Source organism: Gemmatimonas aurantiaca T-27, assembly GCF_000010305.1.
GTDB classification, from domain to species: domain Bacteria; phylum Gemmatimonadota; class Gemmatimonadetes; order Gemmatimonadales; family Gemmatimonadaceae; genus Gemmatimonas; species Gemmatimonas aurantiaca.
The window spans coordinates 115,344-173,014 of sequence record NC_012489.1; the positions used below are offsets into that span (position 1 = coordinate 115,344).

At 64.1% G+C, this 57,671-nt stretch carries 46 protein-coding genes and 1 pseudogene (2 of these 47 cut by a window edge); 21 read left to right on the forward strand and 26 right to left on the reverse strand.

The features are described 5' to 3' along the window. Both GAU_RS00490 and GAU_RS00495 read right to left on the reverse strand, forming a co-directional pair. A protein-coding gene (locus GAU_RS00490; protein ID WP_156798834.1) for a patatin-like phospholipase family protein crosses the window boundary here: on the reverse strand, nt 1–1,646 show its 5' portion. Its footprint begins 409 nt before the window's first position; only the first 1,646 of its 2,055 coding nucleotides appear in the window; it begins with the start codon at nt 1,644–1,646; the stop codon falls past the left edge of the window. 229 nt (nt 1,647–1,875) lie between these two features. Beyond that, nucleotides 1,876–4,011 (reverse strand): M28 family peptidase, encoded by a 2,136-nt coding sequence (locus tag GAU_RS00495; protein WP_041265107.1) that lies wholly within the window; start codon nt 4,009–4,011, stop codon nt 1,876–1,878. A gap of 77 nt (nt 4,012–4,088) precedes the next feature. Between GAU_RS00495 and GAU_RS00500 the strand changes: the two genes are divergently transcribed. Next, entirely contained in the window at nt 4,089–4,838 is a 750-nt protein-coding gene (locus GAU_RS00500; RefSeq protein ID WP_012681588.1) for a YoaK family protein, read from the forward strand. A gap of 18 nt (nt 4,839–4,856) precedes the next feature. Here GAU_RS00500 and GAU_RS00505 read toward each other — a convergent pair whose 3' ends face one another. The 5 genes from GAU_RS00505 to GAU_RS00525 form a co-directional block, all read right to left on the reverse strand. Further along, the gene (locus tag GAU_RS00505; RefSeq protein ID WP_012681589.1) at nt 4,857–5,714 is read right to left on the reverse strand and encodes an anti-sigma factor; all 858 of its coding nucleotides are present in this window, start codon (nt 5,712–5,714) and stop codon (nt 4,857–4,859) included. Beyond that, on the reverse strand, nt 5,711–6,298 hold the full coding sequence (locus GAU_RS00510; protein ID WP_012681590.1) for a sigma-70 family RNA polymerase sigma factor: 588 nt from the start codon (nt 6,296–6,298) through the stop codon (nt 5,711–5,713). The genes GAU_RS00505 and GAU_RS00510 overlap by 4 nt, the downstream gene beginning before the upstream one ends. 59 nt (nt 6,299–6,357) lie before the next feature. After that, entirely contained in the window at nt 6,358–7,044 is a 687-nt protein-coding gene (locus tag GAU_RS00515; protein WP_012681591.1) for a ferritin-like domain-containing protein, read from the reverse strand. Between the two features lie 10 nt (nt 7,045–7,054). Beyond that, entirely contained in the window at nt 7,055–7,804 is a 750-nt protein-coding gene (locus tag GAU_RS00520; RefSeq protein ID WP_012681592.1) for a ferritin-like domain-containing protein, read from the reverse strand. Between the two features lie 112 nt (nt 7,805–7,916). Next, entirely contained in the window at nt 7,917–9,578 is a 1,662-nt protein-coding gene (locus GAU_RS00525) for an amidase (RefSeq protein WP_012681593.1), read from the reverse strand. Between the two features lie 169 nt (nt 9,579–9,747). Here GAU_RS00525 and GAU_RS00530 point away from each other — a divergent pair, with 169 nt between their 5' ends. Further along, nucleotides 9,748–11,094, forward strand: a complete 1,347-nt coding sequence (locus GAU_RS00530) for an aminotransferase class V-fold PLP-dependent enzyme (RefSeq protein WP_169307548.1) — start codon at nt 9,748–9,750, stop codon at nt 11,092–11,094. A 45-nt stretch (nt 11,095–11,139) separates the two neighbouring features. Next, complete coding sequence (locus GAU_RS00535) at nt 11,140–11,562, forward strand: DoxX family protein (protein WP_052574160.1); 423 nt, start codon at nt 11,140–11,142, stop codon at nt 11,560–11,562. Between the two features lie 57 nt (nt 11,563–11,619). On the opposite strand, the gene sseA is transcribed toward GAU_RS00535, so the two are convergent. Both sseA and GAU_RS00545 read right to left on the reverse strand, forming a co-directional pair. After that, entirely contained in the window at nt 11,620–12,489 is an 870-nt protein-coding gene (sseA, locus tag GAU_RS00540; protein WP_012681596.1) for a 3-mercaptopyruvate sulfurtransferase, read from the reverse strand. Between the two features lie 31 nt (nt 12,490–12,520). Next, the gene (locus tag GAU_RS00545) at nt 12,521–13,951 is read right to left on the reverse strand and encodes a PrsW family glutamic-type intramembrane protease (RefSeq protein ID WP_169307549.1); all 1,431 of its coding nucleotides are present in this window, start codon (nt 13,949–13,951) and stop codon (nt 12,521–12,523) included. Nucleotides 13,952–14,444: 493 nt separating this feature from the next. Between GAU_RS00545 and GAU_RS22790 the strand changes: the two are divergent. Beyond that, nucleotides 14,445–14,702 (forward strand): annotated as a pseudogene (locus GAU_RS22790) (TonB-dependent receptor plug domain-containing protein); the annotation flags it as partial. 156 nt (nt 14,703–14,858) lie between these two features. After that, nucleotides 14,859–16,412: a TonB-dependent receptor domain-containing protein gene (locus tag GAU_RS00550; protein ID WP_269446084.1), complete on the forward strand. Its 1,554-nt coding sequence runs from the start codon at nt 14,859–14,861 to the stop codon at nt 16,410–16,412. A gap of 42 nt (nt 16,413–16,454) precedes the next feature. Here GAU_RS00550 and GAU_RS20110 read toward each other — a convergent pair whose 3' ends face one another. Beyond that, nucleotides 16,455–18,098 carry a tetratricopeptide repeat protein gene (locus GAU_RS20110; RefSeq protein ID WP_012681599.1) on the reverse strand — a complete coding sequence of 548 codons (1,644 nt, stop codon included), beginning with the start codon at nt 18,096–18,098 and terminating at the stop codon, nt 16,455–16,457. Nucleotides 18,099–18,212: 114 nt separating this feature from the next. Between GAU_RS20110 and argG the strand changes: the two genes are divergently transcribed. The 3 genes from argG (at nt 18,213) to GAU_RS00575 (ending at nt 21,528) form a co-directional block, all read left to right on the forward strand. Then, nucleotides 18,213–19,550, forward strand: coding sequence for an argininosuccinate synthase (gene argG / locus GAU_RS00560; protein ID WP_012681600.1), 1,338 nt, complete (start codon nt 18,213–18,215; stop codon nt 19,548–19,550). 254 nt (nt 19,551–19,804) lie between these two features. Continuing rightward, nucleotides 19,805–20,976 (forward strand): IS3-like element ISGau1 family transposase gene (locus tag GAU_RS21680; protein WP_156798837.1). Its coding sequence is split into 2 segments (ribosomal slippage): nt 19,805–20,105 and nt 20,105–20,976, totalling 1,173 coding nucleotides; the frame shifts between segments, so codons are not numbered across the junction. A gap of 123 nt (nt 20,977–21,099) precedes the next feature. After that, nucleotides 21,100–21,528, forward strand: coding sequence for a GxxExxY protein (locus tag GAU_RS00575; protein ID WP_012681603.1), 429 nt, complete (start codon nt 21,100–21,102; stop codon nt 21,526–21,528). 150 nt (nt 21,529–21,678) lie between these two features. Here the strand turns inward: GAU_RS00575 and GAU_RS00580 are convergent, their stop codons facing one another. After that, nucleotides 21,679–22,431 (reverse strand): VOC family protein, encoded by a 753-nt coding sequence (locus GAU_RS00580; RefSeq protein WP_012681604.1) that lies wholly within the window; start codon nt 22,429–22,431, stop codon nt 21,679–21,681. 213 nt (nt 22,432–22,644) lie between these two features. Here GAU_RS00580 and GAU_RS00585 point away from each other — a divergent pair, with 213 nt between their 5' ends. From GAU_RS00585 to GAU_RS20115, 5 genes are all read left to right on the forward strand, one after another. Beyond that, nucleotides 22,645–23,355, forward strand: a complete 711-nt coding sequence (locus GAU_RS00585) for a hypothetical protein (protein WP_012681605.1) — start codon at nt 22,645–22,647, stop codon at nt 23,353–23,355. Further along, a complete protein-coding gene (locus GAU_RS00590; protein ID WP_083765358.1) occupies nt 23,352–24,320 on the forward strand; it encodes a 2-dehydropantoate 2-reductase in 969 nt (322 codons plus the stop codon). The genes GAU_RS00585 and GAU_RS00590 overlap by 4 nt, the downstream gene beginning before the upstream one ends. Nucleotides 24,321–24,507: 187 nt before the next feature. Further along, nucleotides 24,508–27,168 (forward strand): DUF1592 domain-containing protein, encoded by a 2,661-nt coding sequence (locus tag GAU_RS00595; protein ID WP_052574161.1) that lies wholly within the window; start codon nt 24,508–24,510, stop codon nt 27,166–27,168. Nucleotides 27,169–27,195: 27 nt separating this feature from the next. Continuing rightward, nucleotides 27,196–28,596, forward strand: a complete 1,401-nt coding sequence (locus tag GAU_RS00600; RefSeq protein WP_012681608.1) for a DUF1552 domain-containing protein — start codon at nt 27,196–27,198, stop codon at nt 28,594–28,596. A gap of 10 nt (nt 28,597–28,606) precedes the next feature. Continuing rightward, nucleotides 28,607–30,739, forward strand: coding sequence for an ankyrin repeat domain-containing protein (locus GAU_RS20115; protein ID WP_012681609.1), 2,133 nt, complete (start codon nt 28,607–28,609; stop codon nt 30,737–30,739). Nucleotides 30,740–30,849: 110 nt separating this feature from the next. On the opposite strand, the gene GAU_RS00610 is transcribed toward GAU_RS20115, so the two are convergent. Next, nucleotides 30,850–31,872, reverse strand: a complete 1,023-nt coding sequence (locus GAU_RS00610; RefSeq protein WP_156798838.1) for a hypothetical protein — start codon at nt 31,870–31,872, stop codon at nt 30,850–30,852. A gap of 194 nt (nt 31,873–32,066) precedes the next feature. On the opposite strand from GAU_RS00610, the gene GAU_RS20120 reads away from it, so the two are divergent. Further along, on the forward strand, nt 32,067–33,059 hold the full coding sequence (locus tag GAU_RS20120; protein ID WP_169307550.1) for a creatininase family protein: 993 nt from the start codon (nt 32,067–32,069) through the stop codon (nt 33,057–33,059). Nucleotides 33,060–33,147: 88 nt separating this feature from the next. Here GAU_RS20120 and GAU_RS00620 read toward each other — a convergent pair whose 3' ends face one another. Genes GAU_RS00620 through GAU_RS00630 form a run of 3 tightly spaced genes read right to left on the reverse strand, consistent with a single transcriptional unit; the run spans nt 33,148 to nt 35,639 of the window. Next, the gene (locus tag GAU_RS00620; RefSeq protein ID WP_012681612.1) at nt 33,148–33,822 is read right to left on the reverse strand and encodes an NAD(P)H-binding protein; all 675 of its coding nucleotides are present in this window, start codon (nt 33,820–33,822) and stop codon (nt 33,148–33,150) included. A gap of 45 nt (nt 33,823–33,867) precedes the next feature. Next, entirely contained in the window at nt 33,868–35,001 is a 1,134-nt protein-coding gene (locus GAU_RS00625; protein WP_012681613.1) for an MBL fold metallo-hydrolase, read from the reverse strand. Nucleotides 35,002–35,021: 20 nt separating this feature from the next. After that, a complete protein-coding gene (locus tag GAU_RS00630; protein ID WP_012681614.1) occupies nt 35,022–35,639 on the reverse strand; it encodes a TetR/AcrR family transcriptional regulator in 618 nt (205 codons plus the stop codon). Between the two features lie 142 nt (nt 35,640–35,781). Here GAU_RS00630 and GAU_RS00635 point away from each other — a divergent pair, with 142 nt between their 5' ends. Further along, complete coding sequence (locus GAU_RS00635) at nt 35,782–36,252, forward strand: hypothetical protein (protein WP_012681615.1); 471 nt, start codon at nt 35,782–35,784, stop codon at nt 36,250–36,252. Between the two features lie 66 nt (nt 36,253–36,318). On the opposite strand, the gene GAU_RS00640 is transcribed toward GAU_RS00635, so the two are convergent. From GAU_RS00640 to murB, 3 genes are all read right to left on the reverse strand, one after another. Further along, nucleotides 36,319–37,683 (reverse strand): hypothetical protein, encoded by a 1,365-nt coding sequence (locus GAU_RS00640; RefSeq protein ID WP_012681616.1) that lies wholly within the window; start codon nt 37,681–37,683, stop codon nt 36,319–36,321. Between the two features lie 65 nt (nt 37,684–37,748). Then, nucleotides 37,749–41,576 carry a TonB-dependent receptor gene (locus tag GAU_RS00645; RefSeq protein WP_041265110.1) on the reverse strand — a complete coding sequence of 1,276 codons (3,828 nt, stop codon included), beginning with the start codon at nt 41,574–41,576 and terminating at the stop codon, nt 37,749–37,751. 49 nt (nt 41,577–41,625) lie between these two features. Beyond that, nucleotides 41,626–42,606, reverse strand: coding sequence for a UDP-N-acetylmuramate dehydrogenase (murB, locus tag GAU_RS00650; RefSeq protein ID WP_012681618.1), 981 nt, complete (start codon nt 42,604–42,606; stop codon nt 41,626–41,628). 122 nt (nt 42,607–42,728) lie between these two features. Between murB and GAU_RS00655 the strand changes: the two genes are divergently transcribed. From GAU_RS00655 to GAU_RS00670, 4 genes are all read left to right on the forward strand, one after another. Next, a complete protein-coding gene (locus tag GAU_RS00655) occupies nt 42,729–44,084 on the forward strand; it encodes a M16 family metallopeptidase (RefSeq protein WP_052574165.1) in 1,356 nt (451 codons plus the stop codon). Continuing rightward, on the forward strand, nt 44,081–45,532 hold the full coding sequence (locus GAU_RS00660) for a M16 family metallopeptidase (protein ID WP_041265111.1): 1,452 nt from the start codon (nt 44,081–44,083) through the stop codon (nt 45,530–45,532). The genes GAU_RS00655 and GAU_RS00660 overlap by 4 nt, the downstream gene beginning before the upstream one ends. A gap of 178 nt (nt 45,533–45,710) precedes the next feature. Next, nucleotides 45,711–47,222: a Gfo/Idh/MocA family protein gene (locus GAU_RS00665; RefSeq protein WP_041265112.1), complete on the forward strand. Its 1,512-nt coding sequence runs from the start codon at nt 45,711–45,713 to the stop codon at nt 47,220–47,222. 193 nt (nt 47,223–47,415) lie between these two features. Next, complete coding sequence (locus tag GAU_RS00670) at nt 47,416–48,909, forward strand: M20/M25/M40 family metallo-hydrolase (RefSeq protein ID WP_052574166.1); 1,494 nt, start codon at nt 47,416–47,418, stop codon at nt 48,907–48,909. Nucleotides 48,910–48,971: 62 nt separating this feature from the next. On the opposite strand, the gene hisIE is transcribed toward GAU_RS00670, so the two are convergent. From hisIE to hisG, 8 genes are read right to left on the reverse strand one after another with little or no spacing between them, the layout of a single operon-like run. Next, nucleotides 48,972–49,595 carry a bifunctional phosphoribosyl-AMP cyclohydrolase/phosphoribosyl-ATP diphosphatase HisIE gene (gene hisIE, locus GAU_RS00675; RefSeq protein WP_012681623.1) on the reverse strand — a complete coding sequence of 208 codons (624 nt, stop codon included), beginning with the start codon at nt 49,593–49,595 and terminating at the stop codon, nt 48,972–48,974. Continuing rightward, complete coding sequence (gene hisN, locus GAU_RS00680; RefSeq protein ID WP_012681624.1) at nt 49,592–50,383, reverse strand: histidinol-phosphatase; 792 nt, start codon at nt 50,381–50,383, stop codon at nt 49,592–49,594. The genes hisIE and hisN overlap by 4 nt, the downstream gene beginning before the upstream one ends. After that, the gene (gene hisF, locus GAU_RS00685; protein ID WP_012681625.1) at nt 50,380–51,162 is read right to left on the reverse strand and encodes an imidazole glycerol phosphate synthase subunit HisF; all 783 of its coding nucleotides are present in this window, start codon (nt 51,160–51,162) and stop codon (nt 50,380–50,382) included. Before hisF ends, hisN begins: the two co-directional genes overlap by 4 nt. Next, nucleotides 51,162–51,701 (reverse strand): imidazoleglycerol-phosphate dehydratase, encoded by a 540-nt coding sequence (locus tag GAU_RS00690; protein ID WP_012681626.1) that lies wholly within the window; start codon nt 51,699–51,701, stop codon nt 51,162–51,164. The genes hisF and GAU_RS00690 overlap by 1 nt, the downstream gene beginning before the upstream one ends. Further along, nucleotides 51,698–52,411 carry a 1-(5-phosphoribosyl)-5-[(5-phosphoribosylamino)methylideneamino]imidazole-4-carboxamide isomerase gene (gene hisA, locus GAU_RS00695; protein ID WP_012681627.1) on the reverse strand — a complete coding sequence of 238 codons (714 nt, stop codon included), beginning with the start codon at nt 52,409–52,411 and terminating at the stop codon, nt 51,698–51,700. Before hisA ends, GAU_RS00690 begins: the two co-directional genes overlap by 4 nt. Next, nucleotides 52,408–53,049 carry an imidazole glycerol phosphate synthase subunit HisH gene (gene hisH, locus GAU_RS00700; protein ID WP_012681628.1) on the reverse strand — a complete coding sequence of 214 codons (642 nt, stop codon included), beginning with the start codon at nt 53,047–53,049 and terminating at the stop codon, nt 52,408–52,410. The genes hisA and hisH overlap by 4 nt, the downstream gene beginning before the upstream one ends. Continuing rightward, nucleotides 53,046–55,526: a histidinol dehydrogenase gene (gene hisD / locus GAU_RS22570; protein ID WP_197526027.1), complete on the reverse strand. Its 2,481-nt coding sequence runs from the start codon at nt 55,524–55,526 to the stop codon at nt 53,046–53,048. The genes hisH and hisD overlap by 4 nt, the downstream gene beginning before the upstream one ends. Further along, nucleotides 55,523–56,401 (reverse strand): ATP phosphoribosyltransferase, encoded by an 879-nt coding sequence (gene hisG, locus GAU_RS00715; protein ID WP_012681630.1) that lies wholly within the window; start codon nt 56,399–56,401, stop codon nt 55,523–55,525. The genes hisD and hisG overlap by 4 nt, the downstream gene beginning before the upstream one ends. Nucleotides 56,402–56,771: 370 nt before the next feature. Here hisG and GAU_RS22365 point away from each other — a divergent pair, with 370 nt between their 5' ends. Next, nucleotides 56,772–57,269: a plastocyanin/azurin family copper-binding protein gene (locus GAU_RS22365; protein ID WP_012681631.1), complete on the forward strand. Its 498-nt coding sequence runs from the start codon at nt 56,772–56,774 to the stop codon at nt 57,267–57,269. Between the two features lie 109 nt (nt 57,270–57,378). Further along, nucleotides 57,379–57,671: the 5' portion of a hypothetical protein gene (locus GAU_RS00725; protein WP_012681632.1), read on the forward strand. 1,417 nt of this gene lie beyond the right edge of the window; the window shows 293 of its 1,710 coding nt (coding positions 1–293); its start codon is at nt 57,379–57,381; its stop codon lies off the right edge, out of view.

A 57,671-nucleotide genomic window follows, 5' to 3' on the forward strand; every position in this document is an offset into this window, starting at 1 on the left:
TACTTGTTGGTGTATTCGAGATCCACGCGCGGCACGAACCGAGGGTCGGACCGGACACGCACAAAGCTCACCGTACCGCCCAGTACGTGAAGCGCGCGATCTGCGAACTCGAACACCGTGCTGTCGGTTTCATCTTCGAGCGTGGTGACTCGGCGTGCCAGGCCGGCCGCCTGCAATGTCCACCGACGACCGAGTGGTTGTTCCATACCGATGCGCAGCTTCTGGTCGCTGAACGCCGGCAACAGGGCATCGGGAATTTCGATGCGCCGATCTTCCGGCAGGAAGAGCCGTACCCGTTCGCGCGCGATGGTGGCTTCGAGGAATGGGCTGCGGGTGAGTTCGATGTATTGATCGTTGCGCCGCAATCCGACGAGCACGTCCTGACGATATCGACCGAGTGCTCCACGGGCCGCAAACTCGAGCGGCCAGCCGATCAGGTTGCGATCGACGCCGCCCAGCCACGCGCGGCCTCCGAGTTCCCCGTCATAGATGAGACCTGCGACGAGTGAACGACGCGGTGCAAACACCAGTCGTGGATGAATGAGCACGCTGTCTGTGCCGGTCACCGCCTCCGACGACGGGCGACTGACCGTGACCCGTTCCGGTGAAATCCAGAGCGCGTTCAGGCGTTCGCCTTCGCTCACACGCACGATGCGCGTCATGACCGTATCGAGCGACACCTCGTTGGGAGAGATGTCCCCGAAGATGATGTGCGAGAGGCGTTGTTCAGCGTTGGTGGTCTGCGAGGTAAACCGCCGCGCGGCAAATGGCGGCAAATCGGGAACCACACGCCGCTTCGTCGGCAGGCACTCGGCCGATGGAATGGCACGTCGTGCTGCTTCCCGACCGCGTTCGATCATCAGCTTCATCGTGGCGTCGGAAAAATCGAGCGACGATGTTCCGGTGGTGTTGCTGGTGATGCGCAGATCGCCGGGGCGCATCTCGGGGCGGTTGCGCGAAAACAGGAAGCGCATGAGCGACGACGCCACGGTGCCCGTGGTACCACGCTCAACGGCCGTGGCGAGCGTGTCGGCCATCTCACTCAATATCACTCGCGTAGCGCCCTCGGTACGGGCCACGGCCACCGGCGCGTTCTCGGCTACGCCGCCGTCCACCAGCACACGCCCATCGATCACCAGTGGCTGAAACACCAGCGGAATGGCGAAGCTTGCACGCACCGCCTCGGCCAGATCGCCACTGCGCAACACGATGGGGTCGCCGGTGCGCAGGTCGGCCGCCACGGCGCGGAACGGCGTGGGCAGGCGATCGAAATCGCCAGCGGCGCGCAGATTGCCGGCCAACAGCATCGCCGAGGCAATGAGGTTCACATTGCCTTCACGCACGGCAGAGGTGGAGAAATCGAAACCACCGCCGGCACCTTCGTTCCAGGTGAGCAGTGGCAACACCGGCCCCAAGGCCCGTGGCGCCGAGGGCGCGTAGCCGCCGATGTACCGTCCCACGTTGAAGCGGAAGACAAACGATTCGAGTGCCTCGGCATCCCAACCGCTGGCGTACATCGCGCCGACGAGGGCACCGATGCTGGTACCGACCACGAGGTCGGGATAGATGCCGAGTGAATCGAGATGTTGGATCACGCCGACGTGCGCCATGCCCTTGGCGCCGCCGCCGGCGAGCACGAGGGCCACGCGGCCCGGCGTACATACACCAGGCGCGTCGGGCGGGCGCGTGGCGCCCGCGGTGCTGTCATTGGTGGTCCTCTGTGCGCCGAGTCCAGGCGCAAGTGACACGGTAGACACAGCGAATGCGAGCAGCGCAAACGCGCGAAACAGGGCGTGACGCACAGAGTCTTCGAGCAGAAAGTGGGGGCGTGTCCATCTGTCTGCGAACTAATACCCCCAAACTAGCGGGTTCGTCTCACCGGGTGCGTCTCACCGGTCCGGCCGTGAGTGTCACCGTGCCTGCCTTCTCCATGTTCTTGATGTGATCCCACACATCCTGGAGCGGCACGGGCTCGAACTGGCCCGAGATGAAGTCGCGGATGTCGAGCACCGACATCCCGCGACCAACCACGGCATTGAGCTCGCCGGTCATGTGCTGCGGAATGCGCGTTGGCGTGGGCGCCGGACGTCCGCCGCCACCACCACCGCCAGGACCGGCCGGTGCCGCGCCCGCGGCTGGCGGCGTGCGCTGCACGAGCGTGCGACCGGCTTCCTGTTCGAGCGCCGACATCGCGGGTTCGGTAGCCGCGACCTTCCAGGCCGAAGCCGCCATGGTGAATGTGGCCTTTACTTCCGCCAGCAGCGATGCGGCACGGGCATCGATCAATGGGATGTACGTCGTCGTCAGGCGCTTTTCGGCGGCAACCGGGTCGGCAAACAGCACACTCACCGACTTGATCACCGACTTCTCGATGTTGGCCTGATGCCGCACGGTGGCCTTGGCATCGGTATACGCCTGTGCGAGCTGGTCGGCACTGGTGATGTCACCGATGTAGCTCAGTCCCTTGCGCTGATTGGCAGCCATACGCTCGGCGCCGCGGCCCAGCACATCGGCGGCGACACGCAGTGCCATGTTGTCATCGGCGGCGGCCAGTACTGTCATCGCGCCAATGCTCACCACCGCCGCGCGCTTGAACTGCGTCGGGTCGAGCTTGTCGGGTGTGTCCTGCGACGAGTGGTACCAGGGATCCGGCCACGTATTGAAGATCACTGCGGGAATGCCGTGTTGCATGTACGTCGCGTGATCGGAGGCGCCGTAGTACTTGTCGATCTTGATGTAGAACGGATCGCGGCTGCCGTTCGGTGAGAGCACGTCGAGTGCCGGCGCATACCCGTTGTGGCGATAGCGCACACGTTCACGCGTGATCTCCGAAACGAACTCCATGAAGTTCTGGCAGATATCGTTCAGGAACGACGGAAACGAGTCGGGGGAGCGCATCAGCAACCACGTGGCACCAGCGGTGGTGAGCCGCAGTCCTTCCATGTCGTAGTTGAGATCGGCGATGATGCGCTTCTTGAGATCCGGGTGCGCATTCAGCCACGCGTTGGTGCCCGCGATTTCCTGTACGAACAGGAAATGGATCGTGCGCTTGGGCTTGGGCAGCTTGCCGGCCTTGATCAACTCGATGTACGAGCGACCCATCTCCAGAATGAGCGCGGCGCCCGAGTTGTCGTCGTTGGCGCCCTGCTTGATCAGCCCTTCGAAGATGTGCGCCGAAACCACCACATCCTGATTGGTGCTGCCGTCGCCATCGATGGTGAGATGGATGACTTCCTGACGACCCGGGAAGGTCTGCGCTTCCACCACCGAACGCACCGTGATCTGCTCGCCGCGCTCGAGGCGCACCTGCAGATCGCGCGCCTGACGCGTGGTCACCAGCCAACCAAAACCCGAGTTCCCACCGGACATGGCACCGGCCACGATGGCCGACGATACCATGATGTCGGGCTGCTGAATGGGGCGCATGGAATTCCATGACAGCACTCCCACGGCGCCACGCTCGAACACCGCCATACGCTGCAGTGTGTTGAGTGGCGCGCTGCCCATCACCACTTTGCCCTTGAGATCCTTGCCGGCGTAGTCCTCGGGGCGACTGCCATTGCCCACGTCGACCAGATCACCGGAGATGTCGCCGGTTGGTGTGTTGGTGCCGAGTGCGACGGGTGTGTCGAAGATGTCGTGCAGTTTGCGCGGACCGTTCTTTTCCGACACCCAGAGCTGTCCTTTCGACGGCTGCCAGAGGGCGGCCGACGGGAACGTCTCGATGTTGGCAGACGAGAACCCGTACTGTTTGGCCATTTCGACCGTGGCGCGGCTTTCCCGGAACGGGCCGGTGGTGTATTCCGCCGCCTGTCGCACGCGCTGGTACGGAACGAACTCCATCACGTGATGCATCGCGCGCTCGCCCGATGCTTCCATGATGATGGCACGCATTTGCTCCCAGTTGAGCAGCGTGCGGTCTTCCTTCTCCTGTGCACCCAGTGAGGGCGCAACAACCGGATGAAGGGCAAGGGTCAGGGCGAGTGGCAGCAGCCGAAGGGGGCGACGCATCGACGGGGGCGTGAGTGGGACAGGGCGGGTGTCCTGCAAACTATTCGATGCCGGGCAGGAAGAGCTATCTTTCTTCCATGCCTCTCGATCTGGCGCGAAAGCTGACGGGGCGCGAGCGCACGGACGCGGCGGATCGCCTGTTGGGCATGACGCTGGCCTTTGTGGCTGGCGCGACCAATGCAGGCGCCTTTCTGGCCGTGCGGCAGTACACCTCGCACATGACGGGCATCTTTTCCAGTCTGGCGGACGCAGTCGTACTGCGCGCCTGGTCGGTCGCGCTGGGTGCTGTGGGTGCGCTGCTGTCCTTTCTGGTTGGGGCGGCCGTTTGTGCACTGCTCGTGAACTTCGGCCATCGCCATCGCTGGCGAAGTGTCTATGCGACGCCCCTGCTGATCGAGGCGATCCTCATGCTGCTCTTTGGCGTGCTCGGCGCACGACTGGCGCACGTCTCTGGGCTGTTCGTCCCGTTCACCATCATGCTGCTGTGTTTCATGATGGGTCTACAGAATGCGGTCATCACCAAGATCTCCCGTTCGGTCATCCGCACCACCCATGTGACCGGGATGATTACCGACCTCGGTATCGAATTTGGGCGATTGCTCTATGTGAACATGCCGAGCACCGGTGCATTGCCGGTTCGGGCCGACCGCACGCGCATGCGCCTGTTGGGATCGTTGCTGCTCGCCTTTTTCCTCGGCGGCATACTCGGTGCGATTGGATTCCAACGACTCGGGTATGCCGCCACCATTCCGCTGGCGGTCACGCTGGGCGCGCTGAGCGCCGTGCCGGCCTTCGACGATCTCAGCGCATCCTGGCACGAACCCTGAGGGTGACAGCGATCTCTCCTACTGGGATCGTGTCGACACGGTGCCTACGAGGAACGGTTGTGTCGTGGGCAGTTTCGATCCACCGGCCGGTTCTTCGGTCACGGCCACCGCGGTGACACCGGTGGTGGATTGTGGCAACTCGATGTCGAACAGCGTGGTGCTGCCATCGCCATCTGGAGTGAACACGCGTGATGGCACTGGCTGGCCGTCACGAATGAGCCAGAGCTGATACGCCCGGCCCTGCGCCGTCTGTGGCAGGCGGAAGGCATGCAACACCCCACGGCCATCCTTCACGTTCCAGAAGAACTGCATGCCGGGGCCCGTGGCGTTGGGCACGCCCATGTTCACGACCAGCAGAGCATCACCGCCACCGAGCAGCGTGCGCAGCACCGCTTCCTTCTCGGCCAACGCCTGATCGCGTTCTGCGATGGTCGACTGTCCCTTGGTATAGGCCGTGCGCGCGGCATCGAGCTCGCTACGCAGCGAGGCCTGCGTACGCACCAGTACCACGACGGTGGCAGCGAGCGCCGTCAGGGCGATGAACGGAACGACACGACGCCATTTCGAATGCACCGGCGCCTGTTGCCGCACACGGGCTGGTGAAGCACTCGCAACCGGTGCGGGTGTTGTCGGCACTGCGTCCACGTCGTCGTTGGCCAGACGGTGCAGGAAACGCTCCCGCAGATCGGGGGCCGGGGCGACGGTTTCCGTGGTGCCTAGTGTGTGTACGGTCTTCACGAACGTATCCAGTTCGGCGTGCAGTTCCGGAAAGCGCTGCAAGGCGTCGAGCATGGCTTCCTGCTCGGCCCCATCCAACGCATCGAGTGCAAACGCGGGCAGGAGTGCGCGCGCGTCGTCGATCGTGAGCGGATTCACGCGTGGCCCTCCACAGCGAGAGGACCGAGTGCATCGCGCAGTCGCGTCATCCCCAGTCGAATGCGGGTCTTGATCGTACCCAGTGGTTCCATCAGTCGCGTGGCGATCTCTGCGTGTGTGAGTCCTTCGTAGAAGGCCAACTCGATCACGCAGCGTTGTTTGTCGGAGAGCGATGCCATGGCCCGTCGTACGGCGGCGCCCTGTTCGGCATGTTCAAGGGCCGAGTCGGCCGGGAGGATGGTGGCGATCATCGGCTCGTCGATGTGTCGCTGTTCGGCAGCGTCGGACGCGTGCTGTCGGCGCACTCGCGCGCGCACGTGATCCAATGCCCGCGAACGGGCAATGGTGGTCAACCACCCAGCAACCGTGGCGCGGCTGGCATCGTATCGATGCGCATCGCGCCACGCCTGCATGAATGTATCCAGCACCACTTCTTCCGCGTCCGGCTGTTGTCCGCAGATGCGCAGGGCCAGGGCCAGGAGCATGGGACTGTATAGATCATACAGCGCCGCGGCGGCGTCATGCTCACCGCGGCGCATCCCTTCGAGCAAAGCCGCCTCGCGTGCGATTCGAAGATCGGTCATGGTGGCAGATCGCCCGCCGCCGCCCGGAAGCGAAGTGGCTTCGGCAGCGTGAGCTATGGTCAAGGAAGGAATGGCAAGATGATCGCGGTGACCTGTTCCTTCGTCAATGGTTCGTCGAAGGCTTCCGATCCGCCGGTTGCACCACCAAACGTGCTGGCGTTGGGTAGCGAGGCAATCGCCACACCGGCTTGCGTCAGTGTGTCTTCGCCGTCGTAGATCGCCTGCGTGAAGGCGGGAAGGTCGTCACGGCTGTTACCCGTGATCCATCCTTTCTTTCCACGCAGTCGACGCACCTCGGCCGCATGACGCGCTTCCACGGTGTGGATGGCGAGCGCGGCGTTGAGGATGTTCTTCTCCGTCATGAGACGACCGACCTGCCCTTTGTACGCGCGCACGCCGGTGTCTTCGAACGCCATGGCGAGCGCCTTGAAAGTTTCGTACTGCGTGGCGCCAAAGTTGAAACCCGCGAGTGCGCCCTTGGCGGTGTAGTCGAAGGTGGGTTTGGCCACCGGCGTGGCACCACGCGCCGCGATGAGACCCTGCAACGCCGTCACGTGCGCAACTTCATGATCGCGAATGGTGCCGAACAGTGTGCGGTCTTCCGTGGGAATGAGTCCCGACGCGGCCACACCACGCGTGTAGAAGTCGGCTTCCAGATGCTCCAGCAGCAGCGCGAACTGCAACACATCCAGGACATCGGCAGGATCGGCGGCGCGCATGGCGCTCTTCGTCGAATAGATGGGCATCGTTCGATCCTCAACCGTTGTTGTTGGGGCCCTGCACAAACGCCGTCGGGGCGTTGGCGAAGCCAAGCTTGTCCACCACAAATCCCTGCGCCGCCGCTGCGACCTTGGATGGACTGAACACGTCATCGAACGCGGTGGGAGAAAACGCGCTCGACTTGGGTGAGATCAAATCACGAATGGCCGATGCATGACGAGCCTCGACAGAGACGATCTTGCCGGCGATGGTGAGATTGGCCGCACTGGTGAGGTACTGCCCCGCACCGTTGTAGGCGGCCACGCCCAGATCTTCGAACGTGCGCGCGGTGGTCAACACCGACGTGCGATCGTCGAAGTTCACATTCGGATACGACGTGGTGAGTGTGAAACCGTTGCTGGCACCCAGGGCGGCTTTCAGGAACTCCCGATGCGCAATCTCGTGATTGCGGATGTCGGTGAGCAGTGTGCGTTCGGCGGCCGGAATATTCGAACTGCTGAACCGGTCAACGACACGTGTGTAAAAATCCGCCTCAAGCTGTTCGAGCGCATAGGCGAACTGCAGGACGGCGATATCGCCCTTGGCAAAATCGATGGTGAGGGCGTTGCCGCTGCCCGGTGGGGTTGGGCCGGTCATGCCGTCGTTGTCGTCGGAGCATGCGGTGAGCATGCCAGGCAAAAAGACAGCAGCTCCGCCCACCGCCATCAGCCGGAGCAGGTCCCGGCGAGTACGCGGAGTCGCGAGCAGGCCGGCGTCGGCGATATGCAGTGCAGGACGTTGAGCCATGGAATCCTCCAGACATGGAGTGATTGGGTCGATCGGACCCATGGCTACGTGCACGGCGTTCGTGCTGGATTCATTCCTGCGCGCCGTATTCGGGCTCGCGGTGTGTTGCAGCTCACATAGGCGGTGCCACGAACCGCTTGGACGCCTGCTCGTAACTGTGCGCCAGTGCCAACAATCTGGCATCGCTGCCTGGCAATCCTACGAATGACAGATTGCCTGCCGGCAGTCCCTGCGCATCGTATCCCGCCGGCACCGACACCTCGGGCAAGCCCAGCGTATTGCCATACCCCAGTGTCGTGCGCACGTCGGGCCATCGATCGCTGGCCAGGGGCGCGCCGAAGGGCATGGTGGGATACACCATCGCGTCGAAGCGTTGTGCCTGCATGGCAGCGGCAAGCTGGGCCACGACGGTCTCACGTGACTTGAGAAACGACCGACTGGCGGCATCCTGTTCGTACGGCTGCTCCATCTGCAGGGCCATCGCTTCCCACGTCTCCGGCAACACATCATAGAACGCGCGATAGGCGGTGAGTCCGCGACGTACCATCGCACGCGCATCGTCGAGTGAGCCACCCTGCGCTTCGACCTGGCCGGCGAAGTACCGCAGTAGTGCGTTGGCCGTGGGCGCGGGAGCATTGGCGTTCGGTTCCACATCGCCACGCGCTTTCGAGGCGGCCGACATCTGTTCCTGCACCGACGCGCGGTTCACCGGAGACGTGAACGGTTCCACGATGGCTCCGGCCGCAACGCAATCGGCCATAGCCCGATCGAAGATCTGCACGGTGTCCGGTCGCATCTGCGCGCGCGGTACATGGAACTCCACCAGCCCGAGCCGCGCACCACGCAGTGCTTCGCCGCGCAACGCGGCCAGTGCACCCCGGGTATGCGGCGTCGTGAGAGCCAGTCCATCCGACGCGTCGGGGCCAGCGATGGCGTCGAGCATCAACGCGGCATCGGCCACCGAGCGTGCCAATGGTCCATGCGTATCGAGCACGGGCCACGTGGGAATCACGCCAGTGCGTGGCACCAGTCCGAAGGTCGGCTTCACACCCACCACGCCGCTGAACTGCGCGGGAATACGATTCGAGCCGCCGTCATCGGTGCCCAGCGCGGCAAACGCAGCACCGCAGGCGACCACCACGGCCGAACCCGCACTCGAGCCACCCGGCGTGCGCAACCCAGCCTGATCGTGCGGATTGCGCACCTGCCCACTCAACGAGCTGGTCCCATTGCCACGATACGCAAAGTCATCAGCGACCGTCTTGCCCAGCAATACCGCGCCGGCCGCGCGCAGCCGCTGCACTTCGAGCGCGTCACGTTGCACCACCTGCGGAAAGAGTTGTGCCCACGCGGCACTCGATGCCGTGGTAGGCAATCCTTTCATATCATAGATCGACTTGGCAAACAGCGGCACACCATCGAGTGGGCCGCGTAACGCCCGTTGCCGAAGTCGGGCGTCCGACGCCCGCGCTTCTTCGAGTGCGGAGTCGGCCAGCAGATCGATCGCGTGCAATGTGGTGCTCAGGCTCCGGCACCGGTCGAGCGCCCGCGTGGTGATCTCCACCGCCGTGTAACTCCCTCGCGCACGCCCCGCCTGATACGCCACGATGCTACCGCGCAGTGGGTCATCCTGCGCCACGGGATCGACGTTCAGCAGATCCATCAGATGGTCCGCCAGGCGTTCCGCCGTGTGTGGGCCGCGTGATGACGTCGGCAACCACGAGAGGCCGAAGAGGGCGCCCAAATGGGCAAGAGTATCACGACGGGAAGCCATCGCACGTCAGCAGGCAGAATGGGACGGTCCGGACAACACGCCGGGAGCAGCAGGACCTGCATACGAGAACCCGGTGGCGGCCCTTCGTAAAGGTCTGCATCGGCTCGTCATTGGCCGAGGCACTCGTTTCGACATTGCCCTCCCGCGCACCAATCCCGAAAATTGCAGTATGCCCGACAACTCTGGTCCCGACCACGCCCCCTTGGAGCCCAAGGACTCCCTCGGCCGCCGCGATATGCTTGGTGTGCTGGGGGGCGCGGCGCTTTCCCACTGGATGGGTACGACGCCAGCGGAACACACCACGCCGCTCTTTGTGCGAGACGTGAGCGCCTCTCCGCCGGGCATGCCCAGTCAGCCGCCGGTATTTCCGCGCAAAGCCGACTTTGCCATCGAAGATGGCGCCACCTATCTCAACGCGGCATACACCCACCCGATCCCGCGCGTTTCCGTGGATGCGGCACGCATCGCGGCCGAGAAGCGCGGGCTGATGCGCGGAGCGATCCCCGCGCCGAGTGGCACCCCAACGCCACGTGCGTTGTTCGCGCAGCTCATCAACGCCAAACCCACGGAGATCGCGCACGTCTCGAGCACCAGCGCCGGCGAAAATCTCGTGGTGCGCGCTCTCGAACTCGATCATCGCCGCGATGGCAATGTGGTGACGGATGGTCTGCATTTCGAAGGGGCGCTCATGAACCTCAATGAGCTGCGGAAGCGCGGACTCGATGTGCGAATCGCGCGTCCCACGGCGGACGCCCGTATCGACCTGCGTGATCTCGAACGGCTCATCGATCGGAACACGAAGCTGGTGGAGATCACGGCGACTGCCATGTACAACGGCTTTCAGCATGATCTCAAGGCCGTGGCCGATATGGCACACGCCAATGGCGCGCTGGTGTATGTGGACATCGTGCATGCCGCCGGCGCCGAGCCGCTGGATGTGCATGCGAGTGGTATCGACTTCGCGGCGTGTTCGAGCTTCAAGTGGTTGATGGGCGATTTTGGACTCGGCTTCCTGTACGCACGCGAAGCCATCTGGGATCGCCTCGTGCGGCCGGTGGCGAGCTACTACCAGGCCGCGGCCATCGACCAGCATGTGCCCCCCTACATGCCGGCCGGCGCCTACGAAGCGGTCACGTACGAATTCGCGCGCAGTGCGGCGGGTTTCTTCGAGATGGGCTCACTCACCGGCAGCAGTGAAGTGGGCGTGGCCTTGCTTGCGAGCTCGCTCACCTATGTGCAGGCACTGGGTGTGGCCAACATTCAGGCGCATCGTGCGCCGCTCATTCGCAAGCTGCAACAGGAGATGCCGCGCCTCGGCTATCGGGCCATGACACCGTTGACGTCCACCGGTGGCATCGTGACATTCGCGAAACAGGGACTCATGGAAAGCGAAGTGCCCAAGCGTCTGGCCGCGGCCAAGATCAACGTGCGGTTGGCGCCACACTGGTTGCGCATCTCACCATCGGTGTACAATGACATGGCGGACATCGAACGCCTGTTGGGCGCACTCAGTTGATGCCGCGCCGCCTCGGTATTCATACCTAACCCCAGCGAGAACATCATGTCGCGTGTGCGTTCCCTGCTCCGTCTCGAAGCGGTTGCCCTGCAGCCCGACCTCGCCCTGTTGCTGTTGCGCGTGTGGTTCGGCCTGTCGCTCTGCGTGCTGCATGGGTGGGGCAAGATCGGCCGCCTGTCGGCTGATCCGGTGCAGTTTGCCGATCCGTTTGGTCTGGGCATGGGGCCTTCATTGGCACTCGCCGCCGCGGCCGAAGTTGTTGGTGCCCTGATGGTGGTGATCGGGCTGGCCACGCGCTGGGCCGCATTGGGTGTGATCGTCACCATGGCTACGGCCTTCTTCTTCGCACACGGTGGCAAGCTGACCGGCGAAGGCAATGGCGAGATGCCGTTCCTGTTCCTCGGGGCATTCCTGGCCATCTTCCTGGCCGGCCCGGGGCGCTTCAGCGTCGACGACAAGCTGAAGTAACACGCCCCATCGTGGGCTCGGCCACCGCGTTGTGAAACTCTGAAACCGGCAGTGCGCCTATCGCGTGCTGCCGGTTTCTACTGGGGTATCGGTCTGGCTGCCCCACTCGGTCCAACTGCCGTCGTACACGGCCACCTGCTTTGCGCCGGCCACCTCGAGTCCCAGTGCCACTGCGCATGCCGTAATGCCACTGCCGCAACTGCACACGATGGGCGCATCGAGATTCACACCGGCATCCGCGAAGCGTGCGCGCAACACATCCGGTGACAGCATCTCACCATTGGCGCCCACCAGCGATGCATAGTGTGCGTTCTTTGCGCCTGGGATATGTCCGCCTCGCACACCGGCACGCGGTTCTGCTTCTTCCGCGGAGAAACGGCCTGGTGAACGCGCATCCACGACCTGCTCGGCGTGTGATTCCACGTTGGCGCGCATGCTCGAGATGTCGCGCCACCGCGCCGCGTCCACGTGCGGCACAAAGGTCGCTGGCACCGGCGTGGGCACAGCATCACTGACCGGTCGGCCTTCAGCGCGCCACTTCACGAAGCCGCCATCGAGCACCGCCACCGCATCATGCCCGAGTGCACGCAGCATGTACCACAGGCGGGGCGCACTGAAGTGCTGTCCCGATCCGTCGTAGACCACAACTGCGTGTGTATTGCCGATGCCCAATGCCGACAGCTTGCTGGCCAGCGTCTCGGGTGACGGCAATGTGTGCGGATACGGCGCCGCCTCGTCGCTCAGCCAGTCGATATCGGCATACACTGCGCCGGGAATGTGCGCCGTGCCAAAATCCACACCGCCTTTGCGACCCGAAGCGGCCATGTACCAGCTCGCGTCCACAATGCGGAGTGCGGGGTGATCGAGATGATCGGCGAGCCATGCGGTGCTCACCAGCGGTGTCGGAAGCGAGATCGAGGAGGTCATGTCTGGAAGCAACCTCCGGGACCCGATGACCTCAAGCCATGGCCGTCGAGATCGGGATCACCGCCGCTTCCATCTGTCCTGAGCGCCGCATTGCCTCCTGGGCCTGGGCTTCACGGACCTGTCGGAGTCCACTCTGGATCATGCCCAGCACCAGCAGCCATGTAGCTGCCCCGAGCACCATGAACTTGCCATAGTAGCCCACAATCGGCAGGGCGACGTTGGCGTTCCAGGTCATATGCAACACCATGCAGACGCCGAGCACGCGCAGAAATCGGGGATCGGAGAACATCGACCGATCGAACGGCTTGTCTTCACGCACGCGCCAGAGTGCCGCGCCGGTGAGTCCCGTCCACAGCACATGGCCACCCAGCAACGTGAGCACCCCGCGATGCAGAATGGTGTCGCGCATGGCCACATCACCACCGGGTCCCAGCGCCGCGCGCAACGCGTACCCGGCCGACTCGAAGATCGCAAAGCCCGCACCCACCGTGGCGCCCAGCAGCAGGCCGTTGAGTGTCCAGCGAAACCGTTTGTCGCGCACCACCAGCAACAGTGTGAGCACCTTGCCGGTCTCTTCCACGATGCCCGCGCTCGCTGCGCCCAGCCAGTTGGACAATCCGGCTGTCAGGTCGAAGAGAAACAGCGACACGATGATCGAAACGAGGCCACCGGTGAGCAACAAGCGGATGACCTGATACAACGAAACGTTGCGTGGAACATTCACTTCGAAGAAGAACAGCAGCAGCGAGAGGGGCATCGCCACCGAACCGATCATGATCAGTCCGGGAATGAGATTCACGTTGTGGAAACGATCCCACGCGAAGAGAAATCCCCAGTACAGCATGAGCGAGAGAATGCACACGCGCACGAAGACCCAGGGGCGGGGCCAGCGACTGTCGATTTCCCCGAGCTGCGGTGTGGTGAGTGCTGTGCCGACCGTGAAGTTCGCCTCGATCTCACTGTCTTCGTGCGCCTTCGTGACATCGGCGAACATCTCCCGCGCGTTCCATTCCCCCGGCTTCTCGATGCCTGCGGCATTCGACAGGTGATCGCCCATGCGACTCACGAAGTCGAACACCGATACCGGGGTCGTGGTGACGTGCACTTCCCAGAGTGATCGCCCGATACGCACCTGCTGTCGGGCACGGGCTACGACGGTGGATGCCGCATGTCCGTCCACATACAGCGGCAGCGTCCCCAGCGCGTCGATGCGTACCTGCTGACCATCGAGCCGGATGCGGGCGAATGCCCCTACGACTTCCGGGTCATCGCTCAGCACGGCGCAATCGGCCGAGGTGCCGAGTTGCACCGGTGTGGCGCCGACGAGGATGCGTTTGTGCAGGTCCGGTCCGGCAATACACACGAGCAGGTGTGTGCCGGTGACCGATCCTGGTGCCGCGGACGCGGCGGGGCGGCCGGAGGGCGTGTGCCCGCCTTCCGGGGCGGTATCGATGGGATCCATGCTCACGATGCTGCAGCCCCTCGGCTGCACCGGCAAGTCAGCGTGGGTCCGCGGGCCCGGTGGGAGGCCTGCAGTTGCCTGCAGGAGCCCGCAGGCCATGCGGTTGAGGTCGCCAAGAGGCGGCATTCCGGAAACTGTCTGTACCGAAGTGTACGGGAGGCCAACTCCGCATTAATCCCGACTTGAACGCTCGGTGATGCAGTGTTTAAGTGCAAAGGTATTTCTTGAGAATTCGTCTCAAGTAGCGAAACCGGGAACCCGCCCTCTCGTGTCCAACTCTCCACGCACCCGCGTCGCGGCCGCCATGGCCGCGACTCTCCTGGTGCCTGCACTGGCCTCCGCCCAGCAGCAGGGCACCACTTCACGTCCCGCCCAATCCCTGTCGCAAGTGGTGGTTTCTGCGTCAGGAACAGCACAGCAGCGCGTCAGTGCACCAGCATCTATCACGGTTCTATCCCGGGAAGAGATGCTGCGGTAGCGCAACTCGAGCCTCGCCGAAGCGCTGCGGACCATCGAAGGCGTGGACGTGGGCGACACGCAAGGCAAAACCGGCGGACTCAACATCAGTATCCGCGGTATGCCCAGCGACTACACGCTGATCCTGATCGACGGCCGCCGGCAGAACACCGCCGGGTCCATCACGCCAAACGGCTTCGGCGAGACTTCGACCAGCTTCCTGCCGCCGGTCTCGTCCATTGAGCGCATCGAGATCATCCGCGGTCCGATGGCGACGCTGTACGGCTCCGATGCCATGGGTGGCGTGATCAACATCATCACCCGCAAGGTGGCCCGGCGCTGGGAAGGCTCGATGAGCTCCGATGCCACTATCCAGGAAACGGCAGGCTTCGGCAACATCTACGGCTCCACCCTGTACGCCACCGGTCCGCTGGTCGCCAACAAGCTGTCGATGGCCTTGCGCGGCAGCTTCACGGGCCGCGCCGAATCCAAGCTCCAGCCCACCGGAGAAGTGGGAGCCACCACGGCCATCAGCACGCGCGGTCCGAGCCCAGTCGGCTCCAATGTGCATTCGCTGGGTGGTCGCCTGACCTGGCTGCCGTCGTCCCGCCATGAAGTGGCGCTGGACGTGGACATAGCCCGTCAGAGCTACGACAACGACCAGGCGCAGCTTGGCACGCTCGATCGCCCCGACCTCACGCCGCCCACGTTCAATGGCTACGCGTCGTCGATGCATTTCAATCGTGATCAGTATGCACTCTCGCACAACTGGCGCCTCGGACGCGGCCGGCTCGAGTCGAGCCTGATGCACAACTTCACCGGCACCATCGGTCGCACGTTGCCCAGTGGGACGCCGGGTGGTCCGCCGGGCAGCGGCGCGCCCAACAAGCCGGCCGGTGCGCCACGCACGCTCGAGTCCACGAGCAATGTGTTCGACACGCGCTATGTGTCGGTGCTGGGCAGCCACCTGCTCACCGTGGGCGGACAGTTCTGGGCCGCGAAGATGGTGGACGGTGTGGCGCTCGATCCGTTCGAACAGACGCAGTGGTCGGTGTTTGCCGAAGACCAGTGGTCGCTGCCGGGCAACGTCGCACTCACGCTCGGTGTGCGTCGCGATGAACACGACGCGTTCGGTCAGCACACCTCACCGCGTGCCTACGCCGTGTGGCGGGCGTTGCCCAAGCTGAGCATCAAGACAGGTGTCAGCGCAGGCTACAAGACGCCGCGTCTCGAGCAGCTCGTGGACGGTATCATCGGCTTCACTGCACAGGGACGTACCGCCACGATCGGCTCACCGGGACTGCGTCCCGAGACGAGCGTGAGCAGTGAGTTCGGGCTGTACTACCAGGGCGGGAACGGCTTCGACGCCAGTGTGTCGGCGTTCAACAATGAATTCCGCGACAAGATCACCTCGGGCACACCGGTGGCGAACTGCACCTTCGCCGGCGCGCCGAACCTGCCGGGCTGCGTGAACTACGGCAGCTTCCCCACGCAGGAATCGTTCGGCCAGAGCATCAACGTCGACAAGGCCGTCACGCGGGGTATCGAGACGAATGTGCGTGCCCCCCTGATCGCGGGTTGGGCGATCACCACGAACTACACGCATACGAGCAGCGAGCAGCTCAGCGGTCCGAACAACGGCTTCCCCCTCGGCAACACGCCCAAGCACATGGTGAACGGTCGTGTGTTCGGGGCGATCGGCAGCCGGCTCGACGGCTGGGTGAGCGGTGAGTATCGCAGCGCCCGCACGCGTCGCATGTCGGCTGGTGCCAACCCCGCCGCCGATGCCCTCGGCGACTTCCGCGCCTACAGCCTGTTCCATCTGGGCGGATCGGTGCGCGTGATGCGTCAATTGTCCCTGCGTGCGTCGGTGAACAACCTGCTCAATACCGACTTCCTCGAATACGCGGCGTACCGGAGTGGCACGCAGACGTTGTACACCAACCTGTACAACAACCATCAGGAAGGTCGTCGTCTGTGGCTGTCCACCACGATCGAGTTCTGATTCCGACGTTGTGTGATGTAGTAGCGAGAGGGTAGCGGAGACTCAGCTCTGTGGCGACCCAGGCCAGAGGTCGCCATAGAGTTGCGGTCCGCACGTCTGACAAATGCTGTGACTGAATGTCGCGTTGGAGCGTTCCGAGACAAACGTTTCCACCGCTTCCCAGTAGCCTCGGTCGTCGCGCACCTTCTTGCAGTTGGCGCAGATCGGGATGAGGCCGGACAACGTGCGCACTTCGGCGAGCGCCGTGCGCAACTCTTCGTTGAGTGACGCGAGTTCGGCATTGGCGGCGGCCAAGGCGGCCACGCGGGCCCGTTCGCGTCTCTGGTGGTACACCAGCAGGAGCAGCAGTGCCGATACGAGCGCGAGAATGATGCTGCCCATGATGACGGTGCTGCGCTGGCGCGAGATCACCACCTGCTGTTCCTCGCCACGCGCCTGCAATTGCACATTGGCCCGCAGGGCGGCGTCCGTCTCCGAACGGGCTTCACGGGCTGCGATGCGCAGCGCGGCGTCCTGATCGAAGATGGTGTCGCGCAGTACACGATAGGCGCGCAGGTATCCCACGGCTGCACGTGCGTTGCCGGAACTGTATTCGAGCTCCGAGAGATGGTCGAGCGCGGCGAGGGCGATGATGCGTTGGCCCACGATACGCGAGAGGGCGAGTGATTCGGTGAACTGGGCGCGCGCCTTGGCGGCATTGCCCAGAAGCACACTGGCTTCGCCCAGGTACAGCAGCGCGCGGGCGCGGGCGCGGTCACTGCGGCGATCCACGGCCGAAGCCAGCACGGAATCGAGGATGGTGTTGGCCTCCGCCGCGCGCCCTTCGCGCAACAACAAGGCGCCGGTGCTGACGGCGTTGAACTCCCAGCTTTCCACGGAATCGGCGCGCGAGGTGCGTCCCATGGGCAGCTCGTACGCCCCGATGGACTGATCGATGAGTCGTCGGGCGTCGACCAGGTTGCCGCGGTCGATTTCCAGCATGGCGAGGCTGTTGAGCGCGTAGCCCAGCGCGGCCGCTCCTGCCGGGACACCTTCAGCCACCCGGGTGGCTTCCTGCAGCGTCACCCGCGCGCGCTCCAGTTGCCCCCAGTCGTGATAGACCTTGCCGATATTGGTGAGCGTGCGGGCGAGGCCCATGCTGTCGCGGGAGACACGGCGCATGCGCAGCGCCTGCACAAAGGCTTCGAGGGCCGGCTCGTAAATGCCGAGTTGGTAGTACGACGCGCCGAGGCCGTTGTACACGCGGGCGAGTTCGGTGGGGTCGTCGAGGCGACGGCGTACGACGAGCGCCGAATCGAGGTAGACCAGTGCGCTGTCGTAGAAGTTGCGCGCCCAGAAGGTGATGCCGATCCGGTAGTGTGCGTTGGCGAGTGTCACGGAATCGTCGCTCTTGCGCGCGAGCGCGACGGCCTCGTGATAGTACCGCATAGCCGGTACGGGCTGGTCGCGTTCGATCCGCTCACCCAGCCGGAACACCGAATCGGCCTTGGCGGATCGCGGCTTGGCCGGTTGGGTGCTCAAGGGGGCAGCCGCCGCGGTTCCCGCCGGAGCGGACCCCGCGGGCTGCGCCCGACCCGTCGTCGGCAGGGACAGCAGCCAGAGCAACGACAACAGCGGGGAGACGGCCGGCAGCCGGCGAATGCAGCGCCATGCGCGTCCACCCCGGAGAGATCCGAGATCTACCATGGATCAATGTATGGCGACGTGCAGTCCATTTGGCACGGTGCCTCCGTCCGCGGAGGGACCGTGATACCTTCCAAGGCTGTTCCGCGAGCTCACTGAACGTCCAGAGAACTTCCCGTGGCCAACATCCTCCAGCGTCTTCCCATCGGTGAAAAGGTCGGCATCGCCTTCTCCGGTGGTCTCGATACCAGCGCCGCGCTCCACTGGATGCGCGCCAAGGGCGCCGTCCCGTACGCCTACACCGCCAACCTCGGCCAGCCGGATGAGTCCGACTACGAGGAGATCCCGCGCAAGGCCATGGCCTACGGTGCGGAAAAGGCGCGGCTCGTTGAATGCCGGTCGCAGTTGGTCGCCGAGGGGCTGGCGGCGCTGCAGTGTGGTGCCTTCCACGTGAGCACGGCCGGGCAGACCTATTTCAACACCACGCCGCTCGGCCGCGCGGTCACGGGCACGATGCTGGTGGCCGCGATGCGGGAAGACGACGTCAACATCTGGGGCGACGGCAGCACGTTCAAGGGCAATGATATCGAGCGGTTCTACCGCTACGGTCTGCTCACCAATCCGAACCTGCGTGTGTACAAGCCGTGGCTGGACCAGCAGTTCATCGACGAACTGGGCGGCCGTACGGAGATGGCGGAGTACCTCATCGCCAGCGGGTTCGAATACAAGATGTCCGTGGAAAAGGCGTACTCCACCGACTCCAACATCCTCGGTGCGACGCACGAGGCGAAGGACCTCGAATTCCTGAACAAGGGCATGCACATCGTGCACCCGATCATGGGTGTGGCGTTCTGGCGTGACGAGGTGAAGATCGAGAAGGAGACGGTGACCATCCGCTTCGAGGAAGGGTACCCGGTCTCGATCAACGGGCGGGAATTTGGCAGTGCGCTCGAGCTGTTCACCGAGGCGAACGTGATCGGTGGTCGCCACGGACTCGGTATGTCCGACCAGATCGAGAACCGCATCATCGAGGCGAAGAGCCGCGGCATCTACGAGGCCCCGGGCCTTGCGCTGCTGTTCATCGCTTACGAGCGCCTGGTGACGGGCATTCACAACGAAGACACGATCGAGCAGTACCGCATCAACGGCAAGAAGCTTGGCCGTCTGTTGTATCAGGGCCGCTGGCTCGACCCGCAGTCGCTCATGCTGCGGGAAAGTGCTCAGCGTTGGGTGGCCAAGGCCGTCACCGGCGAAGTGACCGTCGAACTGCGCCGCGGCAACGACTACTCCATCATGGACACGTCGAGCGCGAACCTCACGTACAAGCCTGAGCGCCTCACGATGGAAAAGGGACAGGAGTACTTCTCCCCGCTCGATCGCATCGGCCAGCTCACGATGCGCAACCTCGACATCATCGACACGCGCGACAAGCTCTCCATCTACGTGTCGGCTGGCCTGCTGCGTGGCAGCAGCACCACCGGCGTCCCGCAGCTCCCAAGCGGCAGCGACGAGTAGTCGACGGCACGCGCGAACCAGTTCGCGTTGTCATGAAGCCCGGTGCGTCCGATTGGTGACGCACCGGGCTTCGTGTCTTGGTAGATCTGTTGATCCGCAGGCGCAGATTTACAGCGGGGGGAACACAGAGCACGCAGAAACAGAGCGGAGTGCACAGATACAACAAACAAAAAATAATTGTATCGCGATCGCATGACCTGTCGCGTCCTGAATAACGTCTACACATCCTCTCACCTGTGGAGATGTGCTAACGTATGGAACGCAGCCGTCGCCAGTTTAGTCCCGAGTTGAAGCAACGGATTGTCGAAGAGCTCGAAGCCGGGCACCTGTCGGTGCGGGAAGCGGCCCGGACCGTGCAGACCAGCGCGGCGATGGTGCATCACTGGCTGGAGGAGTTCGGGCGGTATCGACCGAAACGGGATGTCGTGGAGGTGGTGATGAAGAGTGAACAGGAGCGCATTGCCGCGCTCGAGAAGGCGTTGGCCGAGGCGCATCTGACCCTCCAGGTCTACGACGAGCTCATCACCCAAGCGAACCGCGTGTACAAGACCGATCTAAAAAAAAGCTTTGGTACAACACCGCGCGGGCCTGTTGCGACGAGCGGGCCCTCCCCGTCCGGGCCGTCTGCGCGCGCCTCGGACGCACCCGCGACGCGTACTACAAACGTGCGGCCCGCGTCGGGGGCGGGGAGCGCGGGGCGTCGAAAGCGGTAGTGCTCGCGCAGGTGGCCGTGGTGCGCGCGGCACAGCCCCGCGTCGGGACGCGGAAACTGCACACCCATTTGGCCGCCGCCGGCGTGGCCGTCGGTCGTGATCGGCTCTTCACGTGGCTGCGGGCGGCGGCGGCGCTCGTGCCGCGCAAGCGGCGGCGGACGTTTACCACGTATTCGAAGCACGGGTATGTCGTGGCGCCGAATCGCTTGAAGGACGCGGAGATCACGGGACCGCGTCAGGCGGTCGTGAGCGACAGTACGTATCTGCGCCTCGCGCCCGATCGCTTCGCGTATTTGTTTCTCGTCACCGACGTGTATGCCCGCCGCATCGTCGGCTGGCATCTGAGCCAGGATCTCTCGCACCACAGTGCGCTGCAGGCGCTCCACCACGCGATCCAGACGATCGGCGCGGCCGATGGCGTGCTGCATCATTCGGACCGCGGGAGTCAGTACTGCTGTCACGCGTATCGCCGGGCTCTCGCCGCCGCGCGCTTGCTACCCAGCATGACCGATGCGAATCACTGCTATCAGAACGCCATCGCCGAACGCGTCAATGGGATCTTGAAAGACGAATTTGATCTCGACGCGATCTTCCCGTCTCTCCCAGCGGCTCAGCGGGCCGTCGCCGACGCCATTCACCGCTACAACACCGTCCGCCTCCACGGGAGTCTCCAGCTGCAGACCCCCGCACACGTATTCACGCACGCAGCCTGAGTCCGACCAAGTCCCTCATCTCGTGTAGACAAATTCTAGGACTAGACAGTATCTGTGCTTTCTGTTCCATTTCTGTGTGCTCTGTGTTCCCCCCGCTGTACCCAACACGCGTGGAGGACAACAATGACCCAAGGCCTGTACGCCGATCTCACATACGAAGTGATCGGGGCGTTCTATGACACATACAACGCACTCGGTTGGGGATTCGCCGAGCAGGTGTATGCCAATGCGATACCGCTCTATCTTGCCGATCGTGGCATCGCGTTTCAGCGGGAGGTACCGCTGCAGGTGCGCCTGCGTGATCAACTGCTCGGGGAATTTCGCGCTGACCTGATTGTCGAGGACAAGGTGATCGTCGAGCTCAAATCCTGCGAACGCATTGTCGCGGCACATGAAGCGCAATTGATCAACTATCTCCGGGCCACCACCTACCAACTCGGCCTGCTGTTCAACTTCGGCCCCAAGCCGGAGCGGCGTCGGCTCATCTGGACGCCTGCATACAAAGCACTCAAAGACGGCGACGCATCACGCATCGACCGAGTGTGGCGGTAGACAGCGGGGGAACACAGACAGCACAGAAACAGAGCCGACAACACAGATACAAACAAAAAGAGCAGCGGTCGTGCGTGGGTCCATATCTGTGCTCTCTGTATTGTTCCCGCGTGCTCTGTGTTCCCCCCGCTGTACCCCCAATTCTATCCGTCAGGCGATGTACGACATGACAGCGCCCTGCGCGTCGCGCACGAGCATGATCTTGCCATACGGGCTGTCGAGGGGACCTTCCAGGAACGTACCACCATGCTGTTGCCAGACGGCATCGGCACGCGTGAGGCTGTCGACGGAAAAGTAGACCATCCAATGTGGTGGTGTTGCTGACTGCTGGTCGATCTGCACCACACCCGCCACCGCCGGGTTGCCATCGTGCAGCGTGTAGTACTCCATGCCCGGAGCATCGAGCTTCTCGGCCCGCAAGCCAAAGAGATTGGCGTAAAATGCCGCGTTGGCCGACGCGCGCGTGGAGTACGCCTCGCACCACGCCATTGCCCCCGGCTCCCCTTCCACGCCGGCGCCATGAAATTCGGTGCCTTGCCACAGACCGAACATGGCGCCGTCGGGATCGGTGCAGAGCGCCATGTGTCCCTGTGCTGGTACTTCCATCGACGGTGCGGTCACCGAGCCGCCCAAGGCCAGCACCCGCTCGATGGTGGAAGCGATGTCGGACACGCCGAAGTAGGCCGTCCAGCCCACGGGCGCATCGGGCATCACGGGCGCCAGAGCGGCGGCGGCGTGACCATCGGGCGTGAAGGCGATGGTGTAGTGGCCGAGCTCTTCACCCAGATCGAGGTAGCTCCAGCCAAACAGGTCACTGTACAGCGCCTTGGCCGCCGCGAGATCGCTGGTGGCCAGATCGAACCAGACCGGCCGGTTGATCTGCGGCGACGTGATGTGGGGCATGGCGTGAACCTCGTGAAGTGTGTGGGAGCCGTCACCGATACCTTGCGGATCTATCGCGAAACCGTTCCCGTCGCAAACATTCCAGTCTGTTGGTGTATTCTGTTCCCGCCTGGCGTTCCCATTCCCCGGCCCGCTGCTGTGCGCGGTCCATCGGACGCCTGCTCGAAGCCGGGCTTGCCCGGTCCCACCAGTTCCACTGATCAGGAGTGACGGATGACGCGTCTCACGAAGGGCGCCGGCACGGCCGTCGTAGCGGCCCTTGCACTGGCGATGATCCCCCAGCTCGTCCACGCCCAGGACGACAAGTCGAATGCTGTGAAGGGCGGCATCCAGGTGAGCGGCTGGAAGGGCAAGGTCGATGACAAGGAAGCCAAGGCCGGCCTGACTGTCGACAGTGCCAAGTTCATCACCATGGGCCCCGGCCTGCACGCCACCACCGGCCCGGCCACGACCTACTGGAACCCCACCATGGTCGGCAAGGGTGACTACGTCGTGAAGGCGACGTTCACCGAACGCGAGTACATGGGGCTCAACAGCCATCCGCATCCGTACGGCGTCGTGATTGCCGGCAACGATATGGGCACGGACAACAACAGCTACCTGTACTGTGCGGCGTACGGCAACGGCAACTTCATCGTACGCGGATTCGGACCTACCCCGTTCCAGATGAACGGCCCGCGTGGTGGTGCCAACGACGCCGTGCACAAGGCGGAAGCGAAGGGCAAGCCGGTCACGCAGGAAGTCGCGCTGCAGGTGAAGGGTGACAAGGTCTCGTGCATCATCAACGGCACCGAAGTGGCCAGCTACAGCAAGGCGGAGCTCGTGACGGCCGGGAAGCTCAAGAGCACCGACGGTGCGGTGGGCTTCCGCATGGCGCACAACACCGACGCGCATATCGCCGGCTTCAGCCTCGGCAAGCCGTGAGCGCATCCGATACGGCCACGCGCACGAAATTGCGCGTGGCCGTGTTCGGCGTCGGCGCAGTAGGCGGGGTGTTCGGCGCACGACTGGCACAGGCCGGACACGATGTGTGGTTCATCGCACGAGGCGCCACTCGCGACGCGCTGCGGGCGAACGGTCTCCGTCTCGACAGTGTCGACGGAGATCTGCATCTCGAGCAAGTACAGGTGACGGATGATCCGTCACAGGTCGGCCCCGTCGATGTCGTGCTTGTCGGCGTGAAGGCCACCCAGGTGACTGGCGTTGCGCCCTCGATGCGCGCGCTACTCGGCCCCAACACCGTGGTGATCCCACTGCAGAATGGCGTGGAAGCGAGCGTACGGCTCGCCGACGCATTGGGTGCAGAACACGTGCTCGAGGGACTGTGCCGTGTGATTGCTGCACAGGCCGGCCCCGGACATATCCGCCATCCCGCGGTGACACCGGTGCTCGAGTTTGGCGCTCGTCAGGGGTCCACGCTTCCCGAAGCGACGGCGGCCATGATCCCCGTGGTGGCCGACGCGATGCGTGGGGCAGGCATCAACACCCTCGTGCCGGCCGATATGACCACCGCACTGTGGGAGAAATTCCTGTTCATCGAGCCCATTGGTGTAGTGGGTGCGGCCTCTCACCAGCCGTACGGCACCGTACGATCTGTGCCGGAAACACGTGCGCTCACCGACCAAGCCATCGAGGAAGTAATTGCGGTGGGCCGTGCAGTGGGCGTGCAGTGGCCAGCCGACGCCAAAGAGCAGATCTGGAAGCGCTATGACAGTTTGCCGCCAAACGAGTTCACCTCGATGGCGCGTGATCTGATTGCCGAGCGGCCGAGTGAGTTTGACGCGCAGACATCGGCCGTGGTGCGACTGGCGCGGCAGCGTGGTGTATCAACACCCGTGCATGATGTGCTGCACGCACTGTTGCTTCCCAACGTGGTTGCAACGAACTGACTCTTGCGGCGTCCTTCGAGGAGCCCGATAGTGGGCGTTCGCAGGTTTCGCTCGAGTTGTGCACACTTGTTGGTGACGCGGATCCTCGCACATGTCAGCGCTGTGCGGGGGTTCCGCGTACAGATCGTTTACAGATAGCAACGCACTCCTCCGGCCCCCTTCCCGCCGGAACGAGTGACATCAGCAGATGCGAGCGCATCCGCTGGTGTGCATGCGGCTCGACTCGCGCAGTTCGCATGAACTGCGCGCCATCCCGTCTGGAGTGGCCGGCATGAAGGTTTTACTCGCGTGGTCGGGCATTACCGCCACCGTGACTCTGGTGACATCGCTGCTTTCGCCGGCGACGTCATCATCGGCGCTGCCGTCCGATCGCGACGGCACACCCGTTACGCCTCCCCCCTCGATCGTGCGCACGGCAACCGTGCGAACGCCCACTGCTCCCGCGACCGCACCGGTCGCCGGGATCCATGGGGTGCTCGCCAGGCCGATGTATCCGACCAAGGCGAAGGCCAAGTATGGCGCGCGCGGCATCGAAATGGCCGCGCTCGATTCCACCGTCCAGCGCTACTGCGGCGCGTGTCACAACCCGCAGCGCGCGGCCCGAAGCGGTAATCTCTCGCTTCGTGGCTATTCCCTCGACTCGGCCGTATCGCAGCTCTCGGTTTCCGAGAAGATGATCCGCAAGCTGCGCACCGAGATGATGCCCCCGCCGGGATCCCGGCGCCCGGGCGGCGACACGCTGCAGGCCCTGGTGGAGACGCTGGAGCAGACCATCGACGCGATTCCGGTCAATCCGGGCACACGCGTCTTCCAGCGCCTCAACCGTCCGGAATACCAGCGCGTGGTGCGCGACCTGCTGGCGCTCGAGATCGACCCGGGTGATTGGCTGCCGCTCGACACCAAGAGCGCCAATTTCGACAACATCTCCGATGCCCAGGCGATGTCGCCGACCCTGCTCGACGGCTACCTGAATGCGGCCTCGGCCGTGAGCCGCATGGCGGTGGGTGACCGGACGGCGGCGGCGGGACAGTCGAACTATCGCATTTCGCCGTTCGTGTCTCAGCATCCCTGGGACTACGTCGAAGGCACGCCCTACGGCACACGCGGCGGTATGGTGGTGACCCATACCTTCCCGGCTGACGGCCTCTACCAGATCCGCGTGAATGTGGGCGGCGGGGTGGGTCGTCCGGTGGAAGACGTGGATGTCTCCATTGACGGCGAGCGGGTTTCGCTGCTGCACTACGACCGGGGTGTCGCCCGCAACAGCGAGTCGGCCGACTTGCCGCTGGGCGCCGACTACCTCCTGACCGAGCCCATCCCGGTGAAGGGCGGCCAGCGGAAGGTTTCGGTGGCGTTCCTTCGCAAGGCCGAGGGGCCGTACGAAGATCTGATCAGGCCGCATGACTGGTCACGGGCGTCGAGCGGCACCGGCGCCGCCGGTACCACCGAGCCGGCGTTCCTGATGGAGTTCCTGATCATGGGCCCGTCCAAGGTGACTGGCCTGTCGGACTCCCCGAGCCGCAAGGCGATCTTCACCTGCAATCCGAAGACCGCCGCAGCACAGCGCCCCTGCGCTGAGTCGATCCTGTCGCGTCTGGCCACGCGTGCCTATCGTCGTCCGCTCAACGCGAATGACCGCAAGGCGCTCATGACCTTCTATGATCGCGGGGCGGCGGCGGGCGGGGACAACGCGTTCGAGGAAGGTGTCCGGTTGGGTCTGCAGGCCCTGCTTGTCAGCCCGCACTTCATCTTCCGTATCGAGCGTGAGCCCGCCAACACGGTGGCCGGCAAGGACTACCGCATCGATGATATCGAGCTGGCGTCGCGCCTGTCGTTCTTCCTCTGGAGCACGGTGCCTGACGATCGGCTGCTGACGCTGGCGCGCCAGAAGCAGCTCTCGGTGCCGGCGGTGTACAACGCCGAAGTGAAGCGCATGCTCGCCGACAAGCGCGCCGAGGCGCTGTCGACCCGCTTCGCCGCGCAGTGGTTGCGCCTGCAGGATCTCGAGAAGGTGCATCCCGATGCCTTCCTGTTCCCGGACTACGACCAGCAACTGGCCGATGCGATGGAAACGGAAACCGAGATGTTCTTCGAAGATCTCGTGCGCAAGGACCGCAGCGTGCTCACGGCCTTCACGTCGGATTCGACGTTCGTGAACGAACGTCTGGCCAAGCACTACGGCATTTCGAACGTGGTCGGTACCCACTTCCGGAAGGTGGCCTACGCCGATGACCACCGTCGTGGTGTGCTCGGTCAGGGCAGCGTGCTGGTGCAGACGTCGCTCGGCAACCGCACATCGCCGGTGTTGCGTGGCAAGTGGGTGATGGAAGTCCTGCTCGGGACGCCGCCACCGCCGCCGCCGCCGAACGTGCCCGATCTCGAGCAGACGGCTGGTGGCAAGGAAGGCAAGCCGCTCACCACGCGTGAGCGCATGGAGATGCACCGTGAGAACCCGTCGTGCATGTCCTGCCACAACTTCATCGATCCGATCGGTCTCGCACTCGACAACTTCGACGTGACCGGCAAGCTGCGCTATCGCGAAAACGGCGCACTGCTCGACACGCGGGGCAAGCTGTATGACGGCACGCCGCTCACCACGCCGTCCGATCTGACCACGGCGCTGCTCAAGCGTCCGGTGCCCCTGATGCGCAACTTCACCGAAAACCTCATGGCCTACGCGCTCGGACGCCGCGCGGAGGACTACGACCAGCCGACGATCCGCAGCATCGAGCGTTCGGCCGCCAAGCAGCAGTACAAGATGTCCGCGTTTGTGATGGGTGTCGTGAACAGCAAGGCCTTCCACTCCAAGCGCGCCGAGCCTGTGTCGGCTGACGCGTCACACAACTGAGCCGACCCATACCGCCAGGAGCATCCAATGCAATTTCTCACTCAGAAGACTCTCGCCCGTCGCTCGTTCCTGCAGGGCATGAGCGCCACGATCGCGTTGCCGTATCTCGATGCCATGACACCGGCGGGGCAGTTCCTGTCCAAGGCCGGTGGTGCAGCGGCTACCGGTCACAAGCGTCTGGTGTGCATCGAGTCCGTGCACGGCGCCGCCGGCAGCAATACGTGGGGCGCGTCCAAGTTCCTGTGGGCGCCGGAAGGGGTGGGCAAGCAGTTCTCGCTCAACCCGGAAGGCGCGCTCATTCCGCTCGACAAGTGGCGTGACAACCTCACGATCGTGAGCAACACCGACGTGCGCATGGCCGAAGCGTTCGACGCGCCGGAAATCGGCGGCGATCACTTCCGTTCGAGCGCGGTGTTCCTCACGCAGTCGCACCCGAAGCAGACGCAGGGCTCGGATCTGTTCGTGGGCACGTCGTTCGACCAGATCGTGGCGCGCAAGATCGGTCAGGACACGCCGCTGCCGTCGATGCAGCTCTGCATCGAAAATCTCGATCAGGCCGGCGGGTGTTTCTACAACTACGCCTGCGCGTACACCGACACGATCAGTTGGGCCTCGCCCACTGAGCCGCTGCCGATGATCCGCAATCCGCGCGCGGCGTTCGACATGCTCTTTGGTGCTGGCGCGAACAACGCCGATCGTTCGGCGCGTCGCAAGGACAACGGCAGCATCCTCGACTGGGTGGTGGGCGAAATCAACTCGCTCAAGCGCGATCTGGGCGCCGCCGACCGTCGTCGTGTGGATCAGTACCTCGAGAACGTGCGCGAGCTCGAGCGTCGCATCGAGAAGGTCGAAGCCAAGAACACCAGTGGTGACGAGCGGCAGATTCCGGAAGCTCCGGCTGGTGTGCCGGACAGCTTCGAGGAGCACATGCGCCTGATGTTCGACATCCAGGTGCTGGCGTTCCAGTCGGACATGACCCGTGTGTTCTCGTTCAAGACGGGCCGCGATGCGTCGAGCCGCGTGTTCGTCGAGAGCGGTACGAACAAGGGCTTCCACCCGGCGTCGCACCATGGCGGTCGTGAAGCGGCCATCATGGAATTCAACCTGATCAACAAGTATCACGTGGCGATGCTGCCGTACTTCCTCGAGCGTCTCAAGGAAACGAAGGACGGCGACAGCAACCTGCTCGACAACACCACCATCGTGTACGGCTCGCCGATGGCGGACGGCAACGTCCACAACCACCGTCGTTGCCCGCTCATCCTGCTCAGCGGCGACCAGGCGCAGTTGCCGCGCAACACGCACCTCAAGGCACCCGACGGCACGCCGATGGCCGACGTGTTCCTGTCGCTGCTGCACAACTACGGCATCGACACGCCGAGCTTCGGCGACAGCGTCTCGCCGTTTGCACTGTACTCCAACGCCTGAGGATTTTCTGATGGACGTGCGGACTCAGTGGTCGACGCGGCTCGTAGGAGCCGCCGCGTTACTGGCGGGGACGGTGTCCCCGCTGGCAGCGCAAGACAGCAAGCCGGTGATGCGGGTATCGTCGTCGCCCAACACGGTGGCCGTGTCGTCGACGGCCATGGCGCAGGCGGCCATGCGTGGTGATATCGCGGCCGTGCGCGCGCTCATTGCGTCGCGAGCCGATGTGAACGCGGCGCAGGGTGATGGTATGACGGCGCTGCATTGGGCGGCTGATCGTGGTGATGCCGCGATGGCGACCGCGCTGATCAAGGCGGGTGCCAAGCTCACGCCGATCACGCGCAATGGCGCGTACACTCCCTTGCACGTGGCTGCACGTGCGGGCAACGGCGCCGTGGTCCAGGCTTTGCTTGCTGCCGGTGCAGATGCCAAGGCACGCACGGAAACGGGTGCGACCGCATTGCACCTTTCGGCGCAGGCCGGTGATGTGGCCAGCGTGAAGTCGCTGGTGGCGGCGAAGGCGGATGTGAACGCGAAGGAACCGACGTGGGGTCAGACGCCGCTCATGTTTGCGGCAGCGTCGGATCGTGCCGAGGCCGTGAAGGCGCTGATGGCGGCAGGCGCCGATGCGTCGATCCGTACGAGCACGGTCGATCTGACCGAAGAGTTGTCGCGCCAGCAGGCGGCCGCTCGGAAGCGCAACGAAGTGTTGTTCAGCTTCCTGCCTGAGAAGATGCGCGATTCGGTGATCAAGGCGTTCGAAAAGCAGGCGGCCGAGCAGGCTGCGCAGCTTCGCTTACGGGCGGGCGGTGCGCCGGCCACGCCGGCTGTCGGTGCCCAGCCAGGTGGTGGGGCGGCGCCCGCACGTGCTGCCGCACCCGCTGGCGCTGCACCGGCCACGGCGGCTCCAGCGGTCGCTACCGCAGCCGCTGCAAAGCCCGCCGGTGACAGTGCGGCCAAGCCGGCATTCAAGGTTGGCGTGCAGGCGCCGCCGGTGAATGATCTGACGCCAGCTCAGGTGCAGGAAGCGATTCTGGCCGGTCGCACGGTGTACGACAGCAAGCAGAAGGTCGACGGGAAGGTCGAGACGATCATCCCGGCCGATACCACGAACGGCTTCAATGCCGGCTATGAGGCCACCGTTGGCAGCATGGGCGGACTGTCCGCACTCCACCATGCGGCACGGCAGGGTAACCTGGCCGCCGCCATGGCACTCATCGAGTCGGGTGCGAACATCAACGAAGTCGCGGTCAGCGACAGCGTGACTCCGTTGCTCATGGCCACGATCAATGGCCAGTTCGATCTCGCGATGGCGATGGTGAAGAAGGGCGCGAACGTGCGCATCGAGAGCATTCACGGCCTCACGCCGCTGTATGCCACGATCAACGTGATGTGGCACCCGCGGTCGCGGTATCCGCAGCCGCAGGCCATTCAGACGCAGAAGACCACGCACATCGAGTTGATGGATGCACTGATCAAGGCCGGCGCCGACGTGAACGTGCGTTTGCGCAAGAATCTGTGGTTCTTCGGGTTCAGCAACTGTGGTAACGCCAACTGCGGTCTCGAAGCGCTCGATGGCACCTCTGCGTTCTGGCGTGCCACGTATGGTGTGGACCTGGAAGCGATGAAGCTGCTGAAGGCGGCCGGCGCCGTTGATACGATTCCCCAGTACAAGGCGCCCACGACGGCACGTCGTGGTGGTGGTTTTGGACGGGCACCCGCCGTGGCGCTCAACGCCGCGATCGATTCTGCTTCCAAGGCCGTGCCAGCCGGTATCGGCGTCTATCCCATCCATGCGGCGGCCGGTGTTGGTTATGGCAACGGCTTCGCCGGCAACTCGCATCGTCATGCGCCGGATGGCTGGATGCCCGTGATGAAGTATCTCGTCGAAGAGTTGCATCACGACGTCAACAAGCGTGACATCAACGGCTACACCCCGTTGCATCATGCGGCGGCGCGCGGCGACAACGAGATGATCAACTATCTCGTGAGCAAGGGCGCCGACCCGAAGGCCGTGGGTCGCGATTTCAAGACGACGATCGACATGGCCAACGGCCCGGTGGAGCGTCTGCGCCCCTTCCCCGAGACCATCGTGTTGCTCGAGAAGCTCGGCGCGGTGAATAGCCATCGTTGCGTCTCCTGCTGATCTGACATCACCGCTGCACAACGCTGTACCACGCTGCACAACAACGAAGGGCCCGCGACACGGTCGCGGGCCCTTCGTGTGTTTCGGTGTTCCGAGGATGGTGGCGCTGCTTACTTCTTCTCGCCGGCCAACAGCAGCGTGATGTGCTCCTGCGCCTGCTGCAGACCACCTTCGCCGTTGCCCCAGTCGATCCGCCCATCGGCGTTCACGTCCGCACCGGCGGCAAGCTGTGAGGCCAGAGAGGCCAACTGACCGGTGAGCGTGGCCGCTTCCTTCACATCGCTGGTTTCCTGGATCTTCTTCGCCAGTGCAATCACCTGATCGACGCGCGTGGCCGTGGACCGCGCCGCCGTGGCGATGTGTGTGGAGTGAATCTTCACATTGGGCGAGGCCGTGGATTCCTTCGACGCCAGCTCGATGTGCTGCGCGACACCCAACGCCGCGCGCTTCACGCCGAATCCTTTGCCGGGGCCGGTCGTGACAATGGTGGGATCGACCGCATGCAACACGTGGCCAGCGTGCAGCTTCATCGCCGCGAGATCGGTCGTGTTCCGTGTGGCGAGTGCCGCATGCTGCGATGCCACCTGCGCCTCGGTGAACGCGATGGGCAGCAGGCCCGCCTTTTCCGGCGTATCGACGAAGCTCGTGGTGACATGCCCGATGTGCGTGCCCACCATGCCTGGCGGCAGTGCACTTGCGGCCACGAATCCCGGGGCGACCGGCGCCGCAATGCGGCCTGGCAACGGAGCCCCGGTGAGCTTGGCCACCACACTGTCGAATTGCGCGCGCAGCCCGAGATCGGTGCTCACCACAAATCGCTGGCGCTGATAAGCCGTGTCGGAGAGCCCCTTCGACTTGAGGAGCTCGGTGATGAGCTGCCGCTTCTTGGCAGCCAGTTCATGCTGTGCTTCGCCGGTCTTGTTCTTGGCCTGCGCCTGACGCGCATCAGCCGAATCGTTGACGGCGGTGATCGCCACGTGGATCTCGGCCAGCTTCGAGACATCCACAGATGGAGCGCGACCGGGCGCTGATTGCGCCTGCAACACGCCATGCGGAAGCAGGAATGCAGCGGAAAGCAGTGCGGTGCTGGACACTGCGCACGACACGGTACGCGCCAGGGTAGGGCGAGGCATGGAGATGCGTCCGACGAAGGGCGGGAGGTGGGACATTGCAGCGCCAGGAAGGAGGGAGCGCAACGGAAAAGCGATCACGAAAACCCACGCGTGAAACTGGCGCGACCGTGCGGAAAGACGCAACGTCGTGGGGTCGGCGATCATCTGCCGCGTCCCACCTGCTGCCGTTTCCTCTCCCCACCGGTATGACCAGCATGCCTCTCCTCCCTATTACGCGATCCCCGCGTACTTCGCTCACTGCGTCCATTCGGACCGCGCTGGCATCCGCCGCGATCATGGTGACGACCGCCACGCTCTTCGCCCCGGCGGCACAGGCGCAGCCCGGCGCGCCGCGCGATCCCCGTTCCATGGGGGGCGGCAATTGCCCGCAGAATCCCTACAACTGCGCGGATACGCCGAACCCGCTGCCGACGGCCAACACGGTGTGGCTCGAGGAAATGACGTGGATGGATGTGCGTGATGCGCTCAAGGCCGGCAAGACGACGGTCATCATCACCACGGGCGGTATGGAGCCAAACGGGCCGTGGCTGGTCACGGGCAAGCACAATTACGTGCTGCACGCCAATTGTGAGGCCATTGCCCGCAAGCTGGGCAACGCGCTGTGTGCGCCCATCGTGAAGTTCGTGCCCGAAGGCAATCTCGAGCCGCCCTCCGGCCACATGACGTCGCCCGGCACGATGACACTCCGTGAAGGCACGTTCCGCAACCTGCTCACGGACCTGGTGCACAGCCTCAAGGTCCATGGCTTCAAGAACATCATCCTGATCGGCGACAGCGGTGGCAATCAGGGTGGCCAGCGTGCGGTGGCGGACTCGCTCACGAAGATCTGGCAGGGCTCCCCGGTGGTGGCGCACGTGCAGGAGTACTACGACTACGCCAGTGTGACCGAGTACATGAAGACGCGAGGCCTCGTGGAGGGTACGGCGGACAACCTGCACGACGACGCGATCATCACGCTCAACATGTTCATCGATGATCCAAAGAGCGTGCGCTACGACGAGCGCGTGAAGGCCGGCAAGGCAACGATCAACGGCGTGTCGGTGGCCGATCGCAAGAAGAACACGGAGCTGGCCCGCCAGATCGTGGAGTATCGTGCCAAGGTCACCATCGAGGCGATCAACAAGGCGATTGCCAACAAGGGTACGCTGCCGGCGCCGCCGCGTCGTGCGCCTGGTGGGACGTTCTGATCATTCTGACAGGAAAACTTTGCCACGGATGACACGGCTATAGCCGCGTCATCCGTGGCAAGCAGTTTGTATGCACCGACATGGGCCTCTAGCTGAGAGCCGCGCCAACCCGGTTGATGTCCCGGGCCTCGAGCACCTGCTGGTCGGTGCCGTGCAGAGCCACCTGCGTCATCGCCCGACCGATGATGCGGGTCGTGGAGGTGGAATCAGGTGCCAGGCGACGAATGAGTGGCACGAAGATTCGCAACACACTGTAAAGCACATTGTACACGGCCGTCCGCGAACGGATGCCGTCCAACGGCTGAATGAACGCCGGCCGGAATACGTAGGCGTTTTTGCCGAACCGTGCGCGAACCGTGTTCTCGGCACGACCCTTCACACGCGCCCACATCACCGGTCCCTTTTCGGTGGCATCGGTACTGGCACCGGATACGAACAGGAAGCGCGCATTCGGACTTCCCTGGTAGAGGGCGTCCGCCGCCGCGGCCGTCACGTCGTAGGTGATCGCGGTGTAGGCGGCTTCCGACATGCCAGCCGACGATACGCCGAGGCAGAAGCAGCAGGCGTCCACGTCGAGGAACGCATCGCCTACACCGGTGAAATCGGTGAAATCGCGATGCACCACGCTGTGCACCTTGGGTGACGGCGACGACAGCGGTTGCCGTACGATGGCTTCGATGCGCGTGATGCGGGGCTCGTCGATGAGTGCGCGCAGTACACCCTGCCCGATCATTCCGGTGGCGCCGAACAACACGATCTTCATGGGCGGATCTCCGAGACAGAGCCGAAATGCGAAGGAACGGACGGATCAGCGATCACGCCACCAGGCGCGTGTGGCTCCTGCACCATCGAGGCCGATCGTTTCGCCGGGACGCGGCGTGAGGAGTGGCAGGTCGCGCAGGGCACGTGAACCGGTGTGAGCCGCCTGCAGACGTTCGATGGGGTCATCCCACGAGTGGTATGCGAGATTGAACAATCCCCAATGCACGGGCAACATCGCACGGCCTCGCAGGGCTTCTTGTGCCGTCACCGCTTGCTCCGGCAAGAGATGCACCGTTGGCCAACCCTGACCGTAGGCGCCAATCTGCATCAGTGTGAGATCGAAAGGTCCGAGGCGCTCACCGATATCATGAAACAGCGAGGTCATGCCACTGTCACCCGAGTAGAAGACCCGGTGCGCAGAGGTGGTGATGGCCCAGCTTGCCCACAACGTGGCATCGCGATCGAGCAATGAACGGCCCGAGGCATGACGTGCTGGTGCGCAGGTAAAGGTTACGCCGCCGATCTGCTGTGATTCCCACCAGTCACATTCGGTGATCTGTTCGGGAGCGATGCCCCAGTGTTCGAGATGGGCCCCCACGCCCAGTGGCACGAGAAAGCGCAAGGCACGTGAGCCGCGCTGCATCGCGCCGTTGGCCGTGCGCTGCTGCGCGTGACGTACGGCGAGCGTCACGATGGTGTGCTGATCGAGATGATCGTAGTGGTCGTGCGAAATCACCACGACATCGGGAAGCGGCAGATCGTCGAGAGCCGTAGGTGGCGCATACCACCGACGTGGACCAGCCCAGCTCACCGGCGAAGCGCGTTCTCCCCACACCGGATCGATCAGTACATCCAGTCCACCGATTTCGAGACGCAGTGACGAGTGACCAAACCACGTCACACGCGGCGCGTGGGCGGGGGCGGTGAGCCGAACATCGCTTGGACGCACCACCGGCAGCACATGCGATGGCACCGATTGCCGACTGCGCGTGAACAGTCCCTGCACCATGGCACCGACCTTCATCACCATCGGCTCAACATTCAGAAAACGCCCGTCGCGCGATTGTGGTGAACTCGCGATACGCGCGGCACGCAACTGTGCGCTGGGGCTCGTGCCGACGCGGGGACCAAGGCGGTGTGCGCCGATGGCATCACAGGGAGAGAGTGTGGCGGTGCTCATGGAGTGGTTTTTCGGATGGCTCAGGCCGTACGCGTGTGTTGAAGCAGCAACGGTGCGCACATCACGCGCACGGCGTCGCCAATGAGAGTGCGGAACTGCTCGCGGGATGTGGCGCTGTGTTTGTGGCCCCGCGCCACGGCATGCAGCATCACCGCGAGTTGGGCCGGCGTGAGTGCCAGGGGCTCGAGCATCGGCGTCAGCGGTGAAGCCGCGATACGCCGGGCGAGTACCTGGTGAAATCGTGCGTCGTATTCAGCGGCCATCGGGCCGATCAAGGTCGGACCGATTTCGCGAAGGTCCGAGGCAACTGCCGACCCCAGTCCGATGAAGTCACCCATCCACGCATCGAACGCGCTCACCAGTCCCTGCTCGAGATCCGGCGTTTCCAGGGCCCGTTGCGCCGCCAGCTCGGCGCGTCGCATGGCGTGCTCCACCACGGCGCGGAAGAGTTGCTCCTTGGCCGCGAAATGCAGATAGAGCCCCTGTCGCGAGATCTGTGCGGCGTCCGCGATATCCTGCATGGACGTTTTCCGGTATCCGAAACGCATGAAAACGCCCAGTGCGGCGTCGAGCAGCGCCTCCAGGCGCCCGGAATCGGGCAGCGACGGCATGCCGTCCTGTTCTTGGACTGTACTCATATGTCAACACAGACATATTAGATACTTTCTGTCAAGTAAGACTGCGCTCAATACCTGACAGGGCTACTTTTGGGGTATGTCTATCTCGTGGCTCAGAAATCCCCGGCGAGCTGCTGGTGCCCCCCTCCGACGGCCCCTACCGATGGTCGCGGTGGTCGTGGCGGCCGCATTGTCGGTGGCCGCCTGTGGCGCAGGCGAAACCTCGGCGAGCTCACGCGGCACAGACACCGCGGCCGGCGCCGGTCTGCTGGGTGCGGCCATGAGTGGCGTACGGCCGGATGGCCGCGACGCGGCCGTCAGCGACTCGGGGCCGAATGTGCGCGTGGAATTCCGCACCGACTCCGTGCGGTTGGTCATGGATGCTGCGATCGGTGACCAGATCAATGCCCTGCAGCCACCGGTTCTCGAACTGCCGGACGGACGGCGTCTCAGCTTCCAGGGTTCGGAGATCACACCGGATAGCGCGTACTTCGTCGGAGACGTGGCCCTGATGCTGCCACGCAGCGGCGCGCCCAGCGAAGCCACGCTGCATACAAGCTATTGCCGATCCGGCGAGCGGTTGTGCCGCAGTGTGTCGCGCACCGTGCGGATAACAGAACGCGCGGGCGACTGATCGGCATCAGCCGATCGGCCACCCACGCGTGTCTGCGCTGCGAAAATCGCTGTTGGCGGCCGCTGACTACTTCTTGTCGATGCGTGCTCGCTCGAGCCGGAACGGTCCACCGTCGCGTACCGCCATGAATACCACGCCGCCCGGTGCGAAGCCGATGATCGTGCGATTCTCTGGTATCAGCACACGGTCCACCGCTTCACCCTGACCATTGATGACATCGTACACCGAGCCCGCCGGCTGCGGCTTGGTGGGGATGGTGCGCACCCAGATGTTGCCATCCGCATCCGGTCGTGTGCTCGTGGCAAAAAACGGCGGCTGATAGTCCGGCAGCTCGCTCGGCGATACGTAGTTGATCTGCGGTGGCGCCACCTGCGGGGCCTGCACCGGGCCGCCGGGGCCACCACCCCGCGATTCAAAGCGCATCACGACCTGAGGTGCGGCGCCACCACCGCCACCTCCCATGGCTGCCCCGAACGCCTGCGCCATCTGCTGCCCCTGATTGGGATTGGCGGCCGCCTGGCGATCACGAATGGCCTTCACCGAGTCGATGAGTTTCACTTTGTCTTCGTCGGTAAGGCGCTTCCAGTCGAACGGAATCTTGGCTGAGCTGCGCCATTGTTTGTCGCTGGACATCCAGTCCACGTGATAGTCGCGCCCGCGGATCAGGGCCACGTCGCCTTTCGACGTCACGGCCCACTCGTCGACGACCGGTAGGGGATTCACTTCGATGGACACGGTGATTTTGCCGTCGTCCGAGCGAGACATGTTGGTGTTGGTCTTCGGTACTTTCACGAATCCCACCGTATCGAGCTGACGCGACTGCAGGTTCACCCGCACGACCGCCATCGTGTCAGGCTGCTGTGGCATCTGCGGAAGACCACCGCCGCCGCCTCCCGGTGGCGCCATGCGCATCTGCAGTTGCGGCATGCCGCGGTAGATCAGGTAGCCGTCGTGATAGTACGCGCCGCCCAGACCGGCCGACGCCAGCATCATGGCGTCCTGCGAACGTGGTACCGACATGACACGCGCGATCTTGCCCGCTGGATCGATGACCAACATGGACAACGAAGCCGCGTCGACAAACAACGTGGAGTCGCCACGATAGGCGATCAGGCTTCCCGAGCGTGGGCCGTAGGCATTGGCCGTGCTTGGTGTGGAATCCGCCACGACCGAAAGCACCTTGAACGTGGAATCCACCAGCAGCACACGCCGGCTTGCCGCATCGTTGATCAACAAGCGTCCGTCAGACAACGGACGGATGTTGTTGACCTGCCCCAGCGAATCGGCGGACGTGGCCAGTGCGGGGCCTAGTTGACGGATGGTTGGGCGTTCCTGCGCGTGAAGGACTTGGGACGTGCCCAAGGAAGCACTCAACGCGATCCCGGTGACGGCGACACCGGTCGCAACGACGCGTAATGTGAGAGGAGGCATAGTGAGAGAATGGAGGGAGAAAAGAGACTATCGAGCAGCGGCCGAAGCCGTGGTGTTCCGTCGTGTCATCGCATGATGATGGTGGTCTGTGCTCCACCACCCATGGCGCCGGCACCCATGAACGTCGCGCCACCGGGCAGCATCATCGGGCCGCCACCACCGGCCGTGCCGGAGCGAATGCTGCGCAGGTACCGATCGTCGAGCGAGGTGGTGATGAAGGCCGGCAGTCGGCGCTTCTGCGCATCGGTGAGCAGGGCACGCACGGCGGGCGCATATCCACGCAGGATGTCGATGCTGGCTTCACGTGCCTTGACGTATTCCCAGTACACCCGATCACGACTGTACCCACTGGGGAGTTCGGCATAACGCTTGGCGATCGGGGCCCAGATGGAATCGAGGCGCACCGTATAGCGGCGATTCATCATGGCCAGGCTGTCAGCCTGTGTAGACGACAACTTGAGCGTATCCTGGTCGCGCAGGATCGTGGCCAACGGATTGGGCACGCCACCGGTGCCAAACTGCGCCTTGATGACCGCTTCCTGTGCCTTGGTGCCCTGCGTGCGACGGCCCCGATCGAGTGTTTGCGTAAGCACCTGCCGCTCGCGCGTCGCACCGATGTCATAGCACAGCATGGCGCTCACCGTGACTGGCGCGCGGAACTGCTGGAACTGCGGATTGGTGGCACCGAAGCGCTGGTTCACTTCGTACTTGTAGCGCTTGGTGACGGGATCAAACCCACGCACGTACAGCAGCGCCGGGTCCACGAACACCTGTTGGCCCCAACCCTTCAGGTTATCGGCGCCGTTCATCAGCAGGTCCGCCGCACCGAGCGGGTTGCTCACGTTGAAACTGAGCGTGGCGCGCTGCGGCATGCGCACCTTGAGCGGATTGAACGAGAAGGAGAGGTTGGCCGTGCTGATCCACGGGCCTTCGCAGCTATTGCGGCCGGCGAGTGTGCCGAGCTGCTTGCTCAGGCAGCGACGGGCCACGTCGGAGCCTTTGTCGAGCAACGCCTGCATGGCCGCCGCCGTGGTGGCGTCTCCTGATGTCGACGGATCGAAGATGAATGCGCGGTCATTGCTGAAGCCGTCGCCGTTCACGTCGCCGCCGATGGACGGCGTGAAGGGGGAGCCGGAGCGGAACTGGCCACCCCAGGAGATACGAATGAAATCGAACGCGTTCCAGGTCACATTGTACGTGATCTGATGACGCGAGTCGAACGGTGAACGTGACCAGGAAATGGCGTTCGGATCGCCAGCGGTACTGGAGAAACCACGAAACTGCTCGCGCACATTGCTGTACGTGTAGCTCGCGTTCCAGCTAATGGTGCTGTTGAACGTCATCGGTGAAAACCGCGCGGTGAACTGCGCACTGCGCGAGGTCAGATCGCTGCGCTGTTCCGTGACGCGCTGGAAGGTGGAGTCCAGGCGTCCGTCACCTGCCGCAATGCCACCGGTGAGTGGTACGATGCTGGTCGGGCGCACGTACACGGGTCGCCCGTCTTCATTGTCGATGACAAACCGCTCCACACCGGCAAAGTTGCGATCGACAAAACTCGACTGGCGCTGATTGATGGAATAGGTCGCGTCGAACGACCCATTCATGCGATTGCGCAGAACTGCACCCGACCAGCTCAGGTTGGATCGAATGCTCGTGGACGGCGCAAAATTCTTCGCGAACAAGGTGACATTTGGCGCGCCATTCGCAAACACGGTGCCCGTGGTGCCATCGGCGCAGCGGGTGGGGATGTTGCCGGGATTGGCGTAGGTGCTCCACGCCGGCACTGGCGTGGCCGGACCCACGCAAGCCAGTTGCTGAATGGCGTTGGCCAGTCCGGTATTGTCGATGGCCGACCCGATGAGCGTCGCCTGCGGCATGTTCTGGAACATGCCAATGCCGCCTCGCACCACCGCGCGCGGGCCACGAAAGGCGCCTTCGAATGCGCCAATCTGCGGGCCCGTGCCATACTGCCAGGAGAAGCCACCGCGCACACTCGGATAGATGCCATTGGGCACCTCTGTGTTGCGCACGCCAAAGCGCTGCTCCACGGCACTGTTGACTGCCGGGGCGTCGAGAAACTTGTTGGCATCGACACGCACGCCGTACTGAAATTGCAGGCGATTCGTGCGGCGGTATGAATCACCCAGTGAGAGTGCGCCGATGAGCTGACTCGCGTCCCGTTCACGCGGCGAGAGCGTGCGGGTGAACGACACCGGGATCCCCGCCTGCAGGTCGGCCAGCGAGTTGTAGGTGAACGTGCCCAGACGATTCAGCGTCTGGTCCTGCGACGACCCATCTCGGCGGAACTCCGACGCCAGCTTGAGACGATGTTTGTTGTTGGCGCTGAACCATGACAGCGAGTTGTTCGCCATCACGCTGTTCGACGATTGTGTCGTGGCCAGGGTCTGGTTGCCACCAAAGGCTAGCATCTGCACACCGGTGCTGCCGTCCCCGAAGGCGCTGTTCACCCGCACGCGACCGGCTGGCAGATTCACGAACGGTGATCCTTCGTTCTGCGACGCATTCAGTCCCACCGAGGTTTCCGTGAGCAGGTTGATGCCACGCACCGCGAGATAGGCACTGTGTCGTCCCTGCAGACCGGCATTGAGCCCGGTGCGCTGCGCGCTGGCGGTGGGCAGCGACGACGTGAGTGGGGTGGCCGGATTCTGTCGGTTCCACGCGCCGTTGAACGTCAGGTTGTACGCGGTGCCACTGGTGCTCGACGGTGGCGCAAAGTCGATGCTGCCCACCACACTGCCCTGATCGGCGAGGCGGCTGTTGGGCAGACCATTGGCCGATGTGGGCACGTTCGACGCACCGAGGATGCCCACCAGGCGCTGCACCGAATCGGCGGCGATCCCCGTGGCCTGCAATCCCACTGTGGAGGTATTGAGCAGCGTTTGCAGGTCGTTGCTGCGACGGCCCAGTTGAAAGGCCATCATGTAAAACGCCTTGTCGAACACCAGCGGCCCGGCAACACTGCCCCCGATGGACCCGTTGCTGTACTGCTGACCGGTGGCCCGTGCGGGAGCGTCCATCCACTGCAGTTGCGGCGCCTCGCCGAGGAAGCTCAGGCCGCGCGCGCTGAAGTTGGAGCCACTGCGTGTACTGAGGCTGAACTGTCCGCCGCTGAATCCACCACGTGATACGTCATACGGCGACGTGGAGAGCGAGCTTCCGACCTGGGCATCGCGGGGCAGTCCAGATCCGCCAAAATTCATGCCATTGAGCGTGGTGTTGTTCTGGTCGGCGCCCATGCCCATGACTGAATAGCCATTGGCGCCGCCGTCCTGGCCTGGCACCAACTGCACACCAGGCAGTGTGGCGGCCATCGCAGCGAGGTCACCCATCTGGTCAGGTGGCAGTGCGGCGTTGTTCGCCGGAATCACCCGCTCCGTGCCGCTGATATCCTGACTGACATCATTGCGTGAGACCTTCTGCCGGTCGGCTGTCACCTTCATGGCATCGAGCACCGTACCGACCTTCGACAACTTGGCATCGCCCAGCAGCACATCTTCGTCGGCCACGCGTTTGATCTCGAAACGCTTCTGCGCAAAGCCCACCGCGTTGACGGTGACCATGTAGTCGCCATCGCCATTGGGGAATGTCACGGTGTATCGACCGCTGCGATCAGTGCGCGCGGTGCGGTTCACATTGCCGGAGATGGTCGTCACAATGACGGTGACGTTCTCCAGCGGTTCATTGTCGGCGCCGGTGATGCGTCCGCGGATGACATCCACTTGCTGGGCGCTGGCGGGTGTCGCGAGACACCCAAGCAGCACCAGCAGCGTGGCGCAGAGTCCGTAAAGTCGACGGTACACGTCGGAGGGGGCGGAGGTGACGAAGTGGAGGTGACCGGCACCATCCTGCATGCCGGTTGCTGACTTCGACACAGACCTCGCGGGGAGCGTTTCCTTGCTCCCGCAGATCAATCGGAACCGCCTAGAACTCCCCGATGAAGCCCACTTCGGGTTCGAGTTCGTACCCGAACTTCTCCCGCACCGCGGCTTGTGCATGGGCAATGAGTGCCTGCACATCGGCCGACGTGGCGTGGCCGAGATTCACGAGGATGTTGGCGTGGATGTGCGAAATCTGCGCATCACCCACACGGAACCCCTTGAGACCGCATTGATCGATGAGGCGACCAGCTCCCACCCCTTCGATCTTCTTGAAGATCGAACCGGCGCTCGGGTGCACCTGCAGCCAGGGATGCCGTGAGCCGCGCCACGACAGGTTTTCCTGCAGGATTCGGTGCAACGTGGCCGAATCGCTGGCCTCGAGGCGGAATGTGGCACTGAGGACCACATCCCGCCGGTGATGGAAGACGGTGTCGTCGTATGCAAATTGTATGTAGTCCGCATCGACCACGCGGCGGTCGCCTTCCTCGCGCAAGATCTCGCAGGATGCAAAGACCTCACTGATGAACATCGTGCGTTCCCGTTCGGGCGCCGGCGACAGGAAATGGAGGTTCTGCCAGAGCGCGCCACCGATGGTGCTGGGAATGCCGATGTAGTGCTCGAGACCGGAGAATCCGGCCCGCACCGTCTCCAGCACCAGGTCCTGCACCACGGCGCCGCTTTCGGTCCAGAGGGTCCCGTCGGCGGAGAGGCGGTGGGCCTTGGCTTGATTGCGGATCACCAGCCCCCGGACGCCACGATCCCCGACCACGATGTTGGCGCCGAGTCCGAGCACGAACCAGGGAATATTCAGTGCCCTCGCGGTGGTAATGGCGGTGGCGAGGTCGTCTGCCGTGGTGGCATCGTACAGGACGTCCGCCGGACCTCCAATCCGAAAAGTGGTGTACGGAGCCAGCGGTTCGTTCACGCGCAGCCGCGTGGTGTCGAGGACGCGTCCCAGCGCCTCGGCGAGGGCGGCCGGCGTGGTCCCTCCGTGTATCGGCGATGTCGAAGCAGGATCAGGCATCGCACAAAGATCCCCATCCCCGTCATCGAATGCCAGCGTCCATTTCACGGACATCGGGGCGCCCGCGCCTCCTGCGTTGGGGGCTCTGCGCCCTCCTGCTCGCGGCGCCTGCCTCCGCAGTAATGGTCGCCCCGCTTCAGGCCCAGTCGCGCGCGGAGCTCGACAAGGTCCTGCGGCGCAAGCTGCTCGCCAATGGTATGGAGGTGATCGTCGTGGAGAATCACGGCGTGCCGATTGCCACGCTCGAAATCAATGTGCGCAACGGAGCCTTCACGCAGTCGCCGGAGTACGCCGGGCTCGCACACATGTACGAGCACATGTTCTTCAAGGCGAACAAAGACTTGCCCGATGCCGAAGCGTTCACCGAGCGCGCTGGTGAGCTGGGCGCCGTGTTCAATGGCACGACTCAGGAAGAGCGGGTCAACTACTTCCTGACGCTGCCCGCCGATTCGGTGGTGGGTGGTCTCAAGTTCCTGGCCAGTGCTCTGATCAATCCGAGTTTCCGCGAAGACGAACTCGCTGCCGAAAAAGAAGTGGTACTTGGCGAGTACGATCGGAACGAAGCCCAGCCCGGATTCGACTTTCAGCAGAAGGCCACGGCGTTGTTGTATCCCGGGCAGTTCAGCCGCAAGAACACGATCGGCGATCGCAAGGTGATTGCCAATGTCACGCCGGCTCAGATGCGCGAGATCCAGCGCAAGTACTATGTGCCCAACAACAGCGCCTTGATCGTGACGGGTGACGTGGACCCGGAAAAGATCTTCGCGATGGCCGAGCAGATTTTTGGCGGCTGGCCCAAGGGGGCCGATCCCTTTGTGGCCGATCCCATTCCGGCGATCCCTGCGCTCGAGAGCAACAAGGCGCAGATCAGCGTAGAGCCGATCAATGCCGTGGCTGTGTTGATCCAGTGGCAGGGACCCAGTGTGGGTAAGGACCCAGGCGCCACGTTCGCCGCCGACGTGTTCAGCGACGTGCTCAACACACCAGGCTCCACCTTCCAGAAGAACCTCGTGGACACGGGGCTCTGGCAGGGCGTCGGCGTGAACTACTACACGTTGAATCACACGGGTCCGATTTCCATCAGTGGTCAGACGACGCCCGACAAGTATCGCGCGGCGATGGCGGCACTGGAGCGGGAGATCGCCAAGTTCACCGACCCCACCTACATCACACCGCGCGAGATCGAGGCGGTGAAGGCACAGCGCGCGGTGTCGAGTGCTTTCGGCATCGAAAAGGCTTCGGAGATTGCGCACACCATCGGATTCTGGTGGAGCGTGGCCAACCTCGACTACTTCATGAGCTATACCGACCAGATGGCGCAGCAGCGCATCACCGACTTGATGCGCTACACGCGCACCTACATCGCGGGCAAGCCGCGTGTGACCAATGTGCTGCTGTCAGCCGAGGCCCGGCGTGCGATCGGGCTCACCGAAAGTGAACTGCTCACGCCGACCACACGTCCGGTGGTGCGCCCATGACCGTGTCACGTGAGGTGCCGACGGGGCTGATGCGTCGCCGTGGACGACTGATGGTTTGTGCATCGGTGGTGTTTGGTGCGGCGGTATTGGCACCCGTGATGAACGCGGCGCTCGAGGCGCAAGCCACGCGGGCGCCGGTACGACGGCCTGCTGCGCCGCGTCCGGCCACGCGTCCCGCGGAGCCGGCCCTGTCGCCCGCGATCATGGGAGACGATTCGCTCACCATGAAGTTCGAAGTGAGCGGCATTCCGGTGATTCTGCGGAGGGTCACCGCCAACAATGTCGTGGCGGCCAATCTGTATCTGCTGGGTGGCGTGCGGCAATTGACGCTGGCTACGCAGGGGATCGAGATGTTGTTGCTGGAGTCGGGTGAACGGGGCACGCAGAAATACCCGCGGGATGTGCTGCGCACAAAAATGGCGCGCATGGGGAGCGTGATCGGTGTGAGCCCCGGTGTGGATTGGACAACGGTCGCATTGCGCGCCACGACCACATCACTCGACAGCACCTGGGCCATCCTGGCAGACCGAATCATGGCGCCGCGACTCGATCCGGCCGAGGTCGAGTTGGTGCGCGAGCAGTTCGTGACGGCGGTGAGCCAGCGCAAGGACAGCCCGGATGCGTTGCTGGACTTCATGGCGGACAGCATTGCGTTTGCGGGACATCCGTACGCGCTCGAGCCCACGGGCACCGAAGCGTCGCTCGGTGCCCTCAAGGTGTCCGATCTGCGCGCGTATCAGACGCAGCAGATGGTCACGTCGCGTATGATGCTGGTGGTGGTGGGGAATGTGTCGCGTGCGCGCGTGGAGAAGCTGGTGCGCGAGTCGATCGGTCGGTTGCCGCGCGGTAGCTATGCCTGGACGTTGCCGGAGCCGCCGGCGGACTTGCCGAGTGCCTATGTGGTCGCCCAGCGGCAACTACCGACCAACTACCTCCAGGGCTACTTCCACGGTCCGCAGGCATCGAGCAAGGACTATGCGTCGCTGCGTCTGGCGTGTGCCGTGCTTTCAGGTCGCCTGTTCGGTGAAGTGCGTCAGCGTCGCAACCTCACGTACTCGGTGAACGCCCCGTTTGTGGAACGGGCGTTTTCGATGGGTGGTCTGTACGTGACCACCACGCAGCCCGACGAAGTGCTGGCCATCATGCAGCAGCAGATCCGCGCACTGCAGGAAGGCACGATCACCAACGATGGTCTCGACCGACTGGTGCAGCAGTTCATCGTGACCTACTTCCTCGACAATGAGACCAACGCCGACCAGGCCAACTTGCTGGCCCGGGCGGAACTGTATCAGAGCGATTTCCGGCGCGCTTCGCGTTTCGTGGACGAGCTCCGGTCGGTAACGCCCGAGGAGATCCAGCGGGCGGCGCGCACCTATATGACCAAGGTGCGATGGGCGTATGTGGGCGATCCCGCCAAGGTCACGCCGGCCCGATTGCTGCGCTTTTGATGCGATTCTGAGCGGCTCCGGGCGCTCCGGCGTCGCTCACGCGGATCACGCTCTCGACGGACTGCAGGGGAAGGGCTATATCATCGGGCATCGCGCCCGTCGCACGGGGATGGCGGTTGACCACGCGTGGTCAGCCCTCCATCCCCGAATGCCTTTCCGCCTCCCCTGCGCTTCTTTCATGTCGAGCTCCTACTCCCGCCGCGATTTTGTCGGCGACTCCGCCAAGTTGGCCCTCGGTGCCATGATCGTTCCTCGCGTGGTGCTGGGAGGGCCGGGGTATGTGGCTCCCAGCGCGAAGCTGAACATCGCGTGTGTGGGGATCGGTGGTATGGGCATGAGCAACATGTCGCAGATGCTCACCGAGAATATCGTGGCCGTGTGCGATGTGGATTTCAGCTATGTGGAGCGATCGCTGGATGGTCGTCTCAAGCCGCGCCAGGGTGAGCCCACCCCCGAGAACATCCTGCTGGCCGAGACTTACAAGAAGGCCACCAAGTACGCCGACTTCCGGCAAATGCTCGACAAGCAGAAGGACATCGACGCGATCATGGTGGCCACGCCCGATCACCTGCATGCGCCGATTGCGCTCGCGGCCATGCAACTGGGCAAGCATGTGTACGTGCAGAAGCCGCTGGCCTACTCGGTGTACGAAACGCGTCTGCTGGCCAAGGCTGCGGCGGCCAATCCCAAGTTGGCCACGCAAATGGGCAACCAGGGCCATTCCATGGAAGGCTCGCGGCGCATCAACGAGATCATTGCGTCCGGTGTGCTCGGCAAGATCCAGGAAGTGCATGTGTGGACCGATCGGCCCGTACGCTACTGGGCGCAGGGCATCCCGCGGCCGCGGGCAGCCAATGCGCCGGTGCCGGCCAACAACGCACGTCCGCAGTGGAACATGGGCACGGTCGACAATGCGGTGCGTGCGGCAATGGCGGCGAACGACACGACCCCGCCTCCGGGCATGAACTGGGATCTCTATCTCGGACCGGCGCCCGAGATTCCGTATCACCCGGCCTATCATCCGTTCGCGTGGCGCGGATGGATTGATTTTGGTGTGGGGGCGATCGGTGACATGGGGGCACACCTCATCGATCAGCCGTACACGGCGTTGGGGCTCACCTATCCAACCAGCATTGTGGCGTCGTCAAGTCCGTGGGGTGGTGGCGCTCAGACGCCGGCGACCTATCCGATGGCTACCACGGTGCAGTTCGAGTATCCCGCTGTTGGCAAGCGTGGACCGGTGAAGCTCTTCTGGTACGATGGTGGCCTCATGCCACCGCGGCCGGCCATGTTGCCCGATGATGTGCCGATGACCAACCCCGGCAGCGACGGCGGTGGTGGTGTGTTCATCGGTACCAAGGGGATCATGTTTTACGAAACCTACGGCAACAAGCCACGCATTTTCCCCGAAGCGATTGCGGTGAAGGCGGCCAAGGTGCCGGTGTCGCATCCGCGAGTGACGGTGTCGCACGAACAGAACTGGATCCAGGCAGCCAAGGGCGAAGCGGTCATCAGTTCGCCGTTCTCTCAAGCCGCACCACTTACAGAGACCATGCTGCTGGGTATCGCGGCGTTGCGTGCGGGGCAGGGTCGCAAGGTGCTGTACGATGGCGAGAAGGCACAGTTCACCAATGCGCCGGACGCCAATCAGTATCTCACGCGTGTGTACCGGAGTGGCTGGCAGCTTTAACAGCAAAAGAGCGGGGGGAACACAGAGGGCACGGAAAGGGGCAGATCAATACAGATACAACATTCAGGATTTGTATCTGTGCCATCTGTCCCTTTTGGTGCCCTCTGTGTTCCCCCCGCTGTTAAAGTGGTACAGGAGCGCGCCATGCGAGTGGCATGACGCGCCGTGGATCGAACACAAAGAGGGTCAGACGATGAAGGTGCTGCGAACACCTCGGTGGAAGATGGTGACGGTCGCTGCGATGAGTGTGGCGAGCACGCTGAGTGCGCGCGCTGCGATGGCACAGGGGGCGAGCCCTTATGTCGTCAGTACGCCGGCGCCAGCAGGCTTCGATCGCGCACAGGCGCAAGCCGCCACGCTCGAACACATCAAGGCGCTCATTGGCCGCAATACACAGAATCCGCCAGGCAACGAACTGCTGACGGCGCAGTACTTCGACAGCGTGTTTGCAAAGATCCCTGGTGTGGAGCGCCATGTGCTGCCAGCGGGTGAAGGACGCGCGAATTTTGTGGCGCGGTTGCGTGCCGCCAATCCCACCAAGCGACCCGTGATGATCATGGGTCACATGGACGTGGTGGGCGTAGACACCGCCAAGTGGAAGACACCCCCGTTCACCGCCACCATCGTGAACGAGCCCGGTGTGCAGTACCTCTACGGGCGCGGAGCCATCGATGACAAGGGCATGTTGTCGGCCGCCACGGCCGCGTTGCAGCAGCTCGCGGCGCGGCGTGATCAGCTCGATCGGGACATCATCTTTCTGGCCACTGCGGCAGAAGAAGGTGGGCCGGAAGTCGGCATCGATGAGATGGTCGGCAAACACTTCGATCTGATCAAGGACGCCGAGTTCGCGCTCAATGAAGGCGGACGTGTGCGCGTGGCCGATGGACGCGTGATGTCGGTGAATATCCAGACCACCGAGAAGGTTTCTTACACCGTCACGGCACTCGCCACGGGGCCGAGCGGACATGGTTCGGTGCCGTTGCCCGACAATGCGCTCGCGGCCCTCTCGCGTGCGGCGCAGCGCGTGCATGTGTGGAAGGCGCCTGTGCTGCTCAATGAAACAACGCGACTCTACTTTTCGCGGTTGGCGCGCATCGAGAAGGACCCGGCCATGAAGGCCGCCATGCAGCGTGTGTCGGCGCCGGGTGCTTCCAAGGCGCAGATCGATGCCGCGGCCGCCATTCTGTCCCGTGAGCCGCTGCACAATGCGGTGCTGCGTACGGGGCAGTCGCTCACGATCATCAAGGGGGGCATCCGCAGCAACGTCATTCCGTCGGACGGCAGCGCCACGTTCAATGTGCGCGTGCTGCCCAACGACGATGTGCGTGGCATCGTGACCGCGTTCAATCGGGTGGGCGCCGAAAAGCAGGTGAAGTTCACGCTGGACGGTGAGCCCCGCACGTCACCGCCCGTCTCACCGGTGACCACCGCACTGTATCAGGCGATGGAAGCGTCGGCGCTGGCGATGGTGCCGACGACCACGGTCATTCCGTTCATGAGCACGGGCGCAACCGATGGTGCCGCGTTGCGTGCCAAGGGTATTCCCACCTACGGTATTCTGCCGATGCCACTGCCCATGGAGGATGAGCTGCGTATGCACGGAGACAACGAGCGAGTCCCCGTGCCCGCCCTGGGCTGGGCGGCAGAGTTTCTGTATCGCACGTTGTTGCGTGTGACCGCGCGATAGTCGCGGTCAACGACACCGCAGGTCGAGGTGGTGCGGTTTGCCATGCCGCACCACCTCGCTGACTACGGGATCAATCCGGCCCGCTGGGCCAGCACGCCCCGCACCCCGTCGAGCGTGCCACCGGTGGCGCGCAATGCCACCAAGGCGTGATAGAGCAGGTCCGCGGTTTCTTCGGTCGCACGCTCCACGTCCCCGTCCACGCAAGCGGTCGCCAGCTCCACGGCCTCTTCGCCCAGCTTCTTGAGACGCAGATTGCGGTCGGTGAGGAGCCGCTGTGTGTAGCTGGGGCGTTCATCATCGCGCAACGATTGCTGACGGGCCGCGATGGTGGTGTCGAGTGCACCGATCACATCGGCGGCGAGCGCGGTATCGCGGAAACATGATGTCGTGCCGTCGTGACATGCCGGACCCGCCGAGATCACGCGCGCCAGCACCGCATCGGCATCGCAGTCTGCGGCAAGCGAAATGACTCGCTGCACATGCCCACTCGTGGCACCCTTGTGCCACAACCCGCGGCTGCGGGAGCGATAATGCATTTCGCCGGTGCGCAGCGTGTACTCCAGGGCCTCACGATCAGCGTGTGCCACCATCAACACCACACCGCTGCGCGCGTCCTGCGTCACCACCGTGACCAGTCCGTTGCCCTTGGAAAAATCGAGCGCATCGAGGTCGAGTGTGGAATTCATGACCGCAACTCCGCGTCGACCAGTATCTCCCGGGCCACGTTCGACAGTGCCGCATTGGTGGCGATGATGTCACCGCCAAACGCGGTGTCGCGACCGCGCCAATCGGTGAAGCGTCCACCCGCTTCGGTGATGAGCGGATACACGGCGGCGGCATCCCACGGATTGACGATGTCATCCACCATGATTTCTGCCCGGCCTGTGGCTACCAGCAGATAGCCGTAACAATCCCCCCAGGTGCGCGACACGCCCGCCTGCTGTGCCAACCGCCGCCAGCGTTCCCGACGATCGGCCTGCTCGGGAAACCGTTCATCGGTGATCAACGCGGTCGCCTGATCGAGCGACGCCACCGCCGACACCTGGGCGCGTACGCCATTCCACCAGCAGCCCTCACCGGGTGCCGCCGCGATCAATTCCTGCACCGCAGGAAAACAGGCCGCACCAGCCAGCACTGTGTCACCTTCGCAGCAGGCCACCAATGTGCCCCACAGCGGCACTCCGCGCACAAACGACTTCGTACCGTCAATGGGATCGAGAATCCATTGACGCCGTGCGCCTTCGCGTTCGTTGGCGAACTCTTCACCCTGCAGTCCGTCCTCCGGAAAACGCTCCGACAACCACGCACGGGCGGCCCGCTCTGCCTCGCGGTCGGCGATGGTGACCGGTGATCCATCCCCTTTGGTTTCCACGGCCACGCCATCGCGATACCAACGCATCGCCGTGTTGGCGGCCACCTGCGCCACCTCGGCGGCGGCCTGCATCAGCGATGCTGGCGAAAGGATCTGACTCATGCGGCCTCCGCGCGGAATCCGGCACTGCGCACCGTGATACCAGCATCATGCATGACCTGCTTGAGCGCACCCACGGTGGTCAGCCCGTCATGCAGGATGCCAGCCACCAACACGGCATCGGCATTCGCCCGCATCACTGCGTCCACCAGGTGTTGTGCTTCTCCCGCCCCACCGGACGCGATCACTGGTACGTTCACGGCCTTCGCCACCGCTCGGGTGATGTCGAGGTCATAGCCCGTACGTGCCCCATCACGGTCAATGCTGGTGAGCAGAATTTCGCCGGCGCCGCGTTCCACACACTCCTGCGCCCAGGCCACGGCTTCCAACGGCGTTTCCTGCCGCCCGCCTTTCACCCACACTTTGTACACGCCCTGCTCGTTGCGCTTGGCATCGATGCTGGCCACCACACACTGCGCGCCAAATCGTTCCGCGGCGAGTGTCAGCACTTCGGGGTGCTGCACCGCCGTGGAGTTGAGCGACACCTTGTCGGCGCCCGCCCGCAGCGCCTTTGCCACATCGTCCACCGTGCGAATGCCACCGCCAATGGTGAGGGGAATGAACAGACGCTCCGCCGTACGGCGCGCCACATCGAGCAGCGTCGCGCGTTCCTCTGCGCTGGCCGAGATATCGAGGAACGTGATTTCGTCGGCGCCCTCCCGTTCGTAGCGCTCTGAGAGTGCCACCGGGTCACCCACGTCGCGCAGACCCACGAAGTTCACGCCCTTCACCACCCGACCCCCACGTACGTCGAGGCACACGATCACCCGTTTGGTGAGCATCAGTCGGTGATCTCGAGTTTGACGGACCCCTTGGTGCTGAACACGGCACCGGATTCCACCAGCGCTTCTCGCAACGCGAAGCCGAGTCCCTTGATGGCCGCCTCCACGATGTGATGATGGTCGGTACCACGCAGTACCCGCACGTGCAGCGTGGCCTTGGCGTTGTCGGCAAAGGAGCGGAGGAAGTGGTCGTACAGCTTCGACGGCAACGGACCGCGGTAGTACGGGCGTCCGCCGATGTCGAGTACGACCTGTACGAGTGCGTCATCCATGGGCACCGTGCGTTCGCCGTAGCGCGCGCATCCGGCGGGGGCGAAAGCGGCGACCGCCTGACCGAGCGTGATGGCCACATCTTCGATGAGGTGATGTCGCAGGTCGCCTGTGGCCTGCACATCGAGATCGACGCCGGCATACCGCGCAAAGGCCACCAGCATGTGATCGAGGAAGGGCTCGCCGGTATTCACCGTTGCCCGGCCAGTCCCCTGCACGATGGCGAGGCGGATCTTCGTTTCGTTCGACTCTCTGACGACCACGGTCATGCTCCGTACTCCTCGGCCAGTCGGCGCGCGTCGAGCACGCCGGTATACAACGCCATGCCCAACACTGCGCCGGCCAGGCCGCGGTGTTCGAGCGCTCGCATGTCCTCCAGGCTCGTCACGCCTCCCGACGCATACACCGGCCAGGCACTGGCTTCGGCCACGTCTTCCATGAGCGGCAGGTCGGTGCCTTGCATGAGGCCTTCGAGGTGCACCGCCGTGACCAACACACCAGCCAGGGGCAGAGTGCGCAGCGATTCCACAAAATCGATGACATCGAGTCTCGACGTCTCTGCCCAGCCGCGCGTGACCACCCGGCGCTCGCGCACATCGGCCGCGACGATCAACCGGCCGGGAAACCGATTGGCCATTTCTTCGCGCCAATCTTCGTCTTCCACGGCGCGTGTACCAACCACCACCCACTCGGCACCGTCGTCGATCAGTCGTTCGATACGGGATTCGTCACGCACCCCCCCGCCGACCTGCACGGGCACCATGCTGTCGCGCAGCAGGTCGCGAATGAGTTCGTGGTTCTGCCCACGCCCGGTGGCGGCGTCGAGATCGACGATGTGCATGCGCGTGAAACCCGTGCGTGACCAATCGCGCGCCACGGACAGTGGATCTGCGAGACGCACCTGTTCCTGTTCGTAGTCACCGCCGACAAGCTGCACGCATTGACCACCGCGCAGGTCCACGGCCGGGATCGCGATCATGCCATACTCCGAAGTGAAGAAGCCAACGAAAGAAACGCACGAATCAGGGCGACGCCGCGCGTGCTCGATTTTTCGGGGTGGAACTGCGTGCCGATCACGTTGTCCCGTCGCACGGCGGCAGGGAAGCGATCGGTTTCGTGAGTGCTCCAGGCCGTCACGTAGCCCAGGCCCGCCGCCGTAGGACGCCCCACATAGCTGTTGGCATAGTATGCGATATCCAACTCCGCCTCGCGCAGCAGCGGATCACTGCTGTCGTCGATGTTGTTCCAGCCGATCTGCGGCACCCGGGCCGCATCCAGACGGCGTACCTGGCCCGGCACGATGCCGAGTCCACGGCCAGGCCCCTCATCACTGCCGTCGAACAGCAGTTGCATGCCCAGGCAGATCCCGAGGGCCGGCAAGCCATCCAGCAGTGCGTCGCGCATCATCTCGCGACCCGGCGCCAGACGTGCGGCGGCAGGGGCGAAAGCCCCAACGCCCGGCAGCACCAGCGCATCGGTGTCGTGCACGGCGGCCTCGGGGTCGGTTTCCACGTGCACCAGCGCACCCTGTGTCTCGAGTGCCTTGACGAGCGAATGCAGATTGCCCGCGCCATAGTCGAACACCGTGACGCGCACCGGTGAGTGATCAGGTGTCATCCGTTCACCTCCTGGGTGGCGTCATCAAACGCGGTGAGCAGTTGTTCGAGTAAAGGCCACGGCCCCACACTGATGCGCAACGTGTCGCCCACATGCGGTAGCGCCGGGAAGGGACGCGCAGCCACTCCACGGGCGCGCATCGCCTGTCCGACGGCCACCGCATTGGACACCGGCACACAGAGATAGTTGGCGTGCGACGGCAGCGGAGTATATCCGCGCTGCACCAAAGCCTGAGCCAGGCGCTCACGGTTCTGCACGGCCAGTGCGACGTGTTCACGCACCCACGCCATATCATGCTGCAATGCGGCCAGTGCCGTCTGTTCGGCCATCGCGTTGAGTTTGTACGGGCCGCGGGATTTCTCCACGTCACGCACCAGCGCGGGAGCGCCGATACCATAGCCCACCCGCAGCCCCGCAAGACCAAAGGCCTTGGACATCGTGCGGATCACCAGCAGGTTGTCCACACGCATGGCCAGGTCCACCGCCGATACGCCCGCAAACTCGGCGTACGCTTCATCGAGGAACACGACGCCGGGCGCCTCGCGTACCGCGCGCTCCAGCAATTCCCGGGCAAGCACAGCCCCTGTGGGATTGTTGGGTGAGCACAAATACAGAATGCGCGGGTTCGCGGCGAGCAACGCGTCCAGATCCGGTTGCTGATCGGCACGTTCGGCGATGCCTACGTATCGCAAGCCGTTCATGCGGGCGAAGATCGGAATCATGGCAAACGACGGCTCGCTGCTGGCCACTACCGATCCGGGCTCTCCAAACGCGCGCATGGCGCTGTCGAGGATGTCGTCCGAACCACAGCCGGTGACGAGGCGGTCTGGCGATGCGCCGGCAAACGTGGCCAGTGCCTCCTTGAGTTCTGCCGCGTACAGCGACGGATATCGTGTCACGCGCGCCACTGGCATGCTGCGCCATGTGTGCTCGGCAACGGGTGGCATGCCCCACAAGTTGGTGTTGTCGGTGAGATCGAGTGACACCGGTGCGCGCTTGGGGTCGTACAATGGCACGTCGTCATACAAAGCCCGCGCAAACCGCAGGCGATCGGTCACTGCGTCAGGCATTTGCGCACGGTCCGCCGAGGCGGCGGGCGGTTGTGTGTTCGCGGGCACCACTGGCGTGGCCGTCTGCCAGGTGCGGGCCGTTGCCGCATGCGCCGGCAGGCCTTCCGCATCCGCAAACCGTCCCACGTCGGCAGACAGCGACGCGGCGGCCGCTGGCGTGACTTCCTGCCACGTGGTCCAGCGCACGAAATCCAGCGTGGACAATCCGGAGTAACTGCGCGCCGCTCCTGCGGTCGGCAGCACGTGATTGGCACCGGTCATATAGTCACCGAAGGCCACCGAGCTCGATGCGCCCACGAAGATCGTACCGGCATTGCGCAGCGCGGCGAGCACACGATCGCGCTGCGTGTCGTCGACCAGCAGCAGCAGGTGTTCGGCCGCCCAGCGATTGGCGAAGGTGATGGCTTCATCCATCGAAGTCATGTGCACGACGCCGCCACGGGCGCCCAGTGCCGCGCGCATGACATCGGCGCGCGGTGCGCTGGCGAGCTGCGTCTGCAGCGCCGTTTCCACGCGTGTCGCCAGCGATGACGTGGCCGAATGGTCGACAATCACCGCCAGCACGGCCGCATCGGGGTCGTGCTCTGCCTGTGCCAGCATTTCTCGCGCGATGGTATTGGCATCGGCCGATGCGTCGGCGAGGACCAGCAGCTCGCTGGGGCCGGCCGGTGCATCGATGGCCACCGCCGACACGAGCTGCAGCTTGGCTTCGGCCACGTACGCATTGCCTGGACCCATGATGCGATCCACGCGGGGCACCGACGCTGTGCCCAGCGCCATCGCGGCGATTGCTCCAGCGCCGCCCACGGCAAACACCCGATCCACATTGGCCAGCGCCGCCGCCGCCAGTACCACATCCGCAGGACGTCCGTCGGGACCCGGTGGTGTGCACACGATGATTTCGCCGACGCCGGCCACGCGTGCGGGGACGGCACCCATCAACAGCGAGCTGGGATACGCCGCGCGTCCCCCCGGCGCGTAGATGCCCACACGACCGAGCGGATCGGGACGACGCACCACCGTGATGCCGGGCTCCGGTGTGCTGCGGGTGATGGTGGGCAGGAACGCACGATGCACCGTGGCGATGTTGCGGGCCGCGCGTTCCAGCGATTGCCGCAGTGCCGGATCGAGAGCGGCGAGCGCACGATCCCATTCGGCCCGTGGCACTTCGAGCGTCTCGAGCGTGGCGCCATCGAAGCGACGGGCCATGTCGATCAGCGCGGCGTCGCCGGTGCGGCGCACCGCATCGATCACGGCACTCGTGCGCTCGCGAATCGTGGGGTCCACGGTGGAGGCACGATCTTCCAGGGCGCGTCGGGTGGCGTTGTCGAGACGGTCCCATGATCCACGGGCACGCAACGGCAGGTCGGTGTCCACAGGCGGGCGATCGGTGCGCATGGTGGTCATGGAATGAGACGCTCGATGCGCGTCACGAGAATGCCCTCACCACCAAGCGCCCGGAGCTGCGAAATGGTGCGATAGATGGTGTCGGCACTGACCACCGCGTGCACGGCGACATAGCGGCTATGATCGGCGATATCGATGACCGTCGGACCATTGAGTCCCGGAAGCACCGCGCGCACCGCATCGAGGACTTCACGTGGCACATTGGCCATGAGGTAGCGTTGTCCGCGTGCACGGATCACCGACGCGAGAGCGGTGACGAGATCATCGAACTCCTGCTTTCGCGAGACGTCACCGTTCCGTGGGCCCGCGACGGCCGTGATGAGGTGCGCGCTCGAGCGCAGCACGGTTTCCACTTCCCGCAGGCCGTTCACTCGCAAGGTGGATCCGGTCGACGTGAGATCGACCACGACATCGGCGATACCGAGGTGCGGGGCAATTTCTGCGGCACCGGAGACGGGTACGACGGTCACGGGGACACCCGCCATTTCGAAGAATCGGCGCGTGATATTCGGGAAGACCGTGGCGACTCGCATCGGCGGGGCCTGACGGGCCAGATCTTCGAGCGACCGGACGCCGGCATCCTCTCGGGCGGCCACAACGAGTCGGCAGCGCCCGAACCCGAGATCGAGGTGCGAGGTGAGCTCCCGCCCGGATTCGCTGACCAGGTCCCATCCGGTCACGCCCGCGTCGGCCGCCCCGTCGGCGACGAATTCGGGGATATCCTGTGCGCGCACAAAGATGGCCTCGAACTCCCCACCCAGGGACGCCGTGAGGGCCCGCTCACCGGAGGACCGGACTTCCAGTCCAGCGTCGTTGAACAGCCCGCGGGTGTCTTCGCTGAGACGTCCTTTGTTTGGTAAAGCGATGCGTAGCATATAGATGGGTTGTTCCTGTAATCGGAACGCCAGATGAGGATCAACAAAAAAGGCCCGTCCTTCGAAGAGGACGGGCCCGGGGAGCCTGCGAATGTCTGGGTGCCTTAGCGGCCGATCACCTGAGCATGCACATAGTACCCCCGACCCGTCGGGCCGTGGCCATGATGCGCATGATGGTGGTGCTGGCGGAGCGTTGGCATATCCAAGTGAGGGTAGCGGTCGGCTCTGGGGGCGTCAAGATGTGCCGCGGGAGGGGTTGGCGTGCGCGGGGCTTGTGAATAACTTCACGAGGTTCACAGGGCCCTGTGAGCACAGGATTTTGTCCTGTAGAACTGAAAATATCTCGATCAGGCTCTGGAGGCCTCTCGACATGCGGTTTCTCGGCTTTGCGGTGGTGACCGGCGCGGCGATCCTGCTTGGCGCGTGCGGTGGTGGTGACACGGCGACGGCGGATTCGGCGGCGGCCGGCGCGTCGGCGGCAGCAGCAGCTCCGGCAGCAGCAGCTCCGGCGGCGGCAGCGGCCCCGATCACGGGTACGACGCACGAAATCAACATGGTCGGCGATGAGAAGGGTTACCGCTTCGAACCCGCTGAGATCACGATCAAGGCCGGCGACGGCATCAAGTTCAACATGGTCAGCGGCGGCCCGCACAACGTCGCGTTTGATCCGGCCACGCTGCCGGCCGCGGCCAAGTCGGCGCTGCTCGCGAACATGACGGAGCAGGCTGGTGAGCTTTCGGGCAAGATGATGCTGAACGCGGGTGAGAGCTACACGATCTCGTTCGCTGGTGTCCCGGCTGGCACGTACGAATTCAACTGCACGCCGCACCTCGCGATGAACATGAAGGGCAAGGTCACGATCCAGTAATCGGATCGCGTTCTGCAGGACGGCGGGGGCTGGCGCAATGCGCTGGCCCCCGTGTTCGTTCCGGGAGTGTGTCTAGCGCATCCCCACTTGGTACCTCTCGCCGTCTCGTGTGTCTCCTGATCGCCTGACTCGCGCCCGTTGGCTGGCGGCGCGCACCCGCAACGCGGCGCGACACGGACTGCTCATCGCCGCCGTCAGTTGTCTGACGACGCTGGTGGCGATCCTCACATTCGTCCTGGTGCCTCGCCAGGTCGACCGGGCACTCGCACTGGCGCTCGGGGCATTGCCCGCGCCGCGTGACACCCAGGCGCTGCTATTGGCACGGGACACGGTCACCGTGCGCCAGCGGATGCTCGAGTTGCGCGCCGACAGTCTGCGGCGCCAGAGCGCCATCAGCAGCCC

What these genes read in the sequence shown, in the direction of transcription:
- GAU_RS00655 (WP_052574165.1), top strand. Translation starts at nt 42,729, where the DNA reads ATGGTCGCCCCGCTTCAGGCCCAGTCGCGCGCGGAGCTCGACAAGGTC.
- GAU_RS00535 (WP_052574160.1), top strand. Translation starts at nt 11,140, where the DNA reads ATGTCGCGTGTGCGTTCCCTGCTCCGTCTCGAAGCGGTTGCCCTGCAG.
- GAU_RS22365 (WP_012681631.1), top strand. Translation starts at nt 56,772, where the DNA reads ATGCGGTTTCTCGGCTTTGCGGTGGTGACCGGCGCGGCGATCCTGCTT.
- murB (WP_012681618.1), bottom strand. Translation starts at nt 42,606, where the DNA reads ATGCCTGATCCTGCTTCGACATCGCCGATACACGGAGGGACCACGCCG.
- GAU_RS00635 (WP_012681615.1), top strand. Translation starts at nt 35,782, where the DNA reads ATGGTCGCGGTGGTCGTGGCGGCCGCATTGTCGGTGGCCGCCTGTGGC.
- GAU_RS00630 (WP_012681614.1), bottom strand. Translation starts at nt 35,639, where the DNA reads ATGAGTACAGTCCAAGAACAGGACGGCATGCCGTCGCTGCCCGATTCC.
- GAU_RS20115 (WP_012681609.1), top strand. Translation starts at nt 28,607, where the DNA reads ATGGACGTGCGGACTCAGTGGTCGACGCGGCTCGTAGGAGCCGCCGCG.
- GAU_RS00660 (WP_041265111.1), top strand. Translation starts at nt 44,081, where the DNA reads ATGACCGTGTCACGTGAGGTGCCGACGGGGCTGATGCGTCGCCGTGGA.
- hisIE (WP_012681623.1), bottom strand. Translation starts at nt 49,595, where the DNA reads ATGAATTCCACACTCGACCTCGATGCGCTCGATTTTTCCAAGGGCAAC.
- hisG (WP_012681630.1), bottom strand. Translation starts at nt 56,401, where the DNA reads ATGCTACGCATCGCTTTACCAAACAAAGGACGTCTCAGCGAAGACACC.
- GAU_RS20110 (WP_012681599.1), bottom strand. Translation starts at nt 18,098, where the DNA reads ATGGTAGATCTCGGATCTCTCCGGGGTGGACGCGCATGGCGCTGCATT.
- hisD (WP_197526027.1), bottom strand. Translation starts at nt 55,526, where the DNA reads ATGACCACCATGCGCACCGATCGCCCGCCTGTGGACACCGACCTGCCG.
- GAU_RS00530 (WP_169307548.1), top strand. Translation starts at nt 9,748, where the DNA reads ATGCCCGACAACTCTGGTCCCGACCACGCCCCCTTGGAGCCCAAGGAC.
- GAU_RS00595 (WP_052574161.1), top strand. Translation starts at nt 24,508, where the DNA reads ATGCGAGCGCATCCGCTGGTGTGCATGCGGCTCGACTCGCGCAGTTCG.
- GAU_RS00600 (WP_012681608.1), top strand. Translation starts at nt 27,196, where the DNA reads ATGCAATTTCTCACTCAGAAGACTCTCGCCCGTCGCTCGTTCCTGCAG.
- hisH (WP_012681628.1), bottom strand. Translation starts at nt 53,049, where the DNA reads ATGACACCTGATCACTCACCGGTGCGCGTCACGGTGTTCGACTATGGC.
- hisA (WP_012681627.1), bottom strand. Translation starts at nt 52,411, where the DNA reads ATGATCGCGATCCCGGCCGTGGACCTGCGCGGTGGTCAATGCGTGCAG.
- GAU_RS00690 (WP_012681626.1), bottom strand. Translation starts at nt 51,701, where the DNA reads ATGACCGTGGTCGTCAGAGAGTCGAACGAAACGAAGATCCGCCTCGCC.
- GAU_RS00580 (WP_012681604.1), bottom strand. Translation starts at nt 22,431, where the DNA reads ATGCCCCACATCACGTCGCCGCAGATCAACCGGCCGGTCTGGTTCGAT.
- sseA (WP_012681596.1), bottom strand. Translation starts at nt 12,489, where the DNA reads ATGACCTCCTCGATCTCGCTTCCGACACCGCTGGTGAGCACCGCATGG.
- GAU_RS00520 (WP_012681592.1), bottom strand. Translation starts at nt 7,804, where the DNA reads ATGGCTCAACGTCCTGCACTGCATATCGCCGACGCCGGCCTGCTCGCG.
- GAU_RS00670 (WP_052574166.1), top strand. Translation starts at nt 47,416, where the DNA reads ATGAAGGTGCTGCGAACACCTCGGTGGAAGATGGTGACGGTCGCTGCG.
- GAU_RS20120 (WP_169307550.1), top strand. Translation starts at nt 32,067, where the DNA reads ATGCCTCTCCTCCCTATTACGCGATCCCCGCGTACTTCGCTCACTGCG.
- GAU_RS00495 (WP_041265107.1), bottom strand. Translation starts at nt 4,011, where the DNA reads ATGCGTCGCCCCCTTCGGCTGCTGCCACTCGCCCTGACCCTTGCCCTT.
- GAU_RS00610 (WP_156798838.1), bottom strand. Translation starts at nt 31,872, where the DNA reads ATGCCTCGCCCTACCCTGGCGCGTACCGTGTCGTGCGCAGTGTCCAGC.
- GAU_RS00525 (WP_012681593.1), bottom strand. Translation starts at nt 9,578, where the DNA reads ATGGCTTCCCGTCGTGATACTCTTGCCCATTTGGGCGCCCTCTTCGGC.
- GAU_RS00575 (WP_012681603.1), top strand. Translation starts at nt 21,100, where the DNA reads ATGACCCAAGGCCTGTACGCCGATCTCACATACGAAGTGATCGGGGCG.
- GAU_RS00515 (WP_012681591.1), bottom strand. Translation starts at nt 7,044, where the DNA reads ATGCCCATCTATTCGACGAAGAGCGCCATGCGCGCCGCCGATCCTGCC.
- GAU_RS00625 (WP_012681613.1), bottom strand. Translation starts at nt 35,001, where the DNA reads ATGAGCACCGCCACACTCTCTCCCTGTGATGCCATCGGCGCACACCGC.
- GAU_RS00620 (WP_012681612.1), bottom strand. Translation starts at nt 33,822, where the DNA reads ATGAAGATCGTGTTGTTCGGCGCCACCGGAATGATCGGGCAGGGTGTA.
- GAU_RS00510 (WP_012681590.1), bottom strand. Translation starts at nt 6,298, where the DNA reads ATGACCGATCTTCGAATCGCACGCGAGGCGGCTTTGCTCGAAGGGATG.
- GAU_RS00665 (WP_041265112.1), top strand. Translation starts at nt 45,711, where the DNA reads ATGTCGAGCTCCTACTCCCGCCGCGATTTTGTCGGCGACTCCGCCAAG.
- GAU_RS00585 (WP_012681605.1), top strand. Translation starts at nt 22,645, where the DNA reads ATGACGCGTCTCACGAAGGGCGCCGGCACGGCCGTCGTAGCGGCCCTT.
- hisF (WP_012681625.1), bottom strand. Translation starts at nt 51,162, where the DNA reads ATGCTCACCAAACGGGTGATCGTGTGCCTCGACGTACGTGGGGGTCGG.
- GAU_RS00500 (WP_012681588.1), top strand. Translation starts at nt 4,089, where the DNA reads ATGCCTCTCGATCTGGCGCGAAAGCTGACGGGGCGCGAGCGCACGGAC.
- hisN (WP_012681624.1), bottom strand. Translation starts at nt 50,383, where the DNA reads ATGAGTCAGATCCTTTCGCCAGCATCGCTGATGCAGGCCGCCGCCGAG.
- GAU_RS00545 (WP_169307549.1), bottom strand. Translation starts at nt 13,951, where the DNA reads ATGGATCCCATCGATACCGCCCCGGAAGGCGGGCACACGCCCTCCGGC.
- GAU_RS00550 (WP_269446084.1), top strand. Translation starts at nt 14,859, where the DNA reads ATGGCCTTGCGCGGCAGCTTCACGGGCCGCGCCGAATCCAAGCTCCAG.
- GAU_RS00640 (WP_012681616.1), bottom strand. Translation starts at nt 37,683, where the DNA reads ATGCCTCCTCTCACATTACGCGTCGTTGCGACCGGTGTCGCCGTCACC.